This window comes from Roseovarius sp. SK2 (assembly GCF_028807495.1).
In the GTDB taxonomy this organism is placed as follows: Bacteria; Pseudomonadota; Alphaproteobacteria; order Rhodobacterales; family Rhodobacteraceae; genus Roseovarius; species Roseovarius confluentis.
The window spans coordinates 113,134-169,073 of sequence record NZ_JARAMK010000002.1; the positions used below are offsets into that span (position 1 = coordinate 113,134).

At 64.5% G+C, this 55,940-nt stretch carries 57 protein-coding genes and 1 tRNA gene (2 of these 58 only partly in view); 18 read left to right on the forward strand and 40 right to left on the reverse strand.

The genetic code is table 11. The annotated features are described in order from the left end of the window. Nucleotides 1-1,075, reverse strand: the 5' portion of a protein-coding gene (locus tag PVV74_RS04820; protein WP_274592439.1) for an ABC transporter substrate-binding protein. It extends 260 nt beyond the left edge of the window; only the first 1,075 of its 1,335 coding nucleotides appear in the window; the start codon lies at nt 1,073-1,075; its stop codon lies beyond the left edge, outside the window. A gap of 103 nt (nt 1,076-1,178) precedes the next feature. On the opposite strand from PVV74_RS04820, the gene PVV74_RS04825 reads away from it, so the two are divergent. Then, the gene (locus PVV74_RS04825; protein WP_103762378.1) at nt 1,179-2,525 is read left to right on the forward strand and encodes an NAD(P)-binding domain-containing protein; all 1,347 of its coding nucleotides are present in this window, start codon (nt 1,179-1,181) and stop codon (nt 2,523-2,525) included. Nucleotides 2,526-2,668: 143 nt separating this feature from the next. On the opposite strand, the gene PVV74_RS04830 is transcribed toward PVV74_RS04825, so the two are convergent. The 6 genes from PVV74_RS04830 to modA form a co-directional block, all read right to left on the reverse strand. After that, nucleotides 2,669-4,333, reverse strand: coding sequence for an ABC transporter permease (locus PVV74_RS04830; protein ID WP_274592440.1), 1,665 nt, complete (start codon nt 4,331-4,333; stop codon nt 2,669-2,671). A 104-nt stretch (nt 4,334-4,437) separates the two neighbouring features. Continuing rightward, entirely contained in the window at nt 4,438-4,590 is a 153-nt protein-coding gene (gene hemP, locus PVV74_RS04835; protein ID WP_371931639.1) for a hemin uptake protein HemP, read from the reverse strand. 20 nt (nt 4,591-4,610) lie between these two features. After that, entirely contained in the window at nt 4,611-4,775 is a 165-nt protein-coding gene (locus PVV74_RS04840) for a hypothetical protein (RefSeq protein WP_170067151.1), read from the reverse strand. A 100-nt stretch (nt 4,776-4,875) separates the two neighbouring features. Then, a complete protein-coding gene (gene modC, locus PVV74_RS04845; protein ID WP_274592441.1) occupies nt 4,876-5,982 on the reverse strand; it encodes a molybdenum ABC transporter ATP-binding protein in 1,107 nt (368 codons plus the stop codon). Next, nucleotides 5,979-6,683 carry a molybdate ABC transporter permease subunit gene (gene modB, locus PVV74_RS04850; RefSeq protein WP_274592442.1) on the reverse strand — a complete coding sequence of 235 codons (705 nt, stop codon included), beginning with the start codon at nt 6,681-6,683 and terminating at the stop codon, nt 5,979-5,981. The genes modC and modB overlap by 4 nt, the downstream gene beginning before the upstream one ends. After that, nucleotides 6,680-7,441: a molybdate ABC transporter substrate-binding protein gene (gene modA / locus PVV74_RS04855; protein ID WP_274592443.1), complete on the reverse strand. Its 762-nt coding sequence runs from the start codon at nt 7,439-7,441 to the stop codon at nt 6,680-6,682. The genes modB and modA overlap by 4 nt, the downstream gene beginning before the upstream one ends. A gap of 199 nt (nt 7,442-7,640) precedes the next feature. Here modA and PVV74_RS04860 point away from each other — a divergent pair, with 199 nt between their 5' ends. From PVV74_RS04860 to ptsP, 5 genes are all read left to right on the forward strand, one after another. Then, entirely contained in the window at nt 7,641-8,111 is a 471-nt protein-coding gene (locus PVV74_RS04860) for an NUDIX hydrolase (RefSeq protein ID WP_274592444.1), read from the forward strand. A 78-nt stretch (nt 8,112-8,189) separates the two neighbouring features. After that, nucleotides 8,190-8,651 carry a DUF1178 family protein gene (locus tag PVV74_RS04865; RefSeq protein WP_274592445.1) on the forward strand — a complete coding sequence of 154 codons (462 nt, stop codon included), beginning with the start codon at nt 8,190-8,192 and terminating at the stop codon, nt 8,649-8,651. Between the two features lie 66 nt (nt 8,652-8,717). After that, the gene (locus tag PVV74_RS04870; RefSeq protein ID WP_274592446.1) at nt 8,718-9,362 is read left to right on the forward strand and encodes an SDR family NAD(P)-dependent oxidoreductase; all 645 of its coding nucleotides are present in this window, start codon (nt 8,718-8,720) and stop codon (nt 9,360-9,362) included. Nucleotides 9,363-9,504: 142 nt separating this feature from the next. Next, entirely contained in the window at nt 9,505-10,743 is a 1,239-nt protein-coding gene (locus tag PVV74_RS04875; protein ID WP_103762372.1) for an aspartate kinase, read from the forward strand. A 461-nt stretch (nt 10,744-11,204) separates the two neighbouring features. Then, a complete protein-coding gene (gene ptsP / locus PVV74_RS04880) occupies nt 11,205-13,478 on the forward strand; it encodes a phosphoenolpyruvate--protein phosphotransferase (RefSeq protein ID WP_274592447.1) in 2,274 nt (757 codons plus the stop codon). Between the two features lie 45 nt (nt 13,479-13,523). Here the strand turns inward: ptsP and PVV74_RS04885 are convergent, their stop codons facing one another. Together PVV74_RS04885 and PVV74_RS04890 are read right to left on the reverse strand one after the other, a co-directional pair. Then, entirely contained in the window at nt 13,524-14,312 is a 789-nt protein-coding gene (locus tag PVV74_RS04885) for an EcsC family protein (RefSeq protein WP_274592708.1), read from the reverse strand. A 31-nt stretch (nt 14,313-14,343) separates the two neighbouring features. Further along, entirely contained in the window at nt 14,344-14,829 is a 486-nt protein-coding gene (locus tag PVV74_RS04890) for a GNAT family N-acetyltransferase (protein WP_103762371.1), read from the reverse strand. A 95-nt stretch (nt 14,830-14,924) separates the two neighbouring features. On the opposite strand from PVV74_RS04890, the gene PVV74_RS04895 reads away from it, so the two are divergent. After that, nucleotides 14,925-15,533: a flavin reductase family protein gene (locus PVV74_RS04895; protein WP_103762370.1), complete on the forward strand. Its 609-nt coding sequence runs from the start codon at nt 14,925-14,927 to the stop codon at nt 15,531-15,533. Between the two features lie 158 nt (nt 15,534-15,691). Here the strand turns inward: PVV74_RS04895 and PVV74_RS04900 are convergent, their stop codons facing one another. The 8 genes from PVV74_RS04900 to PVV74_RS04935 all read right to left on the reverse strand — a co-directional run bounded on the left by PVV74_RS04900 (nt 15,692) and on the right by PVV74_RS04935 (nt 23,812). Beyond that, a complete protein-coding gene (locus tag PVV74_RS04900; protein WP_425061822.1) occupies nt 15,692-17,323 on the reverse strand; it encodes a SulP family inorganic anion transporter in 1,632 nt (543 codons plus the stop codon). Nucleotides 17,324-17,426: 103 nt separating this feature from the next. Continuing rightward, entirely contained in the window at nt 17,427-18,440 is a 1,014-nt protein-coding gene (locus PVV74_RS04905; RefSeq protein WP_274592448.1) for an NAD-dependent epimerase/dehydratase family protein, read from the reverse strand. A gap of 79 nt (nt 18,441-18,519) precedes the next feature. Beyond that, nucleotides 18,520-19,569, reverse strand: coding sequence for a diguanylate cyclase domain-containing protein (locus tag PVV74_RS04910; protein ID WP_274592449.1), 1,050 nt, complete (start codon nt 19,567-19,569; stop codon nt 18,520-18,522). Further along, nucleotides 19,566-20,159 (reverse strand): heme NO-binding domain-containing protein, encoded by a 594-nt coding sequence (locus tag PVV74_RS04915; protein ID WP_274592450.1) that lies wholly within the window; start codon nt 20,157-20,159, stop codon nt 19,566-19,568. Before PVV74_RS04915 ends, PVV74_RS04910 begins: the two co-directional genes overlap by 4 nt. Before the next feature lie 103 nt (nt 20,160-20,262). Continuing rightward, nucleotides 20,263-21,825 (reverse strand): trimethylamine methyltransferase family protein, encoded by a 1,563-nt coding sequence (locus PVV74_RS04920; protein WP_274592451.1) that lies wholly within the window; start codon nt 21,823-21,825, stop codon nt 20,263-20,265. Nucleotides 21,826-21,914: 89 nt separating this feature from the next. Continuing rightward, nucleotides 21,915-22,805, reverse strand: a complete 891-nt coding sequence (locus PVV74_RS04925) for a DMT family transporter (RefSeq protein WP_103762364.1) — start codon at nt 22,803-22,805, stop codon at nt 21,915-21,917. Further along, nucleotides 22,802-23,506, reverse strand: a complete 705-nt coding sequence (locus PVV74_RS04930; protein WP_274592452.1) for an HAD family hydrolase — start codon at nt 23,504-23,506, stop codon at nt 22,802-22,804. The genes PVV74_RS04925 and PVV74_RS04930 overlap by 4 nt, the downstream gene beginning before the upstream one ends. A 21-nt stretch (nt 23,507-23,527) precedes the next feature. After that, nucleotides 23,528-23,812 carry a DUF3572 domain-containing protein gene (locus PVV74_RS04935; RefSeq protein ID WP_274592453.1) on the reverse strand — a complete coding sequence of 95 codons (285 nt, stop codon included), beginning with the start codon at nt 23,810-23,812 and terminating at the stop codon, nt 23,528-23,530. 86 nt (nt 23,813-23,898) lie between these two features. On the opposite strand from PVV74_RS04935, the gene PVV74_RS04940 reads away from it, so the two are divergent. Continuing rightward, on the forward strand, nt 23,899-25,290 hold the full coding sequence (locus PVV74_RS04940) for a diguanylate cyclase (protein ID WP_274592454.1): 1,392 nt from the start codon (nt 23,899-23,901) through the stop codon (nt 25,288-25,290). A 23-nt stretch (nt 25,291-25,313) separates the two neighbouring features. Here PVV74_RS04940 and PVV74_RS04945 read toward each other — a convergent pair whose 3' ends face one another. The 4 genes from PVV74_RS04945 to PVV74_RS04960 all read right to left on the reverse strand — a co-directional run bounded on the left by PVV74_RS04945 (nt 25,314) and on the right by PVV74_RS04960 (nt 27,342). Then, nucleotides 25,314-25,790, reverse strand: a complete 477-nt coding sequence (locus PVV74_RS04945; RefSeq protein WP_170067150.1) for a periplasmic heavy metal sensor — start codon at nt 25,788-25,790, stop codon at nt 25,314-25,316. A 2-nt stretch (nt 25,791-25,792) separates the two neighbouring features. Beyond that, the gene (locus PVV74_RS04950; RefSeq protein WP_274592455.1) at nt 25,793-26,185 is read right to left on the reverse strand and encodes a hypothetical protein; all 393 of its coding nucleotides are present in this window, start codon (nt 26,183-26,185) and stop codon (nt 25,793-25,795) included. Beyond that, nucleotides 26,182-26,766, reverse strand: coding sequence for an RNA polymerase sigma factor (locus PVV74_RS04955; protein WP_274592710.1), 585 nt, complete (start codon nt 26,764-26,766; stop codon nt 26,182-26,184). The genes PVV74_RS04950 and PVV74_RS04955 overlap by 4 nt, the downstream gene beginning before the upstream one ends. 102 nt (nt 26,767-26,868) lie before the next feature. Next, the gene (locus PVV74_RS04960) at nt 26,869-27,342 is read right to left on the reverse strand and encodes an EF-hand domain-containing protein (protein ID WP_245890428.1); all 474 of its coding nucleotides are present in this window, start codon (nt 27,340-27,342) and stop codon (nt 26,869-26,871) included. A 248-nt stretch (nt 27,343-27,590) separates the two neighbouring features. On the opposite strand from PVV74_RS04960, the gene PVV74_RS04965 reads away from it, so the two are divergent. Both PVV74_RS04965 and PVV74_RS04970 read left to right on the forward strand, forming a co-directional pair. Then, complete coding sequence (locus PVV74_RS04965) at nt 27,591-28,028, forward strand: DUF983 domain-containing protein (protein ID WP_103762357.1); 438 nt, start codon at nt 27,591-27,593, stop codon at nt 28,026-28,028. Between the two features lie 28 nt (nt 28,029-28,056). After that, nucleotides 28,057-28,773 carry an NUDIX hydrolase gene (locus tag PVV74_RS04970; RefSeq protein WP_103762356.1) on the forward strand — a complete coding sequence of 239 codons (717 nt, stop codon included), beginning with the start codon at nt 28,057-28,059 and terminating at the stop codon, nt 28,771-28,773. Nucleotides 28,774-28,798: 25 nt separating this feature from the next. On the opposite strand, the gene PVV74_RS04975 is transcribed toward PVV74_RS04970, so the two are convergent. After that, entirely contained in the window at nt 28,799-29,704 is a 906-nt protein-coding gene (locus tag PVV74_RS04975; protein ID WP_274592456.1) for a DMT family transporter, read from the reverse strand. A gap of 21 nt (nt 29,705-29,725) precedes the next feature. After that, the gene (locus PVV74_RS04980) at nt 29,726-30,667 is read right to left on the reverse strand and encodes a fatty acid desaturase (protein ID WP_274592457.1); all 942 of its coding nucleotides are present in this window, start codon (nt 30,665-30,667) and stop codon (nt 29,726-29,728) included. Nucleotides 30,668-30,773: 106 nt separating this feature from the next. Between PVV74_RS04980 and PVV74_RS04985 the strand changes: the two genes are divergently transcribed. Next, the gene (locus PVV74_RS04985; protein ID WP_274592458.1) at nt 30,774-31,637 is read left to right on the forward strand and encodes a helix-turn-helix domain-containing protein; all 864 of its coding nucleotides are present in this window, start codon (nt 30,774-30,776) and stop codon (nt 31,635-31,637) included. Between the two features lie 150 nt (nt 31,638-31,787). Here PVV74_RS04985 and PVV74_RS04990 read toward each other — a convergent pair whose 3' ends face one another. Beyond that, nucleotides 31,788-32,831 (reverse strand): aldo/keto reductase, encoded by a 1,044-nt coding sequence (locus tag PVV74_RS04990; protein ID WP_274592459.1) that lies wholly within the window; start codon nt 32,829-32,831, stop codon nt 31,788-31,790. A gap of 112 nt (nt 32,832-32,943) precedes the next feature. Here PVV74_RS04990 and PVV74_RS04995 point away from each other — a divergent pair, with 112 nt between their 5' ends. Then, nucleotides 32,944-33,564, forward strand: a complete 621-nt coding sequence (locus PVV74_RS04995) for an ImuA family protein (RefSeq protein WP_103762351.1) — start codon at nt 32,944-32,946, stop codon at nt 33,562-33,564. Next, nucleotides 33,565-33,954 carry a hypothetical protein gene (locus tag PVV74_RS05000; RefSeq protein WP_103762350.1) on the forward strand — a complete coding sequence of 130 codons (390 nt, stop codon included), beginning with the start codon at nt 33,565-33,567 and terminating at the stop codon, nt 33,952-33,954. It abuts the gene before it with no gap. A 15-nt stretch (nt 33,955-33,969) separates the two neighbouring features. Here PVV74_RS05000 and PVV74_RS05005 read toward each other — a convergent pair whose 3' ends face one another. From PVV74_RS05005 to PVV74_RS05020, 4 genes are all read right to left on the reverse strand, one after another. After that, entirely contained in the window at nt 33,970-35,316 is a 1,347-nt protein-coding gene (locus PVV74_RS05005; protein ID WP_245890427.1) for an HlyD family type I secretion periplasmic adaptor subunit, read from the reverse strand. 26 nt (nt 35,317-35,342) lie between these two features. Then, nucleotides 35,343-37,391, reverse strand: coding sequence for a type I secretion system permease/ATPase (locus PVV74_RS05010; protein ID WP_103762348.1), 2,049 nt, complete (start codon nt 37,389-37,391; stop codon nt 35,343-35,345). A 32-nt stretch (nt 37,392-37,423) separates the two neighbouring features. Further along, a complete protein-coding gene (locus PVV74_RS05015) occupies nt 37,424-39,358 on the reverse strand; it encodes a hypothetical protein (RefSeq protein WP_274592460.1) in 1,935 nt (644 codons plus the stop codon). Nucleotides 39,359-39,467: 109 nt separating this feature from the next. Further along, entirely contained in the window at nt 39,468-41,033 is a 1,566-nt protein-coding gene (locus PVV74_RS05020) for a hypothetical protein (RefSeq protein WP_274592461.1), read from the reverse strand. Between the two features lie 720 nt (nt 41,034-41,753). Here PVV74_RS05020 and PVV74_RS05025 point away from each other — a divergent pair. Then, a complete protein-coding gene (locus PVV74_RS05025; RefSeq protein ID WP_170067148.1) occupies nt 41,754-42,458 on the forward strand; it encodes a helix-turn-helix transcriptional regulator in 705 nt (234 codons plus the stop codon). Beyond that, nucleotides 42,439-42,960, forward strand: coding sequence for a hypothetical protein (locus PVV74_RS05030; protein ID WP_170067147.1), 522 nt, complete (start codon nt 42,439-42,441; stop codon nt 42,958-42,960). The genes PVV74_RS05025 and PVV74_RS05030 overlap by 20 nt, the downstream gene beginning before the upstream one ends. Here PVV74_RS05030 and PVV74_RS05035 read toward each other — a convergent pair. Continuing rightward, nucleotides 42,948-44,213: an aminotransferase class V-fold PLP-dependent enzyme gene (locus PVV74_RS05035; protein WP_274592462.1), complete on the reverse strand. Its 1,266-nt coding sequence runs from the start codon at nt 44,211-44,213 to the stop codon at nt 42,948-42,950. The genes PVV74_RS05030 and PVV74_RS05035 overlap by 13 nt on opposite strands. A gap of 218 nt (nt 44,214-44,431) precedes the next feature. Here PVV74_RS05035 and PVV74_RS05040 point away from each other — a divergent pair, with 218 nt between their 5' ends. Both PVV74_RS05040 and metG read left to right on the forward strand, forming a co-directional pair. Next, complete coding sequence (locus PVV74_RS05040) at nt 44,432-45,670, forward strand: MFS transporter (protein ID WP_274592463.1); 1,239 nt, start codon at nt 44,432-44,434, stop codon at nt 45,668-45,670. A 71-nt stretch (nt 45,671-45,741) separates the two neighbouring features. Continuing rightward, a complete protein-coding gene (gene metG, locus PVV74_RS05045) occupies nt 45,742-47,454 on the forward strand; it encodes a methionine--tRNA ligase (RefSeq protein WP_274592464.1) in 1,713 nt (570 codons plus the stop codon). Nucleotides 47,455-47,529: 75 nt separating this feature from the next. Here metG and PVV74_RS05050 read toward each other — a convergent pair whose 3' ends face one another. The 11 genes from PVV74_RS05050 to PVV74_RS05100 form a co-directional block, all read right to left on the reverse strand. Continuing rightward, on the reverse strand, nt 47,530-47,664 hold the full coding sequence (locus PVV74_RS05050; protein ID WP_274592465.1) for a hypothetical protein: 135 nt from the start codon (nt 47,662-47,664) through the stop codon (nt 47,530-47,532). A 174-nt stretch (nt 47,665-47,838) separates the two neighbouring features. Beyond that, entirely contained in the window at nt 47,839-48,204 is a 366-nt protein-coding gene (csgH, locus tag PVV74_RS05055; RefSeq protein WP_146049983.1) for a curli-like amyloid fiber formation chaperone CsgH, read from the reverse strand. Nucleotides 48,205-48,260: 56 nt separating this feature from the next. Further along, nucleotides 48,261-48,899: a hypothetical protein gene (locus PVV74_RS05060; RefSeq protein WP_274592466.1), complete on the reverse strand. Its 639-nt coding sequence runs from the start codon at nt 48,897-48,899 to the stop codon at nt 48,261-48,263. 4 nt (nt 48,900-48,903) lie between these two features. After that, nucleotides 48,904-49,509, reverse strand: coding sequence for a hypothetical protein (locus PVV74_RS05065; protein WP_274592467.1), 606 nt, complete (start codon nt 49,507-49,509; stop codon nt 48,904-48,906). Between the two features lie 73 nt (nt 49,510-49,582). Then, complete coding sequence (locus PVV74_RS05070) at nt 49,583-50,761, reverse strand: hypothetical protein (RefSeq protein WP_274592468.1); 1,179 nt, start codon at nt 50,759-50,761, stop codon at nt 49,583-49,585. Between the two features lie 98 nt (nt 50,762-50,859). Beyond that, nucleotides 50,860-52,131, reverse strand: a complete 1,272-nt coding sequence (locus PVV74_RS05075; RefSeq protein ID WP_274592469.1) for a hypothetical protein — start codon at nt 52,129-52,131, stop codon at nt 50,860-50,862. Between the two features lie 157 nt (nt 52,132-52,288). Next, the gene (locus tag PVV74_RS05080; RefSeq protein WP_443217214.1) at nt 52,289-52,690 is read right to left on the reverse strand and encodes a CsgG/HfaB family protein; all 402 of its coding nucleotides are present in this window, start codon (nt 52,688-52,690) and stop codon (nt 52,289-52,291) included. Beyond that, nucleotides 52,581-53,204 carry a CsgG/HfaB family protein gene (locus PVV74_RS05085; protein WP_274592470.1) on the reverse strand — a complete coding sequence of 208 codons (624 nt, stop codon included), beginning with the start codon at nt 53,202-53,204 and terminating at the stop codon, nt 52,581-52,583. The genes PVV74_RS05080 and PVV74_RS05085 overlap by 110 nt, the downstream gene beginning before the upstream one ends. A 314-nt stretch (nt 53,205-53,518) precedes the next feature. After that, nucleotides 53,519-53,604: transfer RNA gene (locus tag PVV74_RS05090), tRNA-Leu, on the reverse strand. Between the two features lie 33 nt (nt 53,605-53,637). Further along, on the reverse strand, nt 53,638-54,183 hold the full coding sequence (locus PVV74_RS05095; RefSeq protein ID WP_274592471.1) for a tetratricopeptide repeat protein: 546 nt from the start codon (nt 54,181-54,183) through the stop codon (nt 53,638-53,640). 53 nt (nt 54,184-54,236) lie between these two features. Next, nucleotides 54,237-54,707 (reverse strand): Lrp/AsnC family transcriptional regulator, encoded by a 471-nt coding sequence (locus PVV74_RS05100; protein WP_274592472.1) that lies wholly within the window; start codon nt 54,705-54,707, stop codon nt 54,237-54,239. A gap of 123 nt (nt 54,708-54,830) precedes the next feature. On the opposite strand from PVV74_RS05100, the gene putA reads away from it, so the two are divergent. Next, nucleotides 54,831-55,940: the 5' portion of a bifunctional proline dehydrogenase/L-glutamate gamma-semialdehyde dehydrogenase PutA gene (gene putA / locus PVV74_RS05105; RefSeq protein WP_274592473.1), read on the forward strand. It continues 2,337 nt past the right edge of the window; 1,110 of the gene's 3,447 nt are visible here — the first part of the coding sequence; the start codon lies at nt 54,831-54,833; its stop codon lies off the right edge, out of view.

Consider the following 55,940-nt stretch of genomic DNA (forward strand, 5'->3'; position numbering starts at 1 on the left):
CGAAGGCGTGGGTCACCTCGCCCAGTTGTTTCATCGCCGCCAGCACGCTTGCCGGCGCGACGCTGTCGGCCTTTTCCACGGCGGCATGCCAGATATCCAGGATCGCCGCATATTCCCAGCTCACCGCGGTCCAGCTGTCGGGGTAAAGCGCATTGTATTCCTCGTAAAACGCATTCGGCTGGTTGAAGAAAAACGCCTTCTCGCTCAACGCCGGATCGTCGAAATCCGGAAACTGGAACACCAGCCCCTCCATGAAATCCGCACCCAACCGCTCGACCAGCCGGTCGTAGTGATCGCAGGTGCAGGACAGGATTTGTCCTTTGAATCCATTGGCATGCGCGTATTCCGTCATGGCGTGCACCATCGGCGTATAGCTCGTGCACCAGCACAGGATGTCCGGTTTCGCGGCCAGCATCGGCCCCACCACGTTCTCCGCCGGCGCGCCTTCCGCGGGGTACTGCACCTCGTGCACGATCTCGATTCCCGCCGCCTTGAACGCCGCGCGGTAGGTCGCCAGCGACGGCAGGCCCATCCCGTCCTGCTGTGCGCACAGCGCAACGGTCTTCAGCTCCGGGCGTTGCCTTCTCAGCCACTCCACGCCGGTCACCACGTAGACCGGATGAACCTCCGACGGCGCGATCAGGTAGGGCGCGTCCGGCGACAGGTCCGACGGCAACAGGGTCGAAGTCAGGATCCGCTTGTCCATCAGGCTCTGGCCCACGGCGCGATAGGCGTCCCCGCCCAGCATCATCATAAGCTTGATGTCATGCTCGCGCAGTAGCGCCTGCGCCCCCTCGCGCGCCGCGTCAACGCTTTCTCCACAATCGAATGCATGAATCCGGATCGGGTAACGCCGCCCCCCGATCAGTACGCCGCCCGCGTTGTTCAACCACCGCTCCCAGATGCGGCAGCCCTGCAATCCGGGCAGGCCCCAGCTTTCGGCCTGGCCCGACAATGGCGCCAGAAAACCGATATCTACCGTCCGCGCCATGCCCACCGACAGGCGTGGCATCACCCCCGAAAGGGCCAATCTTTGAGCAAAACTAGATGTTTCCGCGGCCACCGCACGCTCCATTAAGGAATCCTTGACAGACTGGTCCAGTCTTTGGCTTAGTAAAAGGAACCAAAAGAACCAAAGTCAATAATTGGTCCACACCAATCTAGGGAGATAAAATAGAATGGCCAAGAAAAGAGTTGCCGTCATCGGCGCGGGACCGTCCGGACTGGCGCAATTGCGCGCGTTCCAATCCGCTGCAGACAAGGGCGCCGAGATCCCCGACATCGTCTGCTATGAGAAACAAAGCGACTGGGGCGGCCTGTGGAACTACACCTGGCGCACCGGCGTCGCCGAGGATGGCGAGCCCTGCCATGGTTCGATGTACCGCTACCTGTGGTCCAACGGCCCCAAGGAAGGTCTGGAATTCGCCGACTACACGTTCGACGAACATTTCGGCAAGGAGATCGCCAGCTACCCGCCCCGCGCCGTGCTCTTCGACTATATCGAGGGCCGCGTGAAAAAGGCCGGCGTGCGCGACTGGATCCGCTTCAATAACGTGGTCCGCGACGTGCGCTACGACGACAAGACCGAGAAGTTCACGATCACCGCCCGCGATTCCAAGGCCGACAAGGAAACGACGGAAGAGTTCGACAACGTCATCGTCGCCACCGGCCACTTCTCCACGCCCAACGTGCCCCACTACCCGGGCTTCGACACGTTCAACGGCCGCATCCTGCACGCCCACGACTTCCGCGATGCCCGCGAGTTCGAGGGCAAGGACATCCTGCTGATGGGCTCCTCCTACTCGGCCGAGGATATCGGCTCGCAATGCTGGAAATACGGCGCCAACTCGATCACCACCTGCTATCGCTCCGGCCCCATGGGCTATGACTGGCCCGACAACTGGGACGAGGTTCCGGCGCTGGAAAAGGTCGACGGCAAGACCGCCTATTTCTCCGACGGTCACACCCGCGAGGTGGACGCCATCATCCTGTGCACCGGCTACAAGCACCACTTCCCGTTCCTGCCCGACGACCTGCGCCTGAAGACCGCCAACCGGCTGGCGTCCGACGATCTCTACAAGGGCGTCGTCTGGATCGAGAACCCCAAGATGTTCTACCTCGGCATGCAGGACCAGTGGTTCACCTTCAACATGTTCGACGCCCAGGCCTGGTGGGTGCGCGACTGCATCATGGGCAAGATCGCCCTGCCCGACAAAGCCACGATGGAGGCCGACTGGAAGAAACGCCAGGCCGACGAGGATGCGCTCGAGGACGATTACGCCTGCATCCGCTACCAGGGCGACTATATCGAGGAGCTGATCGCCGAAACCGACTATCCCAGCTTTGACCTCGAGATGGCCTGCCAGCAGTTCTATGCCTGGAAAAAGCACAAGAAGAAGGACATCATGGCCTTCCGCGACCACGGCTATGTCTCGCCCATGACCAACAAGCAGGCGCCCGCGCACCACACCCCGTGGAAGGACGCGCTGGACGACAGTCTGGAAAGCTACCTGCAAACCAGCTGAACCGATTATGCGCCGGCTCGCCATGCCGCGGGCCGGCGCATTCGCTGGCACGGCTCTTCCTCTGGCCAGAAATATCCCGGAGAGCGCGAGAGGCAGCGCCTCTCGCCCCGGTCGGTGCGGGCGCAGCCCGCGGCGAAACCGCTTTACCCAGCTTTGACCGCAGCCCCCAGTCGCGCCGCCCGGCGCCCGGGCTCCTCACGTCCGATTGACCGGCACAGCACGATCACCGGCAACAGCCCGAACGCCACCAGCACCAGTGACGGCACCGCCGCCTCGTGCAGCCGTTCATCCGCGGCCAGCCGGTGCGCCTGTACCGCAAGCGTCTGAAAGTTGAACGGATGCAGGATCAGCGTGGCGGGCAATTCCTTCATCACGTCCACGAACACGATCAAGAGCGCCGTCAGCACCGAGGACCGCGCCACCGGCAGATGCACCCGCATCAACAGCTTCGGCCCCGACTGCCCCAGTGACCGCCCGATGGCATCGAAATGCCCCGGCACCGTCGCCATGCCGCTGTCATAGGCGTTCAGGGCCGCGGCCATGAACCGCGTCATGTAGGCCAGCACCATCAACCAGATCGACCCGGTGATCAGCAGCCCCGTGTCGATCCCGAAGTTACCTTCCATGAACCTGTCGATCAGGTTGTCGAGCGCGGCCATCGGCACCATCAGCCCCACGGCGATGACGCCCCCCGGCACCGCGTATCCCAGCCCGGCGCCAACCACCAGCGCCTTGCTGCCCTTTGTGGGGCGGGTCCGGGCGCGGAAGCCGATCAGGATCGCGCCCAGCACCGTCAGAACCGACGCCACCGTGGCAAGCACCACCGAGTTCTGCATGAACCCGATATAACGCGCCGCGAACAGGTTCTGGCCCGAGCCGACGGCCATCGTCCCCAGCATGATTACCGGCACGATAAAGCCCAAGAGTACGGGAACGACACAGATCAGCGTCGCGATCCATCCCGCACCGCCCGTCAGGCGCGGCTTCTCCAGCGCTTCGAACCGGGCGCCCCGGCCTGCCGTCTGCGCCCGGCCCCGCTGTGCCCGCTCCAACCCCGCCACCAGCAGGGCGAACATCAGCAGGCACAGCGACAGTTGCGCCGCCGCGGGCCGGTCCCCCAGCGAAAACCACGCTTGGTAGATTCCCGTGGCAAAGGTCTGCACGTTGAAGAAGGCAACCGTGCCATAATCCGCAATCGTCTCCATCACCGCCAGCAGCGCGCCCCCCGCGATGGCGGGCCGTGCCATGGGCAACGCCACGCGCCAGAACGCCTTCATCGGGGACTGCCCCAATGTCCGCGCCACAAGAAAGGCGTTCGACGATTGCTGCCGGAAGGACGCCCGCGCCAGCAGGTAGACATAAGGATAAAGTACGATGATCAGCATCAGCGCCGCACCGCCCAGGCTTCGGATTTCGGGAAACCAATAGTCGCGCGGACCCCATCCCGTGACGTCGCGCAGCAGCGTCTGAACCGGGCCAGGATGGTCCAGCAGATAGGTATAGGCATAGGCCAGAACGTAGGCCGGAAAGGCCAGCGGCAGCGCCAGCGCGATCTCCAGCCAGCGATGCCCGGGAAAGCGATAGACAGTCACCAACCACGCGGTGACCGACCCGATCACGGCCGTGGACACGCCCACCACCACCACAAGGATCAGCGTCGTCGCGGTGTATCGCGGCAGGACGCTGGACAGCACGTTGCGCCACGTATCCAGATCACCGGTGAACGCCGCCAGCGCCGACGCGAGGATAGGCGCCACGCAGAGCGCGACGATGATCCAGGCCAGGCGATGCAGCAAGCTTTCGGACATCCGGCGGGTCCCCTTGAAAACGACCGCCTTTCGCTGCCACATCCGGGCCGAACTTGCCAGCAGAAACCTGACGATAATGGTTTACCCGGCCCGGCGCCGGGACGTCACTTCGTCAGGATAAGCTTGCCCGCGCGCGTGATCCGCAAAGTGTAGACCTTGCCATCCAGCGTGATCTGCGCGGTCGTTTGCCCGCGCGTCAGCTCGCGGGCATCATGCGCGGTGTCGCCCGCCTCGCTTGCCGCAACAAGCTGCGGCATCTCCTTTGTCTGCGCGCGGATCATGCCCCCGGCTCCCCGGCGGTCTGCAACAGCCGCTCCAGCATAAGGTCAAGGCACAGCCCGCTTGTCATTGCGGCTTCGAGAAGGGTGAAGGAACGGGGTTCCGGCAACAGTTTTTGCCGCGGCTCTCGGCCAGCACTTTCGGGGTGAGGCATCACACGCATGATCGCGCTCCATTGCTTGCGATTTCGGGGGATGGCTGACCTTGCAGGCTGGCTTTAGATATTTCTGATTGATTTAGTCAGAAAAGTCAACGGTCGGATTTTAACCCGGCGACACACCCGCCGCGCCGCCGATGCTGCCACGCGGAATCGCGGTTGCGTTCAGGATCGCAAAGCATGTCATGCCAGGCTCAAGCCCCATCTCGGTCGCCGCCCGTTGCGTGATCCGTGCCAGGAACACATCGTCGCCCGCGCAGAGCTGCACCGCAACGCCCGGCCCCATCCCGCGATGCAGCGCCATAACCGCGACAGGCAGTACATTGTGCGACGACAGGCCCTCGGGCGCCGCCTTCGACAGCAGAACATCCTGCGCCAGCACCCGCAGCCGGATCGTGCTGCCCTCCGGCGCCACCACTCCGGGCAACAACAACTCGCCCCCCGACAACGCCAAACGGCTCAAACCGTCCGGCCCGTGCTCGGCCACGCGCGCAGGCAGGATCGCACCCGCCTCCCTGATTCCCACCAGCGGCAGCGCCTTGGGGTCGCTCAGCACCGCCTCGGCCCTGCCCGACAGCACCACCTGCCCGCGCTGCATCACCACCAGCTCGTCGGCCAGCCGCGCCACCTCGGCAAGATTGTGCGACACGTAGACGATCGGCACCTGCGCCACGTCGCGCATCCGTTCCAGGTAGGGGAAGATCTCGTCCTTGCGCGGCTCGTCCAGCGCCGCCAAGGGCTCGTCCATCAACAGCAAACGCGGCCGCGACAACCACGCTCGCGCCAGCGCGACCCGCTGTTTTTCGCCGCCCGACAACGTGCCGGGCCGGCGCTCCAGCAGCGCCTCCAGCCCCAACAGCGCCACGACCCGTTCCATCTCTGTGCGGTCCAGCCCCCCCGGTACGAACCGCGCCCCGTATTCAATATTGGTCCCGACGCTCATATGTGGAAACAGCCGCCCGTCCTGAAAAACGTAACCAATGCGCCGTCGCGCCGCCGGCAGATGCACCCCTTGGGCGCCGTCGAACAATACCGTGTCGGCCAGCGCGACCCGCCCGGCATCAGGCCGCAACAGCCCGGCGATCGCATTGACGACGCTGGATTTCCCGGCGCCCGATGGCCCGAAAAGCGCGGTCACCCCGGCGCCGGCCTGGAACGCCACATCCAGGTCCAGTCCCGGAAACCGATGCCCGATCTCGACGCTCAGGCTCATCGCGGTGCCTCCTGCCCGATGCGCCGCGCCACGCGCCGGGCCAGCCATTCCGACGCCAGGACCGCGCCAAGCGCCACGATGATCGCCAGCACGACAAGTCGGATCGCCGCCGCCTCGCCGCCCGGCACCTGCAGGAAGGCGTAAACTGCCGATGGCAACGTCTGGGTCTCACCGGGGATGTTGGCAACAAATGTTATGGTCGCGCCGAACTCTCCCATCGCCTTGGCAAACCCCAGCACAACCCCCGCCAGGATCCCCGGCGCGATCAGCGGCAGCGTTACCGTGCGAAACCGTGCCGCCCGCCCCGCGCCCAACGTCTCGGCCGCCTCCTCCAGCTTGGGGTCCACCGCCTCGATCGCCAGCCGAATCGCCCGCACCATCAGTGGAAATCCCATGATCCCCGCTGCCAGCGCCGCCCCGGTCCAGCGAAAGGCCAGCACGATGCCCCAGTCCGCCAGCACCCGGCCAACGACGCCGTTCGCCCCGAATGTCAGCAGCAGCAAGTACCCGGTCACCACCGGTGGCAGAACCAGCGGCAGATGCACCAGCGCACTCAGCAGCGCCTTGCCCGGAAACCTCTTCCGGGCAAGCACCCAAGCCACCGCGATGGCCGGCGGCAGGCTGATCGCCACGGCCCATGCCGACACTTTCAGAGACAGCGTCAGCGCGGCCCACTCAGCCTCGCCAAGGCCAAGGGTCATGGCGAGTCCCCGAGACGGGTAAAGCCATGCGCGACAAAGGCGTCACCGGCGCTTTTGGAGGCCAGATGTTCAAGCACGGCCCGCGCGCCACCGCTGCCCCGCCCCGTGACCAGCGCCAAGGGATAGACAATCGGCGCGTGCAATTCCGGGTCGATCCGGGCCAGGACCTGCACCCCCGGATCGGCTTGCGCATCGCTGGCATAAACCACGCCCAACGGCACCTCGCCGCGCGACACAAGGGCAAGCGCGGCGCGGACATTTTCCGTCTCGGCCAGCTGGGGGCGCAGTGCCTCCCAAAAGCCAGCCGCCTGCATCCATTCCCGCGCGTATATGCCGGCCGGCACCGCCTCCGTATGCCCCACGGCCAGCCGCCCCGAACCCAGACGCTCCAGCAGGGTGTCGACGTTCAGCTCGCCCAGATCTTCCGCGCACCGCGGCCCCACCAGAACCAGCCGGTTGCCCAACAGGTCCTTGCGCGTCGAAACCGCAATATGGCCATTCTCTTCCAGCCAATCCATCCAGGCCACGTTGGCCAGAATCACCACGTCCGCCGGGGCGCCCTGCGCCACCTGCCGCGCCATGGTCCCCGACCCGCCATAGGACACGCGGGCGTCGACCCCGGACCCGTCCAGCGCCGCCTCCAGCGCGCCGCGCAACGACGCCGCCGCAAAGATCGTCACCGGCCCGTCGGACCGGGCCGCCCCGACACTGGCAAGGACCGTGCAAATGATTGTGAAAACGCCGAAAATCCGTATCATGTCCCAAGTATCCTGCACTTGAGGATGCGACACAAGACCCGCCTGACGCCCCGCCTGTTGTACAGGACATGACCCCGCCGACACGGTCCGAAGTGTTTTTTTCAGACCATCATCGAAATTTCATGTGAACCAGCGATAATCATGTTAATACTACGTATATACGTTTCGGTCTGAGCAGGTGGGCACCAGAGATACCCCAATGACCTTACAGGGCAAAGATCAGCTTCCACTCTCGCTGCGGATCGCGGACAAGCGCGATGTGCGCAGCCAGTTCGGCGCGCTGTGCTACCGCATGAAGGGGGGCAAGCCGCAGGTCCTTCTGATCACGTCGCGGCGCACGGGCCGCTGGATCATTCCCAAGGGCTGGCCGATGGAAGGCAAAACACCGGGGGAAAGCGCCCTGCGCGAAGCCTGGGAAGAGGCCGGCGTGCGCGGCAAGGTGACCGGCACCTGTCTTGCGCTGTTTTCCTATTCCAAGGGCGTCGGCGCGGCCGACAAGCTGCCTTGCGTCGTGTTGGTCTATCCCGTCAAGGTCGATGCCTTGCTTGACGACTTCCCAGAGGCCGGTCAACGCAAGCGCCGCTGGATGAGCCTCAAGAAAGCCGCCAAGCGCGTCGGCGAGCCGGAACTGGCGCATCTCTTGAAGTCATTCGACCCCCATCGCCTCTGACGTGTAAATCACTCGCCCGACTTGATTTTTACTGCATTCCGCCTATTTTCACGAGTGGTTTCGCAGCGGAGCAACCAGGTGATCAAGTTCACCCTCAAATGTAATCAGGATCACCAGTTCGAAAGCTGGTTCCAGTCTGCCGAAGCGTTCGACAAGCTCGACGCCGCCGGCATGGTCTCTTGCGCCGTCTGCGGCTCGGACTCGGTGACAAAGGCGTTGATGGCCCCCAGCGTCCGCGCCAGCCGCAATGCCGCCCCCGTACCTGCACCGACATCGGCCGCCCCCGACACTGAACCATCGCGCCTTTCGGTCCCGACCGATCCCCGTGGCAAGGCCATTGCCGAACTCAGAACCCAGATCGAGAAAAACTCGGAATATGTCGGCCTCGAATTCGCGGCACAGGCCCGCGACATGCATGATGGCCTGACGCCCAACCGCGCCATCTATGGCGAGGCGAAGCCCGAGGAGGCTCGCAAGCTGATCGACGATGGTGTGCCCGTCTTGCCCCTGCCTTTCGTGCCGCGCCGCAAAGCGAATTGATCTTTTGCCTTGTCTCCGCTCTCCCGTGAGGCAAGCGTTTTCACCTTCACCACAAAAGGACGTCCCATGCATGTCGTGATCACAGGCGCCAACCGCGGGATCGGCGCCGCCCTCGCGGACCGGTTCAGTCAGCGTGGCGAAACCGTCACCGGCACCTCGCGCGACCCCAAGTCCGACCACACGCTGGACGTGACCGACCCCGCCAGTCACCGCGCCTTCGCCGCACGGCTTGACGGCACGCCGGTTGACCTGCTGGTTTGCAATGCGGGCGTTTACCTGGACAAGGGCGAGGCGCTGCCCGACGGGTATCCGACAAAGATGTGGGCCGACAGCTTCGCCGCGAACGTCACCGGCGTGTTCCTGACGGTGCAGACCCTTCTGCCCTGTCTTCAGGCCGCCCACGCAGGCAAGATCGCGGTCATCTCCAGCCAGATGGCCAGTGACGAACGCGCCCCGGGTGGCAGTTACATCTATCGCGCCTCCAAGGCCGCGGCACTGAACCTCGGGCGCAACCTCGCCACGGACCTCGCCCCGCTGGGGCTGGCCGTGGGCATCTATCATCCCGGCTGGGTGCGGACGGACATGGGCGGCGACAGCGCCGACATTTCCATGGACGAGGCCGCATCCGGGCTGGTTCAGCGGTTCGACGCGCTGGATCTCGAGACCACCGGATGTTTCCAGACCTGGGATGGTAAAGATCACCCGTACTGATCTAGGCCGCATTTTCTTTGACACAGAAAGCGCCCAAGAAAATTCGTACGAATTTTCTTGGGCGCGCGGCGCGCACGCTCGGCTCTTGCCCTTCGCCGCGCACGCGCGTAAAGCACCTGCGATCTGACCCAAGGACGCAGCCATGCCCCTGCTCGTGATGAAATTCGGCGGCACCTCGGTGGCCAATATCGACCGCATCCGCCGGGCGGCGAAACGCGTCGGCGTCGAAGTGGCCAAGGGATACGACGTGATCGTCATCGTCTCGGCCATGGCCGGGCGCACCAACGAACTGGTGGGCTGGGTGGACGAGATCTCGCCGATGTACGATGCCCGCGAATACGACGCCGTGGTCAGCTCGGGCGAGGTGGTCACCGCCGGCCTCATGGCGCTGACCTTGCAGGAAATGGATATCCCGGCCCGCAGCTGGCAGGGCTGGCAGGTGCCGCTGAAGACGAACTCGGCCCATTCCGCCGCCCGGATCGAGGAAATTCCCACCGACAACATCAACGCCAAGTTCGGCGAAGGCATGCAGGTGGCCGTGGTCGCGGGCTTTCAGGGAATCAGCCCCGAGGGCCGCATCACCACGCTGGGCCGGGGCGGCTCTGACACGACAGCGGTGGCTTTCGCCGCCGCCTTCGGCGCAGAGCGCTGCGACATCTACACGGACGTCGACGGCGTCTACACCACCGACCCGCGCATCACCGACAAGGCGCGCAAGCTCGACCGCATCGCCTTCGAGGAGATGCTGGAGCTGGCAAGCCTGGGGGCCAAGGTCCTTCAGACCCGCTCGGTCGAGCTGGCGATGCGCTACAACGTGCGCCTGCGCGTGCTATCAAGCTTCGAGGAACAATCGGACGACGCAGGAACCCTGGTCTGCGCCGAGGAGGAAATCATGGAATCAAACGTGGTCAACGGCATCGCCTATTCCCGCGACGAGGCGAAGATGACCCTGATCTCGGTGGCCGACCGCCCCGGCATCGCCGCCGCCATCTTCGGCCCGCTGTCGGATGCGGGCGTCAACGTCGACATGATCATTCAGAACATTTCCGAGGAAGGTCGCACCGACATGACCTTTTCCTGCCCCACCAACCAGGTGGCGCGTGCCGAGAAGGCCCTGCAGGGCGCCAAGGACCGCGGCGAGATCAACTTTCACGACCTCGTGGCAGACACCAACGTGGCCAAGATCTCGGCGGTGGGCATCGGCATGCGCAGCCAGTCTGGTGTCGCCGCCAAGATGTTCCAGACGCTGCGGGACGAGGGAATCAACATCAAGGTCATCTCGACCTCCGAGATCAAGATCTCGGTGCTGATCGACCGCAAGTACATGGAACTGGCCGTGCAATCGCTGCACGACGCGTTCGAGCTGGACAAGACCGCCTGACCCCGCGCGCGGCCTCGGGGCCGCCGCGCCAGTGCCAGGTGAAACAGCACACCCACCGACGCCAGCCCGGCGAACACCAGCACGGTTGTCGCCTCGCCCAGCCGGTCCAGCATCACGCCGATCAACCGCTCAAGCTCGGCACCACGCCCCGTCGGACTCACCGACGGATCATGCGACATGACCGCGCTCGCCACCGGAACGAACAGGACGAAATAAATGCCTGCGAAAACATAGTGCTGCGGCGATCCGCGTCGCGGCAATGGTATCGGCATAGGGACCTTGCCTGTCTGGCGAACGAAGGTTCGTTCCAAGCGCTTAACCAAGACGAGCTGGCAAAACAATCACGATATCCGGGCACTTGCCCGGGCTTTACCGCCCCGCGCGCCACCGGGTGACATTGCCATTTCACAATACCCGCAACCTGTGATTTAAACGTCCCGGCTCCCGGCCAGAACGGCCCCATGGAAAGGCTTCCGAACGCCATGACACCTTCCGGCGATCAGATCGAGACGGACAGCCGCCAGATGCTCTCGCGCCTGCGCGCGCTCATGGCCGAGGACGCCGCCGGACAGGCCCGGCTGGACGCGATCACCACGCTTATCGCCGAGGAAATGCGCACCGAGGTCTGCTCGATCTACCTTTTCCGCGACGAGCAGACGCTCGAGCTGTGCGCCACCGAGGGTCTCAACCGCGACGCCGTGCACCAGACCCGGATGAAGCTCGGGGAAGGTCTCGTGGGCCGCGTGGCCCGCACCGGCAATGTCGTCAACACCGACGACGCGCCCGGCGCACGCGGCTTTCGCTACATGCCCGAGACCGGGGAAGAGGCCTATTGCTCGTTCATGGGCGTGCCGATCCAGCGGCTGGGCGAAACCTTGGGCGTACTGGTCGTGCAGTCCAAGCAGTCCCGCGAATACTCCGACGAAGAGCTTTATGCCGTCGAGGTCGTCGCAATGGTCATCGCCGAGATGGCCGAACTGGGCGCCTTCGTCGGCGAGGGCGCGGCCATGTCGGCCCGTCACCAACAGCCGGTGCTGTTCCGCGGCGGCATCGTCCAGGAAGGCGCGGCCCAAGGCCATGTCTGGCTGCACGAACCCCGCGTCGTGGTCACTAACCCGATCGCCGAGGACCCCACCCGCGAGTTGGAGCGCCTCGAAGAAGCCGTGGACGCCCTGCGCGTCGGTGTCGACCGCATGCTCAGCACAGCGGCCACCGGCGACAAGGAACAGCTTCAGGTGCTCGAAGCCTACCGCATGTTCGCCAATTCCAAGGGCTGGATGAATCGGATGGAGGAGGACATCGCACGTGGCCTCTCGGCCGAGGCCGCGGTGGAAAAGGAACAATCCACCACCCGCGCCCGGATGACCCAGGTCACCGATCCGTATTTGCGCGACCGGCTCCACGACCTGGACGACCTCAGCAACCGTCTCTTGCGAATCCTCACCGGCCAGGGCGCGGAAACCGGCGCGGAAATGCCAGACGACCCGATCCTGATTGCCCGCAATATCGGCCCCGGCGAATTGCTGGACTATGGCCGCCGTCTGCGCGGTATCGTGCTCGAGGAAGGCTCCGTCGGATCGCACGCCGCCATCGTGGCCCGTGCGCTCGCCATCCCGCTTGTGATCCACGCCAGCCGCATCACCAACGAGGCGCTGAACGGTGACTTCGTCATGGTCGACGGCGACCAGGGCATCGTGCACCTGCGCCCAGACGACAACGTCGTCACCGCCTTCCGCGACAAGATGGCGATGCAGGCGCAGGCCCAGGAACGCTACGCCTCGATCCGCGACAAGCCGGCGGAAACACTCTGCGGCACCCGGCTGGCGCTGCACATGAACGCCGGCCTCATGGCCGACCTGCCCAGCCTCGAAGGCTCCGGCGCCGAGGGCGTGGGCCTTTTCCGTACCGAGCTTCAGTTCCTCGTGCGCGCCCACATGCCCCGCCGGTCGGAACTGAGCGAGCTCTATGCCCACGTCATAGACGCCGCCAAAGGCAAGCGCGTCTGCTTCCGCACGCTCGACATCGGCTCGGACAAGGTGCTGCCCTACATGAAGGTGGTGGACGAGCCCAACCCCGCGCTCGGCTGGCGTGCGGTGCGCGTGGCGCTCGACAAGCCCGGCGTGATGCGCATGCAGCTTCAGGCGCTCGTGCGCGCCGCCAAGGGCCGACCGCTGTCGGTCATGTTCCCTTTCGTCGCCCAGCGCGAGGAGTTTTCTGCCGCCAATGCCGAGATGAACAAGGCGTTGGAACGCGAGCGTATCCTCGGCCATCCCCTGCCCTCCGAGATCGAGGTGGGCGCGATGCTGGAAACGCCATCGCTGGCCTTTGCACCCGATTCTTTCTACCGGGAAGTCGATTTCCTCTCGATCGGCGGCAACGATCTCAAGCAGTTCTTCTTCGCCGCCGACCGCGAGAACGAATTGGTACGGCGGCGCTATGACACACTCAACGTCAGCTTCCTCAGCTTCATCGAATCCATCGTGAAACGCTGCGAGGCGCACGACACCCCGCTCAGCTTCTGCGGCGAGGATGCCGGCCGCCCGGTCGAGGCCGCCTGCCTGGCGGCCATCGGCCTGCGCAGCCTGTCGATGCGCCCGGCCTCCATCGGGCCGGTAAAATCCATCCTGCGTCGCATCGACCTGGGCGAGCTTTACGCGGTGATCGACGGCGTGCGCAACGCGGGCGACCAATCCGTGCGCCCGGCGGTGATGGATTATCTCAAGGGCAAGCTCTGAGGCTCAGAAAATTCGTACGAATTTTCACGGGCCCGGCCCCGATCCTCAGGCACGCTTGACGCTCGGAAGCTCCACCAAATCGCGAAAGTCTTCCAGCAGCTCTGCATGATCGCGGTCGGCCTCTATCGCCAATCGGCGCAGCCCGAAATGCACATGGGCCATCTGCTGGTAATAGCTGGTGAACGCATAATTTGTCACCGCCCCCGCCGCGGCACCCAGCACGGGCACCGTTTGTGCGGCCAGCTTCTGGCCCAGCACCGTGGCCAGCCTTGGCGCGACCTTTGCCACAAGCGCCTGGACCGCCTTGCCGGTCACCGCAACCCGCGTGCTGAGAAACGCCAGATCGCTGCCATCGTCATGGTCCAGCGGCCCCGCCGCGGCAAAGACCTTGATACAGTCATATTGCACGCCCGGCTCGTCCGGGTCGAAGCCGTATTCCGCGGCCACATCCTGGATCGCGCGCAACAGCACCGTGGTCGTGACGGGCAGTTCTGCCAGCGCCGTGGGCAGCCCGCCCGCGCCGCCCGCCGCGCCCATCGCCGTTGTCATCGCGCGGCTCAGCCAGCCGGGACTGTCCGGAAAATAGCCACGCGAACGGTGCGCGGTCTCCATCGCCATCCGCAGCGCCCGTTCGGTGCTGTCGTCCAGCCGCGATCGCACCGGCACCGGCAGGCGAGACAACAGCCCCTCGGCCTGTCCGCCGACCATGTTCAGAACCTGGATGCCGACGTTTCCGGCCCGCCGGTGCCGCTCGGCCAGCGCCTTCAGGCGCGCCTCCACCGCGGTCGCATCTATCGCCGCCGGCAGGATCTCGGAATAGGTTTTCTTGACCATGGTGAAAAGATCGGTCACCGCGCCCGCTTTTTCAAGCGGCACGCGTGACTTTGCCGACAATCCCCTCCCATGCACCGGGGATCAATTCCATGCCAAGCACCCGCTCGGGATTGGTCGGCGGCGGCATCTTCACCTTGTCCAGCCGACTGAAACCGAACCGCTCGTAATAGGGCGCATCACCCACCAGCATCGCCCGGTCCCAGCCGGCCTCGTGCCCGATCCGCAACGCCTCGCGAATGAGGTACCCGCCCAGCCCCTCGCCCTGCCGTGTCGGGTGCACCGCGATGGGCCCCACCAGCAAGGCCCGCGCCGTGCCGATCCGCACCGGCCAGACCCGGATCGCCCCGGCCAGGATGCCATCCGCATCCCGCGCCACCAGGCACAGCGCCGCCACCGGCGCCACGCCCTCGCGCAGACGGTAGGACGACAGCGCCTCGCGCCCCGGCGCGAAGCACAGGTCGTAAAGCGCCTCGACCTCCCACCAATCCTCGCGTGTCTCTTGGCGCAGGTTGTACACAGGCGCTTTATCCTTCGAAAAACAGGTGGATCGTCGCCTAGCACGCGGTTAGGCCTATGTCCAAACGCAATCGCAAACAGCCCCGAAGGACGCCCATGTTCTACCGCCCCGAAGACGGCCACGGCCTGCCGCACAACCCGTTCAATGCCATCGTCGCGCCCCGCCCCATCGGCTGGATCTCCACCCGCGGCAGCGACGGCTCGGAAAACCTCGCGCCCTATTCCTTCTTCAACGCCGTGGCCTACGTGCCGCCGCAGGTGATGTTCTCCTCGACTTCCGCCAAGCCCGACCGGGGCGACACCAAGGACAGCGTCGCCAATATCCGCGACACCGGCGTCTTTTGCGTGAACATCGTGGAATATGCCCTGCGCGACGCGATGAACCAGACCTCGGGCCCCTGGCCGATGGAGACCGACGAGTTCACCGACGCCGCCATCGAGCGGGCGGCCTGCGAAACCATAGCATGCTCGCGCGTGGCCGCCGCCCCCGCCGCGCTTGAATGCAAACTGACGCAGATCGTCGACCTGCCCGGCAAGGCCAACAAGGTGGTGTTCGGCGAGGTCACAGGCGTCTACATGCGTGACGATTGCCTGAAGGACGGCATCTTCGACGTGCTCAGCTTCAACCCGCTGGCCCGGATGGGCTACAAGGATTACACGGTGGTGCGCGAGAAATTCGCCATCGCGCGTCCGGGCGAAAGCTAAAGGGACCGGCCGCGCGTCGCATCCGCGCTCAAATCAAGGACACGACCCCGTCCCGGGCCTGACCCGGGACCTCGATGACAAAGGGATCCCGGATCAAGTCCGGGATTCGACATTGCGTAGGGTGGGTGAAAACCCACGCGCCCCGGACCGGCAGATCCTCAATGCCCCCCGCCAAGAACCCCGGTCTTCACATCGTAATCCACGGCCAGCCCGTAATCGGGGTCGTCATCACTATCGACCATCAGGTGCCCGGCCTTTTTCAGCATGCGGTGGCAATCCCGTGTCAGGTGCCGCAGCTGCAACCGCTTGCCCGCAGCCAGGTACTTGCCCGCCACCGCCTCGATGGCCTGTAGCGCCGACTGGTCCACGACCCGGCTCTCGGCAAAGTCCACGATCACCTTGTCTGGGTCGTTCTCAAGGTCGAACAGTTCCACGAAACCACTGGCCGAACCGAAAAACAGCGGGCCCTGCACACGATATACCTTGGTGCCGTCCATCTCCTTGCCGGTGATGGCGTGAATGCGCTTGGCGTTGTTCCACGCATAGGTCAGCGCCGACACGATCACGCCCACGACGACGGCGATGGCCAGGTCGTATTGCACCGTCACCACCGTCACCAGCACGATCACAAGCGCGTCCGAAAGAGGCACCTTGCGCAGGATCCGCAGCGAGTTCCACGCAAAGGTCCCGATCACCACCATGAACATCACGCCCACCAGCGCGGCCAGCGGAATCTGTTCGATCAGCGGCGCGGCGAACAGGATGAAGATCAGCAGGAACACCGCCGCGCAAATCCCCGCGATGCGTGTCCGCCCACCCGATTTCACGTTGATGATCGACTGCCCGATCATGGCACAGCCGCCCATCCCGCCGAAAAAGCCGGTCACGGTGTTGGCCACGCCCTGCGCGATGCATTCCTGGCTGGCGCCACCGCGCCGGTTGGTCATCTCGCCCACCAGGTTCAGCGTCAGCAGGCTTTCGATCAGGCCGATCGCGGCCAGGATCACCGCGTAGGGCAGGATGATCTCGAACGTCTCAAGCGTCAGCGGCACGGTCGGGATATGAAAGGCCGGCAACCCGCCCTCGATCGAGGCAAGGTCCCCCACCCGCGGCACGTCCAGCCCGAAGATCAGTACGATCGCGGCCACCAGCCCGATCCCGGCCAGCGGCGCCGGGATCGCCTTGGTCACCCGCGGCATCAGCCAGACCACCGCCATGGTCAACGCCACCAGCGCCAGCATGGTATATAGCGGCGCGCCCGACAGCCATTCGCCCCCACTCATGCCGTGGCCCGTGTTTTCCATCGTGCCGGGCACCTTGAACTGGCCCAACTGTGCCAGGAAAATCACGATGGCGAGGCCGTTGACAAAGCCCAGCATCACCGGGTGCGGCACAAGGCGGATGAACTTGCCCCAGCGCAGCACCCCCGCCGTGATCTGCAAGATCCCCATCAGGACCACCGTGGCAAACAGGTATTCCACCCCGTGCTGCGCCACCAGCGACACCATGACAACGGCCAGCGCGCCCGTCGCCCCGCTGATCATGCCGGGTCGCCCGCCGATCAAAGCCGTGATCAGGCCGACGATGAAGGCCGCGTAAAGCCCCACCAGCGGATGCACACCCGCGACAAAGGCAAAGGCCACCGCCTCGGGTACCAGCGCCAGCGCAACGGTCAGTCCGGCCAACAGCTCGATCCGCAACCGTGACACGCTCAGCCTCTCTCCGGGCGTCAGGCTCAACTCGGACAAATCGAAGCGTTTGGCCCAGTCGGCCAGCAAGGTGCGTTTCACGGGGGCTATCCTGATTGGGTGTCTCTGCGCGAGCGTCCCCCTAACGCGAACCCGCGCGATTGACCATTGCCAATTTCAGAACCCGGCCATGAACGTAGCGAAATTACTTGTCGTAATATTCACGGAACCAGGCCACGAACTGGCGGACCCCGTCGCGCACGTCGGTATCCGGGCTGTACCCCGTCAGGCTTTGCAACAGGCTGGCATCGGCCCAGGTGGCCGGCACGTCGCCTTTTTGTATCTCCATCAGGTTGCGCTCGGCGGTCATGCCCAGCGCCGCCTCGATGGCATCGACGAAATCCGTCAGGCGCACCGTCTTGGAATTTCCGATATTGACCACGCGATAGGGCGCCACGGGCGACAGGCTGTCGCCCTCGGCAATCGCCTCTGGGCCTTCGGGTCGCACCGGGGGCGCGTCCATCAACAGGCGGATTCCGCGCACCAGGTCAGTGACATAGGTAAAGTCGCGGTACATCTCGCCGTGGTTGTAGACGTCGATCGGCCGCCCCTCCAGGATCGCATCCACGAACTTGTAAAGCGCCATGTCCGGCCGACCCCAAGGCCCGTAGACCGTGAAAAACCGAAACATCGTGGTCGGCAGGTTCCACAAATGGGCATAGGAATGCCCCATCGCCTCGGTCGCCTTCTTGGTGGCGGCGTAGATCGTCATCGGCGTGTCGGCCTTCTGCGTCTCGGTATATGGCATGTCGGTCTCGGCCCCGTAGACCGAACTGGTCGAGGCCATCAGCAGGTGCCGGATCTCGTGACGTTTTGCCGCCTCCATCACGTTGAAGGTGCCCACCACGTTCGCCTCGATATAGGCGCGCGGGTTTTCCAGGCTGTAGCGCACACCCGCCTGCGCCGCCAGATGCACGATGATATCCGGTGCGCAGGCATCCACGGCGCTGTCCAGCGCCGCGACATCTTCCAGCATCGCCTCGGTCGCGGTGAAATTGGGTGACTGCAACAGCATCTGGTGCCGCCGCGCCTTCAGCGACACGTCGTAATAATCGGTCATGCCGTCAAAGCCATGCACGACCATCCCCTCGTCCAGCAGCAGCTGCGCCAGGTGGTATCCGATGAAACCGGCCGTTCCCGTGATGAAAACCCGTGTCATGCGCGTGTCGTCCCCGCTGCCCCGTTCCGCCGGTCATTCGTTAGCTGGCACCGCCGGGCCGCACAAGACCCGGGGCGTCTCAGACAAGGGTCACCGCGTCCCCGGGCCGTGATTCCACTGCCTTGCGCAGCGCGGGCGCGAAAGCCTTGTGGCACCCCCGGCCTGCCTGCTTTGCGGCATAAAGCGCAAGATCCGCATCGTCCATCATGACCGCCAGCCGCGGCGTGGCATAGGTGCCGCTGCGCGTTGTGCCGATGCTGCCGGATATCCGCGCAACCTCACCGTTGAAGGCGACCGGCTCTTCCAGCCGCTCTATCAGCCGCCCGGAAATGCGCGACAGCTCCTCTTCCGAGGTGCACCCGACCAGGATCAGGACGAATTCATCGCCGCCCACGCGGATCACCGTGTCACCCTTGCGGATTTCTTCGCGCAGGATCTGCGCGACCCGCCGCAACACGTGATCGCCGGCCGCGTGGCCCAGGGTGTCATTCACCGATTTGAAAAAATCGAGATCGAGATGCATCAGCGTAAACGCTTCTTCGCTTTCGGTCAGCCGACGTATCGCGGGCTCCAGTGCGCGGCGGTTGCCCAGGCCTGTCAGCGTATCGGTATGAGCCTCCTGCTCGGCCACCACCTTCGCGCCCTGAAGCCGCTGGTTCAGTTTCTGCCAGGCATCGGTCACCACCGCCTTGGCCTCGACCAGGTACAGCATTTCCACCGCCAGGTCCGTCACCGCAAAATCCGCGCTTCGCAGGTCGTGGCGGCCCACGGCGTCCATCACGCCGATCCCAAAGGACAAATCGACGATAACGCCACCCGGCGGGCCCAGCGCCCGGTCCTCGGGCAACGGCACCGCGACAGCCTTCAGCTCGGTCTCGACAGGACCGCGCAATACGCAATGCAGCCGCCGCCCCGCCGCCGCGCGCAACCCCGGCACACCCGGCTCCAGCCGCGGGCGCCTGACCTCGAACAGATCGAGGAAATCGCACCCGATCAGACCCTTGGCATTCAAAACCTTCCTCGCCGTCGGACCCGCGTGCGTGATGCGCCCCATGGCATCCACGATCAGATGCATCGGGCACAGCACGTCCAGCAGCGCCCCGAGGCTCGCGATCGCACCGGGCCTCATCCGGCGTCGCCCAGCACGAAACTGCGCCCGGTCGCAAACGCCGCCTCCAACAGTTGAACATCAATGGTTTCGACACCATCGCGGCATCCCTTGTGCTCCAGCAGAACCAGTGCGCCATAATCATCCGCCATGGCCCGCAACAGCCCCAGCAAAACGTGACCGAAGGCAAAACCCGCCGTCCCCCGTTTCCCGACCGTGACCGAGAACACCTGTTGCCCACGATCCACCAGCGCAACAGGCGGCAAGTCCAGCTGCGGCGCCGCCAGCCGCGCCCGCGCCGGCAGGTCGTCCAGCGAATGCAGAAAATCGGTGAAATCCGCGCCCGAGAACCGCAACAGCCGTCGCAGCGCGGCGGCGGTGGGGTGCGAAACCAGGTAGGTGCCGATATCCTCCAGGATCTCGGCCTCCGCCTTGTCCAGAAGCTGCGCGGCCTGCACCAGTACATCGCCGGTCAGCGCGTCCGGGTAATCCAGCATCGCCTCGAATTCCGGCGGCGCAAGGTCCGCCCGGCGCGCGATCTCTTCCCAAGCCTCATGCCCGTAGGTATCCCGCAAAAACAATTCTATGGCCCGGTTGATCAGCCCATGCATCCTGTGCTCCCGAATTCGGTCAAGCGTTTGCACAACCGAATTAAGAAGCCTTGAACGTTTCAATTTGTCTTTAAAAAATTGACCGGCCGGGTCTGCACGGCGCTCAGAAATCGGTCGGAGCGCCGCCTTCCTCCTTCCGCCGCGCGACAAAGGCCGCCAGTTCCTCGCGGATGCCCTCGTCCATCGGCGGCGCCTCAAAGCTCGCGATGATGTCCCGGAACACCTGGTGCGCGCGCTGTGGCGTCCACACGCCGCCCGCCGCCTCCCACGCCTCGAAATTGCGCCAATCGCTCAGGAATGGCTGATAGAACGCGGTCGTGTATCGGTCCTGCGTGTGCTGAATACCAAAGAAATGCCCCTGGTTGCCCACCTCGCGCACCGCCTCCACGGCAATCTCGTCCGGCCCTGTCGCCGTCACCTGCGGGTCCATGTAGCGCTGGATATGCTGCAATATCTCGCAGTCCATGATGAATTTCTCGGGGCTGGCTATCAGCCCGCCTTCCAGCCAGCCGGCGGCGTGATAGACCATGTGCGCCCCCGACTGCACCGCCGACCACAGGCTGTTCGAGGTTTCCCACACCGCCTGTCCGTCGGGGATGTTTGCCGCACACACGCCGGAGGCCCGCATTGGCAGGCCATAGAACCGCGCCAGTTGCCCCGTCATCTGCGTCGCGCGCATGTATTCCGGCGTCCCGAACGCCGGCGCGCCCGATTTCATGTCGACATTGCTGGTGAACGTGCCGATCGCGCAGCCCACGCCGGGCCGGATCGCCTGCGCCAGCACGATCGCGCACAGCCCCTCGGCCAGCGATTGCGCCACGGCGCCCGCCATCGTCACCGGCGCCATTGCGCCCGCCAGCGTAAAGGGCGTCACCACCAGCCCCTGGTTCCGCTTCGCCAGCCGGACCCAGCCGTCCAGCATCGGGAAATCATGCTTCAGCGGCGATGTGGAGTTGATGTTGGAATACATGTGCGGGCTGGCCTCGAACTCTTCGTCCGTCAGGCCGCCGGCGATGCGCACCATCTCCATCACGTCCTCGACCCGTTCGCGGCCCAGGCAATAGGCATGCGCGACCTTGTCGGTCAGTGTCAGCTTGTCATAGAGCACATCCAGGTGCCGCACGCTGGCATGCACGTCCTGCGGCTCCACCGGATAACCGCCGACAAAGTGGATGCAGTTGAAATACTGGCTGAGTTTCAGCAGGTTGGCGCACATTTCGCGCGTGCCCGTCACCTTGCGGCCTATGCCCATATCCCAATAGCTGGGCGGCGACGAGACATTGCCGAAATTAAGGTGCCGGCCCCCGATCGTGATCGCGTGATCCGGGTTGCGCGGGGTGATGGTGAACTCGCTCGGCGCCTTGCCGATCATCTCCATCACGAAATCGCGGCTCATCCGCACATTCTCGCCGTTGATGTCGCAACCGCCCGTGCCGCTCAGGATTTCGATCGCCTCGGGGTTCAGAAACTCGATCCCGATCTCTTCGAGGATGCGCATCGCGCCATCGTGGATTGCCTGGATGCCCTCGTCCGTCAACGGCTCGACCGGCCGGTCGATGTTGATCGGCGGGTTCCATGGCATTTGCTCGATGACGGCCGTACCCCGTCGCGTCGCGTTTCCGGCCCGTCCGCCGCTGCGTTTCCTGCGTGTGGCTGTCTCTGCCATGGTGAGTCTCCTCGAAAGGCTGCCTTCCATGCAATCACCGCGCGGGCCCGCTCGTTTGCCGCTTTGCGACAGAACCTGTCGCAGATGAACTATCTCGGCACGATCAGCGCCGACCGCCGCCGCAGGATCGACAGGTAAATGGCGAGGCTGCCCACCACGATGACACCGCCGACCAGCATCGCCACTGTCGGCCGCTCGCCCACGCCGATCCAGACCCACAGCGGACCCAGCACCGTTTCCAGCAACATCAGCAGACTGACATTGGCCGCGAGCGTGTATCGTGCCGCCAGCGACAGCATGAAGAACGACACGGGCAGCACCACGCCCCCGGTGATCGCCATGGCCCAGACCCGGCCCTCGAACATCGCCTCCACGCCGGTCAGCGACCAGCCGATCACACCCGCGATCCACGCGCCGACCCCGATGGCCAGCAGGATCGGCAACTCGGGGCTTGCGCGCACCGTCACGAAGTTGAGCGCCAGCACGAACGCCACGCCAAGGCCAAAGATCGCCCCCGTCGCAGCAGCCCGGTTCAGCGCCACGTCGCCATGCCCGCCGCCCAGAACCGCAATGCCGATCCCCGTCATCACCGCCGCGATGGCCGCCCAGGTCAGGGCCGATGTCGACTCGCCGGTCACCACCCGGCTCAGCAGCGCGGAAAAGACCGGCACCGCGGCCACGCCCATCAGCACCATCGCCGCCGGGGCCGAGGCGATGCCAAGGCAGAACAGCATCGAGTTCAGCACCTGCGCCGCCACGATCAACAGCCCCGGCCCGCTCATCAGCCGGGCGATATCGCCCGCCCTGTCCCGGCTGATACCGGCCCAGGCCAGCACCATCATCGTGCCCATGAAAAGCCCGCGCCATCCGGTCATCTGGAAGCCTTCCATGCCCGACAGCCGCATCAGCATCGCATCGGGCGTCAGCACCAGCGTGCCGAAAAGCGCCAGAAGAATGCCCCGGGACAAACCTGCGCTCACGTTGTCATCCAGGTCGGGATTTGCCCGATATCAGTCAGGACCACATCGGCATGGGGGCGCAATTCGTCCGAGCATGCCGGTCCGGTCAGCACCGCGATCGTCTGCATCCCCGCCGCACGCCCCGCAATCAGGTCATGGGTGCTGTCACCCACCATCGCCACGCGCGCGGGGTCCAGACCGGCTGCACGGGCGAACGCCAGGCACGGCCCAGGGTCCGGCTTGGCCCCGTGGCCGGAATCGAACCCGGCGATGAAATCGAAGAATCCGGTGACTTCGGCTTCGCCCAGATGGGCGCGGGCCCCATACTCGGTATCGTTGGTGGCGACGCCCAGCGCGATGCCCTCTGCCTTCAGCGAAGACAGGAATGGCGCAAGCGGCACCGCTTCGGCCTGCGGCGCGGTGGCCGAGGTCTGCATCAGGTAAAGTTCCAGCTCGGCCACCTCTCGCCCCGGCAGCGCCCGCGCCACGCATTCCGCCGCCTCGCGGTTGGTGCCCGCGATGATCGGGCTTGTCGGCGCGAAACGCATGGCGCCAAGGTCGTAATGCATTTCCGCCGCCAGCCTGGCCCTGACAGCCGCATCGCCGTCGGCAAGATCTTCGATCAGTCCCCCGGCCCAGGTGCTCCAGGTGGTGTGAAAATCGAACAGCGTACCATCCTTGTCAAAGAGCAGCCCATCAATCTTTCTTGCGGGTTTGTTCACCTTATGGTCCTTAAAATTAATTCATGTCCAATGGGTCTGAATCCCGCCCGGAAGGGCCGCGCGGGCCTCGACAACCGCCTCGGGCGGCACATTCGCGGCCTCGCTGAACTCCATGATCCACGCGTCGTCCATCAGGATAAAATCCAGCAAAGAGGCAAGAAAATCCGGATCTTGCGCACCATCGCGCAGATCATCCCGCCCTGCCCCCGTGGCCCCCATGAACACGTCCAGCAGGTTCTCGTGACCTGCGATCCAGCCCAAGGCCTTGAGCGCGACAGTCTCGGCGGCTTCTCGCTGATCGGCCATATTGATTAACTCCCGGCAAGGTTTTCTTAACTAATCACAGGGATAGTCTAGCCATCGGAAAGGACAAGTCGGAAAGGCCTCGGCACATGTCAGGCACCATTCTCATCGTCGATGATCTCGCGACCAATCGCATCGTGCTGAAGGTCAAGCTGTCGGCGGCCTATTTCAGCGTTGCGCAGGTCGGCACCGCGAAAGAGGCGGTCGCGTCGATCCTGCGCGACAAGCCGCAGGCGGTCCTGATGTCCGACGATCTGCCCGACCGTGACGCGTGCGACCTGATCCGCGACATCAATGCCCTGCCCGGCTGTGCCCAGCTGCCGGTGCTGGTCCTGACCGCCACCCACACACCGCAACTTCGGGTCGACCTGCTGCAGGCCGGGGCGGCTGACGTGATGCCCAAACCCTTTTGCGAGAAGACGCTGCTGGCGCGACTGCGCTCGATGTCGCGCCACGCCCCGGTCGAGGCCGATCTTGATCTGACCAACGACACCGCCGAGGCACTTGGTTTCGCCGAGGCGCAGGCGGGCTTCGCCGCGCGAGGCCTGATCGCGACGCTGCATACCGGCGCCGCGCGAGACCAGGCCCTGTGTCGCCGCCTCGCCCAAACCACCCCGCACCGGTTCGAAATGCTCCGCACCGGCCAGTCCGGTCTGCTCACAAGAATGCATGCATCGCCCGACGTTCTGCTGGTTTTCCTGCCCGCACGCGCGACCGAGCCCGATCTGGTCCATCTGGCCGAGCTTTGCAGCGCACCGCAGACCCGCCAGTCAAGGGTGCTTGCCCTGGTCGACCCCGCCGATGACGCGCTGGCCGCCAAGGTGCTGGACCTCGGGGTGCACGATGTTGCCGCCCACAACGCCGACCCACGCGAGATCACCCTGCGCCTGGACAAGCTGCTCAGGGCGAAACAGGCCGACGACATGCAGAAGGCCCGATTGCGCACCGGGCTGCATGCGGCGGTCACCGACCCGCTGACCGGGCTTTACAACCGCCGCTACGGCCTGTCGCAGATGACCCGGATGATCGACACGGCCCGCAGCAGCGGGCAAACCTTCGCGGTGATGGTTGCGGACCTCGATCACTTCAAGGCGGTCAACGACACCTACGGTCACGCCGTGGGCGACCGGGTCCTGACCCGCATCGCCCACGCTCTGCGCGACGCGTTGCGCCCCGGCGACAGCCTGTCGCGCATCGGCGGCGAGGAATTCCTGGTGCTGATGCCCCAGTCGGGGATCGCGGCCGCCCGCGCCATGGCCATGCACCTGTGCCATACCGTGCGACAGACAAGGATTGCCCTGCCCGGTGTCGAGACGCCCGTCTCGCTGACCGTCAGCATCGGCGCCACGGTGGCCAACCCCGCGCACCAAGGGGACAGGCTCGACCCCGAGGCGATGGTGGCCGAGGCCGACCACGCGCTTTATGCCGCAAAGTCCGGCGGGCGCGATACCGTCACGTTTTCCCAGTTATCCGCCGCCTGACCGGGGACACACCGGCACCGGCCTCAGCGACGCCGCCGCTGCAATTCCTGCTCCAGCCGATCGGCATAGGCAACGCGGTCCTCCGGGCTCATCTCGCCCCAATAGGCGATCAGCAGCGTCTGCGCCGCGGCGACACGGTCATCGAACAGTGCCCGCACCCGCGTCATCCTGTCAGCCGCGGCAGCGGGGTCGAATTCTTCGGCGCGCAACAGCGCGACCAGTCCGGCCATTTCCTGCCGAAACGCCTCGCGTTCGTCTGTCCTGTCACGAAAGTTCCGGATCATCTGCTTCTTGAGGTCACTGCGCTCCTCCTGGCTCAGCGCCCGGTGCATCGCGCCCATGCCCCCCGGGGGCCCGCCGCGCATCTTCGGCCCGCCCTTGATCGCGAACCCGGCCGCGGCCCCCACGACAAGCAAATTCAGCGCGAGCGACACCACCAGAAGCACGCGCATCCAGCGCGGCGCCCCGGTGCGCGGCCCGGTTTCGGTCTCGTCGCTCATGCTCATCCCTCCTCGTCCGGGAAAAGTTCAGTTCCGATGTCGGGCTGCAGCGCCAGGGTGATATCTTCGCCCCAGACCAGCTGCGCCGTGGCGCTTACCCCATCCGGCGGCGCCGCGCCCAACCACAGCCCGGTGATGGCAGCGGCGCTCAGCCCGGTGACCGCGGGCCAGCCGCCCAATGCCCGGAACACACCGCGCCACCCAATAGAGGCGCGCGCCCCGCGCCGCCGTGGCGCGCTGCGTGCTGCCACCTCCGCCTCTTTCAGAGCGTCCTGCACCGCCTCCGCATCGCCCAGCACCCGCGCCAGGAAATCGGCATCCGGTTCGGGCGCGGTGCGGCGCGCGGCGGCAAAGGCCGCGCTCAGCTCATCGTCAGGTTTGCCCGTCTTGCTCATTCCGAATACCCCAGTTCATCCTTTCGCCCCCGCAGCACGTCGCCAAGGGCCCGCTTTCCCCGCGCCGTCAGGCTTTCCACCGCCTCGACGCTGATCCCCATGATCTCGGCAATCTCCGGATTGCCAAGCTCTTCGATATGGCGCAGCACCACCGCCTGTCTCTGCCGCTCCGGCAGTTCGCTCAGCGCGACCTGCAGCGCGTCGGCCCGGGCCCGCTCCTGCATGTCCTCTGCCGCGCTCGACCTGCTGTCCTGCGGATCGCCCGCCGCCTCCAGCGGTCGCGTGCGCCAGCCCCGGCGCAAACGATCGGTGCACAGGTTCGCCACCACCCGGTACAGCCAGGTCGTCACCTTCGCTTCCCCCTGCCTCCAGTCCGGCGCCACCCGCCACAGCCTCAGCAGCGCCTCCTGCGCGACATCCTCGGCCTCGGTCCGGTTGCCGAGCAGGCGGTAGGCATGGGCCAGAACCCGCGGGCTCAACCGCAAGGTCAACGTCCGCGCCGCCGCCCGATCGCCATTGGCGAACAGCACCAGCAGCGCCTCGTCGGCCACGTCGTTCAGGTCGTCCAGCGGCATCGTCATGTCCCTGTCGTACATCCTGCCCCGTTACTCGCGTCCGGTTCTAGGCCGAAACACCCCGCCCCGGCCAGTCTTGCGAACGTGACCGGGGCGGGATCGCGCGGATTACTCCGCGTTCTGCTCTTTCTTCTTGCCGTGATGCTTGGCGCGCATTTCGCGCATCTTCTCGCGCGCGGTGTCGAACTCGGCCTTGCTGATCGCGCCGTCGCCATCCGCATCCGCCCGGTCGAACATCTTGCCGCCCCGCCGCGCCTGCGCTTCCTCGAAGCTCACGCCGCCGTCGCCGTCGGTGTCCAGCCGTTCGATCATCTTGCCGGCCCGCTTGGCCGCCCGTTCCTGCGCCCGGGCCTGCATCTCCTCAAGGCTCATCACGCCATCGCCATCGGTGTCGGCGGCATCGAACCGCGCTTTCATATGCGCCTGCATCTCTTCGCGCGTCAGCTGACCGTCGCCATTGGCATCCAGGTCCTCGAACGAATGCCGCGGGCCCTTGCCCTCGCCCGACCCGGCCATGCCCGGCACGGCTCCACCCAGTGCGATCGACATGCCAAGGGCGCTCATGATCATCAGGTTCTTCATCTTCATGCTCCATCTCGGACAGGTTCGTTGCGGCGCGATCTTCGGCCGCGCCTTTGCTTTGCGACCGCGCCTGCCATCGCGATCATACAGTCTAAACGCGGGCCCCCGCGCCTTCCGTCGCGCGGCTTCGACATTTTTCCGGGCAGACCAAAGCCATTCTTTGCGACATCCCGACGCACAGACAGCCTGTCACCTTCCAATTTTGCTTCCGAAAGCGCAGGTCTACAGCCATCCACGCGCGAGGGCACATGACCAGCACCGATCACGACACCCACACGTCCGCTTCCGTGGCGCACACCACGCCCGAAGGACAGGACTCCAATGAACGCGACCTGTGGCCCGCGGTATTTCGCGGGTTTCGTCGCACCTGCCCCAATTGCGGCTCGGGCCCGATCCTGAAAAGCTATCTCAAGCTGCGCAAAAGCTGCCCGGTCTGCCGCGAGGATCTCAGCCACGCCCGAGCCGATGACGGCCCCGCCTACCTGACAATTCTTCTGGTCGGGCACCTCATGGCCCCGCTTCTGCACGTCACCTTCACGACGTGGCGGCCCGAACCGCTGGTGCTGTTCACCATTTTCGCTATTGGCTGCGTCACGCTCTCGCTTTACCTTCTGCCCCGGCTGAAAGGGGCAATCGTCGGCTTCCAGTGGGCGCGCCAGATGCACGGCTTCGGGGACGACACCTGATCCCTTCGGCCCCGAAGGACAGGACCCGATGACCGCAACATACCCGAAACATTCCGACAAGAGCGCCATCCGCGACGCGGCGACCGTGATCGTGCTGCGCGACCGCATGACGCAACCGCGCGTGCTGATGGGCCAGCGCGGCGCCAAGGCGGTCTTCATGCCCAACAAGTTCGTCTTTCCCGGCGGCGCAGTGGATGCGGGCGACGCCGCGATCCCGCTGGCCCGCCCGATGCCCGACGGCTGCGCCGCCCGCCTGCGTGACGACAGCGAGACCGACCGCTCCCACGCGCTGGCTGCCGCCGCGATCCGTGAGCTCTGGGAAGAAACCGGGCAGGTTCTCGGCCAACCCGGCGACTGGTCCGGCCCACCCCCCGCCGACTGGGAAAGTTTCGCCGCGACCGGCCACGTTCCCGATGCCTCCGCTTTGCAGTTCGTCTTCCGCGCCATCACCCCGCCGGGCCGCCCCAGGCGATTCGACGCTCGCTTCTTCCTGGTCGACGCCGGGGCGCTCACCTCCGACCCGGACGATTTCTCGCCCGCCTGCGACGAACTCAGCCACCTTCAATGGGTGCCTCTCGCCACGGCCCGACACGACTATGACCTGCCCTTCATCACCGAGGTCGTGCTGGCCGAGATCGAGGCCCGCGCCCACGATCCGGCGCCCCCCGCCTCGGTGCCGTTCTTTCGCAACGACGACGAAAGCAACCTGTTCAAACGCCTCTACGGCGCGCCGCTGCCTGATTGAACGGCCCGACTTACGCGCGCCGCCGCTACCCCAGCAGCACCAGCAACAGGATGCTGGCGCTCACCAGAACGATCCCGACCAGTTCCCGTCGCGTCACTGTCTCGCGAAAGAACAGGACCGAGGCAGCCAGTGAAAAGATCACCTCCACCTGCCCCACCGCGAACACGTAGGCCGCGTTCTGCAAGGTGAAGGCCGTGAACCAGCCGACGCTGCCCAGAAGGCTCGTCACACCCATCCACACCGCGCGGCCCCGCGCCGCCCAGACACGGGCCAACTGCCCCGGCTCGCCCCAGCGCAGATAGGCCGCCATGCCAAGGCTTTGCGCCGCCGTGACCGCCGCCACCGCGACCATCGCCCGCAGGAACGCGTCGTCACTGGCCACCTCCAGCGTCGCGCCGCGATACGTCACCGCCGACACCGCGAAGAACGCCCCCGAGGCCAGCCCCAGCGCCGGCGCCTTGCTGGTCACCCGCCGCCACCAGCCACCCGCGCCGCCCGGCACGTCCGACAACACCAGCACGCCGATCAGCCCAAGGAATATCGCCACCAGCCCCGGCAGGCTGATGCGGTCGCCCAGCACGATCAACCCCACCATCGCGGTCTGCACCACCTCGGTCTTCTTGAAGGTGATCCCGACCGCAAAGTTCCGCTCTGCAAACAGCAGCACGACGCACCACGTCGCCAGGATCTGCGCCAGCCCGCCGCTCAGCACGTAGATCCAGAAACGCCCGCCCACCGCCGGCAGCCCCTGCCCCGACCACATTGCATAGCCCCCTGCCAGTAGCGCGGCCATCGGCGCGGCATAGGCGAACCGCGCGAAGGTCGCGCCCAGGGCGCTCAACGTCCCCATGCTCAGCGATTTCTGCAACATGAAGCGCAGCGTCTGGAAAAACGCCGCCATGATGGAAAGAAGGATCCACGGTTCGACCATGGATCCCCTCTTGCCCGCGTTTTACTTCCTCCGCCAGAGCGGATGCGCCACCGGGTCCTTCGCCCGCAACAGGTGCCGCGCGAAAATTTCGGCGTAAGAGCGGTAATAGTACCCGCCATTGCGCCGCAGGTACGTCTCCCGGTTCTGCCGCCACATCGCCGGCAGGCGGTACCATGCCACCTTCGGATGCATGTGATGCACCACGTGCAGGTTGTTGTTCAGAAACAGAAACGCCAGCGGCCCGCCATCCTCGACCACCACCGTGCGCCCGCTGGCGCGCTCATGCGCCCGGTGCTCCAGGAAGGTGCGGATTTTCAAAATCGCATAGGCCAGGTAGGCGCTGACGAGGTAGGCCCAGACCGGCATCGGCGAGACCGCGACGACCGCCAACACCCCGGCCACGCCCAGCCCATGCAACACCCAGGCCCGCGCGATGCCCCGGTCCCCGGCCCGGATCGCGGCCCAGTCCGCGCGCATGAACACCACCTGTCCCAGCACCGGCCCCACGATCATCCGCCCCAACAGCGTGTTGTTGAACCGCAGCACCACCCGGAACCAGCGCGGCAACCGCGCCCAGACCTCCGGGTCCAGGTAATTCGATTCCGGGTCGTCATAGGGATCGGTCAGCAGGCTGTCGCGGTGATGTGCAAGGTGCAGTTCCATGAACCGCCGATAGGGCACGCACAGCCCGAGGCTGAAAAACCCCAGCGCCTCGTTGACCCGGTCGTTTCGGGTCGGATGCCCGTGGATCATCTCGTGCACCAGCGACGAATGCAGCGTGATCCCGATCGCCGCCACTACAACCCCTGCCGGCAGCCAAAGCCCCGCCAGCCAGAAAAGCGCCACGCCCCAGGCCGCGTAACAGGCCGCCAACAGTCCCAGTGTCGGCCATTCCACGTCCGCGAGCGCCCGCGCGCCCGGCCCCGGCACGGGCCCGGCGCCGCCTTCGAATTCCACTTTCATCTTGTCCCCAATATTCGTCCTTCACAAAACCGTTACGACAGATCCTGTCAGGGGGGCAGTCAGAGAATGATTAACAAACCTCTCGTTTGTTGATAAAATCCAACAGATGATCCAGAAATCCGACAAACGCGACCGCGCCACCCTGTTCCGCACCCGCCTCAACGAGGCGCTGCGCCTGCGCGGCACCTCGCAAAGCGCCCTCGCCCGCAGCGTCGGCGTCGACCGCTCGACGATCTCGCAACTGCTCAAGGGCACCGGCGCCCGCCTGCCCAATGCGCAAGTGGTGGGCGAATGCGCCCGTGCCCTCGGTGTCTCCGCCGACTGGCTCCTGGGCCTCACCGACCGGCCCGAAACCGCCGCCGACATCCTCGCCAACACGCTCTCGCTGACCGAAGCACCCCGCGCGCTTGTCGACGAACAGATCTTCGCCTGGCACCGCGAGGCGGCGGGCTACAAGATCCGCCATGTCCCCGCCGGCCTGCCCGACATGCTCAAGACCCGCGATCTTCTGGAATGGGAATACGCGCCTCATCTCGGACGCTCCACCGAACAGGCCATCGGCGCCTCCGAGGATCGTCTGGCCTGGATGCGCGGCACCCAGTCGGACTATGAAATCGCCCTGCCACTCTTCGAGATGCACAGCTTCATCGCCGGCGAAGGCTACTACGCAGGCCTGCCCCGCGACATCCGCCAGGGCCAGGTCGACTACCTGCTCGAGATCACCGAACAGCTCTACCCCCGCCTGCGCCTCTACCTGTTTGACGCCCGCCGGCTCTACTCGGCGCCGATCACCGTCTTCGGCCCCTTGCTCGCCGTGCTCTATATCGGCCGCAACTACCTCGCCTTCCGCGACACCGAACGGGTCGAGGCGCTGACCCTGCATTTCGACGCCCTCATCCGCGAAGCCTCCGTCGGCGCCCGCGATTTGCCCGCCCACATCCGCCACTGCTGGGCACAGGCCCCGGACTAGGGCCACCCCGCCTCTTCTTCTGGCCAGGAATATCCTGGGGGAGCGGCGAAACACCGTTTCGCCGCAGGGGCAAAGCCCCCGGCAACGCCCGCCACAAAGACCCCGTCATTCGAAAACCGCGTAGGGTGGGTGAAAACCCACCGCCACCCTTCAATAGGGCATCGGATGCGCCTTGTGCGTCGCGTCCAGCGCCTCCAACACCTCGTCCGACAGCGTCACCTCCGCGGCCCCCAGCGCCACGTCCAATTGTTCCAATGATGTCGCCCCGAAAATGGCCGAGGTCATGAACGGCCGCGTCAGGCACCAGGCCAGCGCCATCTGCACCGGATCGAGGCCAAACCGCCGCGCCACCTCCAGATAGGCGTCCACGGCGGCAAAGGCTCTCTGCCCTTTGCGCCCGCCCAGCGTCTCGTTCAGCGTCAGACGCGACCCCTCGGGCACCGCACCTCCCTGGTATTTGCCGGTCAACAGCCCGGCGGCCAGCGGCGAAAAGGCCAGCAACCCCACATCCTCGTTCACGCTCAGCTCCGCCAGGTCGGTATCAAAGAGACGGCACATCAGCGAATACTCGTTCTGGATCGTCGCCACCCGCGGCCCGCCCATCTCGTCGGCGACGCGCAGCCAATGGCCCGTGCCCCAGGCACTCTCATTGGACAGGCCGAAGGCCCGGATCGTGCCCCGCTCGACCTCGCGTTCCAGCGCGCCCAGCGCATCTTCCATATGCGCCCGCGTCGCGGCCGGGTCCTGCCCCGAGGGGTCGAATGTCCAATTCTGGCGGAACATGTAACTGCCCCGGTTGGGCCAGTGAAACTGGTACAGGTCGATCACGTCCGTCTGCAATCGCTTCAGCGAGCCTTCGATCGCCCCGGGGATGGTCTCTGACGAGATCGGCGCGCCATCCCTTGCGTGCTGCATCCCCTCGCCCGAATGCTTGGTGGCCAGCACCACGTCACCGCGCCGCCCCGTCCGGGCAAGCCAGGTGCCGATGATCTCCTCGGTGCGCCCGATGGTCTCCTTCGCGACCGGGTTCACCGGGTACATCTCGGCGGTGTCGATGAAATCCACGCCCCGGTCGAGCGCCCGGTCGATCTGGGCGTGCCCCTCGGCCTCGGTGTTCTGGCTGCCCCATGTCATCGAGCCGAGGCAAAGCGCGCTCACTTCGATTCCCGTCCGTCCCAATTGCCTGCGCTGCATGTCCCGCTCCGTCTTGCCTGTCGTCAAAGCCCCATATGTAGCGGCTCTGACGCGGGCGTCACCCCGTATTTCGAGATTGAGAACAAAGAGCGAACAAACTACATTGAATGCCATGGACACCACCCTGCTCACCCGCCGCAGCAGCCACCGTACTCGCACCGCCGTCACCGTGCTGGGCGAGATGGCCCTGACCCCCGCGCGCCTGCACGAGTTTTGCGGCCCGGCGCGGCACATGGCGGCGATGCTGGCGGCCGCCGCCACGCAAGGCCCGGTGTTCTGGATCGCCCCCGACTGGGTCGCCGACCGGCTCAACCCCGATGGCATGGTGGCGCTGGTGGGGCCCGAACGCTTCACCTTCCTGTCGCCACGCCAGCCCATTGACCTGCTGTGGTGCCTCGAGGAGGTGCTGCGCTCCGGCGCGGTGCCGCTGGCCGTTGCCGAACTCCCGGACCTGCCCAATCTCACCCAGGTCCGCCGCCTGCATCTCGCCGCGGAAACCGGCGCGGCCGAAGGCTCCGGCGCGCCCCTCGGCCTCATTCTTACCCCCGGCGAGGGCGGCGCCCCCGGCGTCGAAAGCCGCTGGCACATGGCCCCCGCCCATACACCCGGGCGGCTGGGCTGGACCCTCTCGCGCCGTCGCGCCCGCACCCTGCCCCCGGCAACATGGGCCGTGACCCGCGCCAGGGGCGGCTTTGCGCTTGATCCCTGCAAGGAAACTGGCAATCCTGCCTAAGTGACAGACGAGAAACGCAAAACGCCCGGCCTCACCGCCGCGCTCTGGCGCGACCTGCTGGGCCGTAGGGCCTGGTGGGGGGCCGTCCTGCTCTTTCTGGGCGTGGTTGCAATGCTGGTCGTCTTCTTCGTGCGCATCCCGGCCAGCGTCGATTTCATGACCGGCCGGATCGACAGCATCACCCAGGTCGAGACCGATTTCGGCACCCGCCCCGCCTATACCGCCACCACCGACGCGGGACGGCATTTCCCGCTCGTCACCCCGAACCGCCTGACCCCGCTGCTCGCGCCCGGCGACCGGATCTGCCTGCGGGTGCAGACCGACCACTTCACCGGGCGCGTCACCGCACGCCACGCGGTCGAAGCGCCCGACTGCCGCGCGGGCCCGTAACGCCGCCCCGCCGGGTTATTGCTCGCGGAACGCCCGCGACATGGAATCCGTGATCGGCTTGCTGAGATATTCAAAGAACGTCCGCTCGGCGGTCTCGATCATCACCTCCGCCGGCATCCCCGGCGTGGGGGCAAAGTTGCGCACCCGCGCAATCTCCTCGGGCGGGATCCGCACCCGCGCCAGGTATACCTCCTGTGGCATCAGCTCGGACTCGTCGGGCAGCGCGTCGGCCGACACGTAATAGACCGTCCCGTTCAGCACCGGAGTCGTGCGCTGGTTCAGCGCCACCAGCCGCACGGTCGCAGGCTGGCCTATCTTGACGCTGTCGATATCGGTGCGCGGCAACTTGGTCTCGATGATCAGCGGCGCGTCGGCAGGCAGGATCTCTGCGATGGTCTTGCCGCTCTCGATCACCCCGCCCGGCGTGTTGTAGGTCATCCGCACGACGGTCCCCGCCACCGGCGACACGATCGAGGACCGCGCATGCACCTCCAGCGCGCGATTGTAGTTCTCGCGCACGGTGTCCAGTTCGTTTTCCGCCGACTGCAGCTCGTCCAGCGCGGCCTTGCGATGCTCGACCACGACCTGCTCGATCTGCTGCTCGTGCTTGGCCAGCAGGGCGTCGACCTCGTGCAGTTCCGCCTGCAACTGCCCGATCTGGCCCAGCCCGTCGGCCTGCGCCCGGTATAGCGAGTTCAATTGCGATCTTTGGGTCAGCCCCTTGTCCAACAGGGCGGATTGCGCGGCGATATCCTCCTTCAGGAAAGCGATCTGCTGCTCCAGCGCATCCTGCTGCGCAAGGAACCCCTCCTTGCGGCTGTTCAGCGCAAGCATGTTGCTTTCCAAAAGGCCGATATCCTTGGCGATCTTGGCCTTGGACGAGTCGAAGTTCAGACGCTGATTGCTCAGGATCTGCTGTACCGCCGGATCGTTTGCGCCCCCCGCCAGGAAGGGCGGCACCTCGAAACTGTCGGCGCCGCTGTATTCCGCCAAGAGCCGCGCGGCCACCGTTTCCAGCCGCGCCCGCCGCAGGTACAGCTCGCGCAGCTTGGCCTGCGCCGCGGTCTTGTCCAGTTGAATGATCGCCTGGCCCTGCGCGACCTGTTCGCCCTCGGACACCAGGATATCCTGAATGATGCCGCCTTCCAGGTGCTGCACGAACTGGTTGTTGCCGATCGCCACGAACGACCCTTGGGTGATCACCGCCGCCGCCAGTGGCGCCTTGAAGGCCCACGCCCCGAAACCGCCGAAGGATGTCAGCATTACGGTCAGGCCGACAAAGGTGAATCGCCGGATCGAGCGCGGCACCTCTGCGAACCAGCGTGTCTCGACGGGTAAGGTCTGCATTTTTATGCGGCTCACAATGAAATCCTCCGTTCAAACTGGGGTCAGGCCGGTGCAGCCGCGGCTGGCGCCGCCGCCGGGGCGGTCCCGGGGTCCGGCGCGGGCTGCGGATTGCCCGACAGTGACTGCAGCACGTGTTCGCGCGGGCCGATCATCGAAACCGCGCCACCCGCCAGCACCATGATCTTGTCCACATGCGCCAGCAGCGACGGTTTCTGCGTGACCACGACCACCGTGATCCCCTGCGCCTTGGCATGCTGCAGCGCCCGCGCCAGCGCCTGGTCGCCCGCCACGTCGAGGTTCGAGTTGGGCTCGTCCAGCACCAGCAGCCGCGGATTGCCGAAGAACGCCCGCGCCAGCGCGATCCGCTGTTTCTGCCCGCCTGACAACGGCGCGCCATCGGCGGCCACCACCGTCTCGTACCCATGCGGCAGGTTGGCGATCATCTGGTGCACGTCCGCCAGTTGTGCCGCGTGATAGATCTGATCGTCCGTGGCATCGTCCCGCATCCGCGCGATATTGTCCTTGATGGTGCCGGGAAACAGCTGCACGTCCTGCGGCAGATAGCCGATGCTCTCGCCGAACTGTCGCTGGTCCCAGTTGCGCAGGTCCATCAGATCCAGCCGCACACAGCCCGAGGTCGGCAGCACCGCCCCCACGAGCATCTTGCCCAGCGTGGTCTTGCCCGCGCCCGAATTGCCGATCACAGCCAGCGACGATCCCGGCGCCAGGCTGAAGCTGATACCGTTCAGCACGACGTTCTTGGTGCCCTGCGGGACGTAAAGCAGGCGCTCCACGTCCAGCCGCCCTTCGGGCCGCGGCAGCACCAGCCGGTCGTGGTTGAGCGGCGACGCTTTCAGCAGCTCGGAAATCCGGCCAAACGCCGCGCGCGACAGGATGAACTGGTTCCACCCCTCGATCGCGCCCTCGATCGGGGCTAGCGCCCGGCCCGCGATGATCGACGCGGCGATCACCATGCCGCCGGTCAGCTGACCGTCGATGGCCAGGTACGCGCCCCAGCCCAGCATCGCCACCTGCGTCAACAGCCGCACCCCGCGCGAGAACGCCGCCGAGGTGATGTTGCGGTCCTGCGCGCGCACCTGCGCGGTCAGTGACGCCGCCGTGTCGCGCCCCCAGATCGACACCGCCTCGGGGATCATCGCCAATGCGTTGATGATCTGGCTGTTCCGCGACATCGAATCGAGATGCATGTTGGCCGCGCTCTGGTGCCGGTTGGCCACCGTGAACGGCCCTGACGTGGCCCGCTGGTTGATCAACGCGATGACCAGCAAAAGCAGCGCCGTGCCCACCACGATTAGCCCGAGGTGAAAGTGTATGAGAAAGATCGCCAGCACGAACAGCGGTGCGAACGGCGCGTCCAGAAACGCCATTAGCGTGCCCGACACCAGAAAGCCGCGCAGCTGCTGCAGGTCGCCCAGCGTCTGGTACTCGCGCCCGTTGCTGGCCAGCGCCGCCCGGGCCGCCGCACTCAGGATCGACGCGCCCAGCCGCGCGGCCAGTTCGACCGCCGTGCGCATCAGCACGAAGCGCCGCATCGCGTCGAAGAACGCCTGCAGAACGACCGCGCCGACGATGACGCCCGTCAGCATGATCAGCGTGTCCACCGACCGGCTGGTCAACACGCGGTCCGAAATCTGGAACAGGTAGACCGGAATCGCCAGGATCAGGATGTTGGTCGCAAAACTGAACAACATCACCACGGACAGATTCCGGCGCACCGCCACCATGCCGGATTTCAGGTCCTGGTTGAAATCTACCGGCCCGGACCGCTTGTGAAAGCCTGCCCCGCCCCCGCCACCGTTGGCACCGCCGCCCTCACCGCCTTTGGGGACAAGCGGTTTCGGGACATCGCGCGCGGGCGAAACCTCGTTCGCCCGCTTGGCATCGATCACGGGAGCCGGCGATGCGTCAACGGTTTCGGGGGCGGGATCGGGCCCGCCGGCGGCGGGCGTCCCTGTTCCGGGCACGCGCAGGTCGGGCGAAAGCGTTAAAAGGTCCCTCCCCCCGGTGCGATCCTTTTCGTGAGCGGTGGCAGAGGCGCCATGCGCGGCCCGTGATGTGTCACTATCCATGTTTCAATATCTCTTGTTCAAAATGCTTTCGCTCAAACCAGCAGTCCCCCCATCGGATCGCCCCCCATATCGTCGCCGGCGGCGTAACCGCAGTATCCACCGTCCGCGTCCTCGGCCTGCTGATCCACGTCATCCATCAAAAAGGCGACCGCCTCGGTCACCAGCCCGCCCTCCTGGGTCAAAAGCGGGCTGTCCTCTTCCACGATCAGGCCCGCCTGGTGCATCAGCGCGTCGGAATAGACCTCGCCGCCCACCTGGACCTCCGAGTCGATGCCGAATTCCGAGATCGCCGCGATGTTGATCAACGCGTTCGCCCCGGCGATCGCCGCCGCATCGCCCTGCGCGCTGACGTGCACCTGATCGACATCCGACAGAATGTTGACCTGATCGACGACCTGAAGGCTGATCAGGTCGCCTTCGATGTAGAGAACACTCAGAACCTCGTCCTGCCCTTCGAACGCCTCATGCCTCAGGATGCTGCCGGACACCGCGTCCGACCCCGCGGCAAGGCTGTCACCAAGCGCCGCGAACTCGTCGGACATGGCCTGATAAATGTCGATGCCGATCGAATTTACGCTGGCCTGGTTCCACAGCACGTTGCCGCTGCTGGTCACGTCCCAGCCCTCGTCCTCTGGATAGGTGATGAAATCGTCGTCCAGCAGCACGTTCATCTGGTTGATGATGCTGACGTTGATGATATCGCCGCCCACAACGATCAAATCATAGATATAACTCAGTTCCAAAAGGCTGGTGGCGTTCACAGTCAGATTGCCGCCGCTCTGTATAAAAGTCTTCGAAGCGGTCAGTTCCATGCCCACGACATCGTCGTCGTCCACCATGTTCTGCTGGTACAGGTAGTTGAAGTTGACAACGTCTCCCTCGATCCGCACCACTGACGCAATCGACGGAAAGACCGGCGCGTCGTCCTTCACCGTACCGTCCTCCTCCGCGCCGTCCCCGTCGTCACTCTCAGGCTCCGAACTGGTGCTCAGGAATGACGCGACGCTACTGACGACGTTGTCGGCGCCGCCCGCGCCCTGCAACATCCCGTTCACCGTATCCAGGTCACTGATCACGTTTGTCTGGCTGATACTGACCAGCGACAGGCTGTCGCCCATCACGGCGATCACCGGCGCCTCTGCCAGCGAAAACGAAATGTAGCCCTCGTTGACCACCGTGTTGCCGCCGGTGATCACGTCATGCGCCGGTCCGGTGTCGTCATCCGCTTCGGGCAGAACCGGCAACACCTCGGTCAGATCGGGCAGCGTCTCGCTTTCTTCTCCGTCCACGTGGATCCCGGCGGCGTCCTCTCCGGTCAGCGCCACCACCTGGGCCTCTTCCGGCCCATCGGGGACAAAGGCCGTAGCGCTGGCGTACACCTCGTGGCCCGTCACAGCGATATCGGCACCGCTTTCCGGGACCTCGGGAATATCCGGACCGGCAAGCGCCGTGCCTTCCTCCACCAGCCAGTCCAGCGCCAGGGCCGCCGCCTCTTGAGGCAGTTCCGCCACGGTATCTCCACCCAACAGCCTGTCGGAATCCGCCAGGAGATTTTGCTGATAGACCACCGTCGCATAAGAAGGCGGCGGCGGTGGCGGCGATACCACGAAAGGCTGCGCCGCATATCCGAAGGGCACCCCCGGCATCGATTGCGGTACCACCGGCAGGCCACCGATCAAAAACGGCAAACCTGGATCGGCCCCGGTCTGCATGAAAACCGAAACCGGCGTGAATGGTTCTGGCAGCGGCAGCAACTGAATGCTGTAGGAAATACCAGTATCGACGGCGACGGGTTGCATCGGCGCCGACAGGTTGATCGTGATCGTGTTAAGGCCGTTTCCAAGACCATAGTCAGGTCCGACGTTGTCGAACGGATCGTGATCCGTGCGCAACCGCGCCTCTTCGATGATCTGGTTGAACGCCCCAATAAAATGGGCAATTGCTTCGGTTGTAAAATCAAAGGCCATTTGTTCTTCCTACTCGTCAGAGATCGAAGACCAGACCTACTATTCTGGTTTGAAATGTGACCTGCGCGATGCGCACCGCGCAGGCCGTTTTCAGTATCGTGCCAGAGCCTTAGACGGTGTCGTCTTCGCCCACCAGCGTCGAGGTCAGCGAGCCGCCGACCACGGTCATGTCGACCGTGTTGCCAAGGATGTTGGCACCCTGAACGATGCTCTGGTTGAACGCCGAGGTGTCGACAACCGCGGAGGCCTGCGCCTCGCTCAGGCCGTTGACGAAGCCGTCGTCACCGTTGTTCGAACCCCAGAGGCCGCCATGTCCGGCCGCGCCGCCATCGCCGTTCATCGCTTTGCCGGCCGCGCCGCCAAAGCCGCCGATGGCACCAGCGTCACCACCAAAGGCCTTACCGCCCATGCCGGCACCGCCGCCGCCTGCCAGCGCCGCCGAAGCACCGCCGTCACCGCCGGCACCAAGGCCAACGCCCAGGCCGGTGCTCATGCCAGCGCCCAGCCCGTTCGCGCCGCCGCTGTTGCCGCCATCCGCGTCGGAGGCACCGATGGCGCCGGACCCGGCATTGCCGCCGTCTCCGCCGTCTCCGCCGGCCCCAAGGCCGATCCCGGCACCCAGGCCGACCGGCACCAGCCCAAGGCCACCCAGGCCCAGTCCGCCGCCAAGGCCCGCCGCGCCACCGCCATCGGCGTCGTTCACGCCGATCGCGCCAGAGGCCGCGTTGCCGCCGTCGCCGCCGTTGCCGCCGTTGCCGGTCTCACCGCCGACACCGACGCCCACGCCGATGGATCCAAGTCCACCGCCAAGACCGGCGGCACCGTCGCCACCGCCGGAGGCCGCGAAGCCGCCGTGACCGCCTTGACCGCCGTCAGCCGCCGCGATTCCGCCAAGTGCTGCGGCGTCACCGCCCCATCCGCCGGCTGAAAGCGCACCAGACCCGCCGCCTCCGCCGGTTGGCTGGGTCTCGATGCCTTCATCGGACGTCGCCGTGCCGCCTGTCGCGTTGCCGTTCTGCTGGAAGTTGCCGCTGTTCTGTACCTGCGCGTTGTCGACCTTGTCGTTGTCGGTCAGCGTTGCGGACTGAGCGATGATCGTTCCGGCATCGTTGCCAGCGCCGTTCAGCGCGTCTTCCAGCACGTCTTTCAGAACGATGTCGTTGCCGGCCCCATAGACGGCATGAACGTGACCGCCGTTGGTCGCCATCATGATATCACCGGTCGAGCTGCCGCCTGACAGGTCGAAATCGGCAAAATCATCGTCTGACGGCAGGCCTTCCAGACCGACATCCACGTTCACCTTGACGTCTGTCGTGCTGACGTTGGTCGCCGTATTCGTGGCGGTGTTGGTGGCATTGTTGGTCGCGTCGTTGTGGTTGTAATTGGCGTTGGCGTTAACATTGCCATTGGCGTTGCCGTTCACGTTGCCATTGGCGTTGCCGTTCACGTTGCCATTGGCGTTGCCATTGCCGTTCAGGTTGCCATTGGCATTGCCATTGCCGTTCAGGTTGCCGTTGCCGTTACCACTGAGGTTTACGTTCTCATTGTGGCTTGACTGGTGCTGGTCCTGACCCTGGCCTTGGCCTTGGGCTTGCCCCTGAGCTTGGCCTTGACCTTGGCCCTGAAGCTGGCCCTGGCCCTGAAGGCCGAAGAGGTATTGATTTTTCTTTGACATTGGATTTTCTCCGAATGGAGCATCCGAGGGTCACCGCTCTCTAACAAGTGACATGCGTCCGGATGCGATTGGATCTGTTTGTTGAAAAAATCCGGGGGGCCGCGACGAAATCTCGGTCTAGGACGCCCCGCGTTATACGACGTGAAATGGTCCGGTCCTCACCCTGTCCTTTCTTCGGAGGCAGTCTCGCGTGCCGGTCAATGGCGCATGGGGCAGATGCGGTCCCACATTTGCGGGCGCCCCGTGCGGCCGTGTCCGTCAGCTAAAGATGGATCCCCCGATCTTGTCTGCACGGTGTCGTGCACGACCGAAGATGAGGGAGAATCGGACGTCGAAAACACCCGTCAATCTTGGTTAATCCAGTTGGATTCCAATTTTTTTCTTTTGTTTTCATAAGTCTGGCATGGCATTGATTCGCCCGTTCCGGCTATTCAGTCCAGTGCCTGCGCAACAATCGGAGTAGTCCTGCGGCGTCCGATCTCATTCAAACGATCTAGACCGACGGCCGAAAACAAACCGATTGATATATGCCGAAGCGCTCTTTCGACTAATATTTGTGCCAGCCTGACAATAGTGCTAGGTTTAGCCGTATTACTTTCTTCATTTGATCAGTTGATAAAAATTTATCGACCAGTGCCTTAAGATGACGACTTCGGGGGGAGCACTGTCATGCAACATTTTTCCGAACCGCGCGAAGGTCGCGCCAAAGAGTTATTGAAATTGGAACGCAAAACGCATTCGGTCATTGCATTGGTTTCGGCCAATCAGAGCTTTTCCGAAAGGCTCTGCCGGGTCACCGAGGCCGAGATCGACAGAACCGCCGTGAAACGCTTCGACTCCGTGGACCAGCTTGTAGAGATGCTGCCGTCCTGGCGGGATCGTCTGTGCCTCGTCGTGCTCGATCAATCTGCGGCGAAAAAGCTGGATGAAAATCTGGCAACCTGGGTCTGCAATCAATCCAGCGCGAAGATCGCCTGCGCCTACGGCGATGCGGACAAAAGCCGGTCGCTGATCACCAGCCCGCTCTATCCCACTGTCGTGTCCAGCTTCTTTCCGGTGCACCTGAATTTCGACTCGTGGATCTCGATGCTCAAGCTTTGTCTTTCAGGGCATTCCTACGTGACGCCCGAACTGCTGACGTCGGCGACGCTGACGGCGACCGATCCGCCCGCCCGTGCCGGCGGCGAAGACATGACGCCGGCAAAGCCCGACAAAGGCACGGCCGTCTCGGCGCTCGATCGGCTGACAGGACGCGAGATCGAGGTGCTCGAACATGTCGCCCGCGGCCGACAGAACAAGGTAATCGCGGCCCAGCTGGGCTTGTCGGAAAACACCGTCAAGCTGCACATTCATCACATCATTTCCAAGCTGGGCGTCCATAACCGCACCGAGGCGGCGATGCTCTATGCCACGTCGAGGCTCTGAACCGGCGCAGCCCGCGCACGAAGAGGCACTGCGCGACATGTTCCTGCGCGTGGGCCAGCTCAACTTCAACTGGACCAACACCGAAAGCCTGTTGATCCACCTCATTGCCGGGCTGGCCGACACCGACAAGGACGTGGCGATGGTCATCTTCCTGACCCTCAACACCACCAGCGCCCGGCTCGATCTTGTCGACAGGCTGGCCAAGCTGGGCCACACCCCGGCCGACCAGCGCGACGCGGTGCTCTCACTGACCGCGCGGTTCCGCAAGGAGGCCACCCTGCGCAACAAGTTCAACCACTGCATCTATTCCTTCAACCCCGATGGCGGGCCGCTCAATACGATCATGATGCGCATCGCCGACCGCAAGGACCGCATCCTCGTCGGCAAGCAGGAAGTCGCGGACGCACAAGAGGTCGCGCGGATCGACGCCTCGATCGACCGCCTGCGGCGGCTCAACCTCGACATCTGGCAAACCGTCGCGACCTTCGGTTACCCGCTCTGACTGTCCCCGACCTCGCGCAGCGCGGTCAGCAACCGCGCCACCTCGGCCTCGGTGTTGTAATGGCACATCGAAATCCGGATACAGTCGCTCAGGCCCAGCGGTTTCAGCACGTTGCCGCTGTAATGATCGTCCTTGCGGATATGCGTGCGGATGCCCTGCGCGTTCAGCCGCTCGACCACCTCGGCCGACGGCACGCCCGCGACCACCACCGACACCAGCCCCTCGCGCGCCGGGTTGTCCGCCCCGCCCAAGATGCTGACGTGATCCATGTCGCGCAGCCCGGGCAGGTTGCCCGTTCCGTTGATCATCGCGTTCGTCAGGTGCGTCTCGTAGGCGCGAATGGCCCGCCCCGCCGCCTCAATCCGGCGGCGAGGGTCGATCTCCTCCGAAACCTCGCCGCCCAGCCAGTCGAAATAGTCCACCACGTCCGAGATGGTGGCATAAGATCCCGCATCCCGTGTTCCGAACTCCCAAGCGTCTTCCGGCGAGCCGATCAGCCGCTCATGCGGCATCACCGCCAGCCGGTCCGAGACCCACCCGATCCCGTAGCCGTGGCGCGAAAACACCTTGTAGGGCGAAATCGCATAGCCATCGACGCGATAGCTGTCGATATCCAGCTGCCCATGCGCCGCGTGCTGGATGCCGTCCACGATGATCACCGCCTCCGGCGCCACCGCCCGGATCGCGGTTGAAATCGCCGCCACGTCCATGCCCATCCCCGTCACCGGCGACGCATGCACGATGGTCGCCACCGCGACATCCGGCGTCATGCATTCGGCATAGGCCTCCGCCGTGACCATGCCTGTCGCGTCGTCATGCGGCACCTCGACATACGTGAGCCCCGCCACCTCGGCCCAGCGCCGCGCCGCGCTGCGCGATGCCGGATGCTCGATCGACGACCCGATCACCTTGGAGCCCTCGGGCGCGTTCACACAGGCCGTCCGGATCATCCGAAACAGCAGCTCCGTGCCACTTTCGCCCGCAAAGAACTGCCCCGAGGATGCGTTCATGAACACCGCCAGGTCCGCCTTCGCCTTGTCGATGACAGTCTGCGTTCCCTGCCCTGCCGGATTCGCCCGTCCCGGATTGTCCGGGATCGCGGCATAGAAGCCTGACGTCTCCACCACCTTTTTCAGCGTCAGAGCCCCGCCCGCGTTCTCGAAGAATATCCGCTCGCCCTGAAACGGGCAGCGGTCCACATGGGCGAACCGGTCGCGGATTGCGTGGATAAGATCGGGGTTTTGCTCGATCATGACGTCTCCTGTCTTCCTGGCGGGCTTTTGCGCCATATGCCGGGATTCTCTCATCGCGCACAAGTCGCCTGCATCCCGGCCGACGAACGCGGCAAAATCAGGCACTTGCCCCATCCGCAGCATGTCACGAAGGCCATCCGCCCGCATGCGCCGAAAACGACCCCGGTCTGTCGAAAACGCGGCAGGACATCCGCGCCGCGCCATGCCAATCTGCACCCATGCGCATGATCATCTCCTTCGCGGCCCTTTTCCTATCGGTCATCCTGTTGCAGCTGTCCACCGGCGGCGTGGCGCCGCTCGATGCCCTGTCGGGCATCACGCTCGACTTCTCCACCCAGGAAATCGGCTTTCTCGGCTCGGCGCATTTCTTCGGTTTCTTCATCGGCTGCTGGTTCGCGCCGCGTCTGATGGGCTCGGTCGGCCATTCCCGTGCCTTCGCCGCCTTCACCGCCGCAGGCGCCATCGGCCTTCTGATGCACATGATCATCATCGACCCCATCGCCTGGGCGCTGATGCGCGTCGCCTCGGGCCTTTGCATCGCCGGGTGCTACACGGTGGTCGAGGCATGGCTGCAAGCCAAGGTCACCAACGAGACGCGCGGACGCACCATGGGCATCTACCGGGTGGCCGACATGGGCGCCTCGCTCGTCGCGCAAATGCTGATCTCGGTGCTCGAGCCTGCGTCCTACGTCTCCTACAACCTGCTCGCCATCATCTGCTGCGCCTCGCTGCTGCCGCTGACGCTGACCACCGTGCGCCAGCCCGAAACGCCCAAGGCCCCCCGCCTGCGCCCCATGCTGGCGGTCGAATGCTCACCACTCGCCGCCGCCGCCGTGATCGTCGCGGCGCTCTCCAGTGCGACCTTCCGCATGGTCGGGCCTCTCTACGGTCAGCAGGTCGGCCTCGCACTCGATCAGATCGCGTGGTTCCTTGCCGCCTTCGTCCTCGGCGGGGCACTGGCGCAGTACCCTGCGGGCTGGCTTGCCGACAAGTTCGACCGCCGCCACGTCATGATCGGGCTCTCGGTCGCCGCCATCCTGTGCTGCATCGTCACCGCGCTGGCCGGGACCGTCTCGCCCAACGGCGCCATGATCGCCGCCTTCTTCTTCAGCTTCACCGCCTTCCCGATCTATTCCGTCGCCGCCGCCCACGCCAACGACTTCGCCACCTCCGAACAGCGCGTGGAACTCTCGGCGGCGCTGATGTTCTTCTTTGCCCTCGGCGCCATCGCCGCGCCCTTCGTGGCCTCCGCCCTGATCGACCGCTTCGGCCCGCAGGCGATGTTTGTCATGATCGCTGTCGCCCATGCCGTCCTCATCGTCTTCAGCCTCGTGCGGATGGTGGCCCGCCCCAGCGCGGGCACCCGCACCCGCTATGTCTGGTCGCCCCGCACATCCTTCCTGATCGGACGACTCACGCGCACCGCACGCGAGGATGACACGCGCACCGATCCCTGACGCCAACCGCCTCTGGCACAGGCCGCGCCATTGCGTTACACGAACGCCCAAACCTCCAAGGACGTCTCGCAATGGCCCGCCACCTGATCACATCAGCGATCCCCTACATCAACGGGATCAAGCATCTCGGCAATCTCGTCGGCTCCCAGCTGCCCGCCGACCTCTACGCCCGCTACCTGCGCGGCCGGGGACACGAGGTGCTGTTCCTCTGCGCCACCGACGAACACGGCACACCCGCTGAACTGGCCGCCGCCAAGGCGGGCAAACCAGTCGCCGAGTATTGCGCCGAGATGTGGGAGGTACAGGACAAGCTGAGCCAGGGCTTCCGCCTCAGTTTCGACCATTTCGGCCGCTCCTCGTCCGAGCAGAACCGCAAGCTCACCCAGCATTTCGCCGGCAAGCTCTTTGAAGCCGGCCTGATCGAGGAAGTGACCGAGAAACAGGTCTATTCCAACGCCGACGGCCGCTTCCTGCCAGACCGCTATATCGAAGGCACCTGCCCCAATTGCGGTTTCGAGAGTGCCCGCGGCGACCAGTGCGACAACTGCACCAAGCAACTCGACCCCGTCGACCTGATCAACCCGCATTCGACCATTTCCGGCTCGACCGACCTCGAGATGCGCGAGACCAAGCACCTCTACCTGCGCCAGAGCCAGATGAAGGACCGGCTGGAAGAGTGGATCGACACGCGGCAGGGCTGGCCGGTGCTGACCACCTCCATCGCCAAGAAATGGCTCAATGACGGCGACGGCCTGCAGGACCGCGGCATCACCCGCGATCTCGACTGGGGCGTACCGGTTCAGCGCGGCGACGCGCCTTGGCCGGGCATGGAAGGCAAGGTCTTCTACGTCTGGTTCGACGCGCCCATCGAATACATCGCCTGCGGCGCCGAATGGGTCGAGGCGGGCAAGGGCGACGACTGGGAACGCTGGTGGCGCACCGACAAGGGCGCCGAGGATGTCCGCTACACCCAGTTCATGGGCAAGGACAACGTGCCGTTCCACACGCTCAGCTTCCCGGTCACGATCCTCGGGTCGGGCGAGCCATGGAAGCTGGTCGACTACATCAAGTCGTTCAACTACCTCAACTACGACGGCGGCCAGTTCAGCACGTCGCGCGGGCGCGGCGTATTCATGGACCAGGCGCTGGACATCCTGCCGGCGGATTACTGGCGCTGGTGGCTCCTGTCCCACGCCCCCGAAAGCTCGGACGCCGAATTCACCTGGGAGAACTTCCAGGCGAACGTCAACAAGGACCTCGCCGACGTGCTGGGCAATTTCGTTTCCCGCGTGACCAAGTTCTGCCGCTCCAAGTTCGGCGAAGAGGTCCCCGAGGCGGGCAGCTACGGCCCGGATGAGACCGCGTTGATCGACACGCTCACCACCCGCATCCGCGCCTACGAGGCGCACATGGAAGCCATCGAGGTGCGCAAATCGGCCACCGAGTTGCGCGCCATCTGGGTCGCGGGCAACGAGTACCTGCAAACCGCCGCGCCGTGGTCGACCTTCAAGGAAGACCCCGACCGCGCCGCCATGCAGATCCGCCTCGCACTCAACCTCATCCGCCTTTACGCGGTGCTCTCGGCCCCCTTCATCCCCGACGCCTCCGCCGCGATGCTGCAAGCCATGCAAACCGACGATTGCCACTGGCCCGACGACGTGCACACGGCGCTGGAAAGCCTGGAACCCGGCCACGCCTTCACCGTACCGGACGTGCTCTTCGCCAAGATCACCGACGACCAGCGCGAGGAATGGGCCGCGCGCTTCGCCGGCACCCGCACCTGACGCCCAGGGCCAAATCTTTTCTGAAAAGATTTGCCAAAAGCTTTCTCAAAGCTTTTGGCATCACGCCCCGCCCGCTCAGAACAGGCCGACGAAACGTTCCGGCAGCACGAAGGACTGTTTCGCCTCCAGCCGCGGTACGACCTTTATTTTAGGCCGCTTGCGCTTCCAGTTGCCAAAACCTTGGGACAGATGCGCGTACGCGGCCTGCAACTCGGCCTCGCCATCGCCGACCGGCGGCTCCCGGACGCGGTCGGCGACCTTTCGGACCGCCTCGTCCGATTGGGTCAGGCGGGATGTTCCGTTGATGTCGTCGGCTTATGTCAAACCTTTTTTGAAGCGCGGAAAGGACCTCCTCAGCGGCCTTTATGCTCAGGTCGCAGGCAACTAATCCCCAGCCACAGATTTTGTGTCCTGATAAGTTAATCCCGATGCGTCTGTCACATTGAGTGTGACCTGCAGAGTCGCAGTCGGCTCCACGGAAACGCGCGAAATCGACAGCGGTCCGACCGCCGTCCCATCCGAACTCGGCACGTTGCCGCCCTGTTTGTTGACCGACCTACCGCTCGGACCTTCCTTCACGACCTCGAGGGTGTACTTGCCGCTCATGCCCTCCTCTAGATGAGAGAACACTTCGATCTGGACCAAACCCTCGACTTCAGACAGTTCGATCCATGCCTGCCTTTGCTCTTCAGCACCGCAAACCATTGGCCACGCAAGCAGGATCGGTAAGGTAAAAAAATGTCTTTTCATTGACTTTCTCCTTGGATAGGCGATGCCCGATATCAGGCTTGGCCTAAGTTCGTCATCTATTGGCTTCCTGGCTTCACCTGCAGGTAGACGCCATCGTCCTTGGTCACGATTATTCCGTCACTGTTTTCTGAGCCAGGGCGCGGAGAACGGTAAGTCGTGAGAGGACATTTGGCGTTGGTCGACAAGGTTGCGCCTGACTGTTCTTCGCATTCGCTATCGTCTGTCGCAGGTGCCGTCGCGGGCGCCCGCGACGACGCGCGCGCCTGCTCCGCTTGCTCAGCCTCCCACGCGCTTATAGCGGCGTCCAATGCGTCTTCGAATGCTGCCTCCTCCTCCGCGTTTGTATCCGAACCGACAGTGTCTGACCGAGCGTTGTTGGCTGTCGCCTCGGATGGGTCGGCTTCCGGCGCACCAGGTGTCATTACTAGAATGTCGGTCTCCTCCGCGGAATCGGATGCGCTGGCTGGATCGATTTCCGCTTGGCCGTACGGCTGCGCCGCCTCGATTTCCTGCGCAATGTACTGCCCAGGAACATCGTTTTCACCTGCCGGATCCGAGGAGAGTTCAGGGTTGGGTACGACCTCGGGGACTTGATCTATCGACGAAAGATCTTGGGACAGTTCCGGAAGATCCTGAGCGATCCCCCCACCCGCGGTCAGCCAAAACATCATGTGCGCTGTCAGAAGACCGCGCACGGTTTCAATTCCCCGTCTGTGTAATATTCGCGACCATGCCGCCGGTCTGGGTCACGATAATCGGAGGCGCGCCGTTGCCGTATTGCTGAAGGTTTGCAACATTGTTGCTGTCAAACTGATTGAGTTCCATAATGTTGTTCTGCCCTTCCTGCAGCATGTCCGCGCTGTTGTCCGCGCCATTCTGCCGAAGGGTCATCGCGTTGTTCTCGCCGATCTGGGTCTGGAACGCCACGTTATTCAATCCGACCTGTGACAGCGTCGCCTCGTTGCGATCCGAGACCGGGTTGTTCGTCGAGGACTGGCTGATGCTAAACGAGTTGACGGTGCCGTTGATCAGCACTTCGGCAATGTTGCCAAAACCGCTTTGTGCGATGTTACCCTGGTTGTTCGAACCGCTCAGGCGGATAAGAGCACTTTGATCCTCACCGCGCTGATCGATGGCCAGAACGCTCGAGCCACTATCCGTGGTCACCTCCGCCAAGTTGTCCGTGCCGATCTGGTCAATCGTCACCTCTCCCGACAGGTTGATCTGGTCGAGGTTATCCTGGGCGAAGGCCAGATTTGGCCACAGGAAAAGACAGGCGGCGCACAGGTATGTCGTTCGGGTCATGGTGTCCTACCTTGCTGCAAGGTACCGCCAGGCCCGAAGGCCTGACAGCGTGAGTTTAGCACATCTGCGCAGGTTACTGCATCACATTCGAGCTGTTGCCGATGCCCTGTTGCGTGATGCCCGAGAAGTTGCCGGCCGTAGCGGTCTGGTTGACCGTCGCGGTATTGCCCAGCGGACCGACGATGCTCGGACCGGTCTGCGCGATTTCGCTGGTGTTATCCGACATGCCCTGAGTCACCGAGGCGACATTGATCAAGCCGTCCTGGCTGATCAGGCTCGAATGCCCGTCGCCCGTCTGCATCACGGTCGCCAGGTGACCGCCAAGCGGCGCCTGGTTGATCGTGCTCATGTTGTCGTCGCCCAGCTGGGTGACGTTCGCGGTTGCGCCAGAGGGCACGGCAGGCAGATCGCCATTTGCCGATGACTGCGTGACCGTGCTGGTATTGCGCTCGCCATCTTGCGTGACGTTCGCAGTATTGCCCAGCCCAGGCAGGCCGCCCGATTGGGTGATCGTCGATGCGTTGTCGGCGCCCGACTGAACGCTCGCCGCAAAACCCGACTCGCCGCCCTGACCTATATTGGCCACGTTCCGCTCGCCGGACTGCGAAATGTCAGCCAGGTTGTCGTTCGAGGCAGGATTGGGAATGCTCGCAGAGAAAATACCAGAAGCATTCAAGGCGCCGGTGCCTTGTGCAACCGTCGCCTCGTTGTCCGTGCCGTCCTGTGCGACCGCAGCCAGGTTGTTGTCGCCACCGTTCGAACCAACGATCTGGTTGGTCGTTGCGGTGTTGCCGACACCATCCTGATCGATTGACGCCATGCTGTTGGTGATATCAAGCGGCGTGGTATCCGAGCAGCCACCAAATACAGTGCAGTTTTCCGCCCCGCCCGGACCCTGCTGAGCCCTGGCCGTGTTGGCCGAGCCGCTTTGGCCGATGCTAGCGGCGTTGCCGCCTTGGGTCGAGTCCTGAAGGATCGACGCAGTGTTCGCAGCGCCATTCGCCGCATTGTCTTGCGTGATCGACGCGGTCTGGGTGCCCGAGCCTTCAAGCTGGTCGATGTCTGCGATGTTGGTGCCGGATCCGCCGCCGTCGGACTGGGTCACGTCGGCGACGTCATTGTCACCGTTCTGGAAAATGGTGGAAGAGCCACCGGTGCCACCTGTCTGGGTGACGGTAGAGGTATTGGTCGCACCGATCTGTTCGATGGTGCTGTCATTGGCAAAGGCCGGCGCCGTGAAGGCGATGGTCATGGCCGAGGTCAGAAGAAGGTTTTTCATTTTTCTGTTCCATTGAAAAAGGATTGATGAGCACCCCGCGCGATTGCCCGTGCGGGATGCGTTTGATCAACTTATTGGCTGACCGTAGCCGTGTTGCCGGTACCCGTCTGCGTGATGTTCGACATGTTGCCGCTGGTCACCATCTGGCTGACGGTGGCCGTGTTCCCGTCACCCGATTGCGCGATCGAGCTCCAGTTGTCATCGCTGGCTTGCGTGACGCTTGCCATCTGGTTCGCGTCGGACTGGGTAATCATGCTTTCGTTCATGTTGCCCGACTGATCGACCATCGCGGTTTGGAAATCACCCTGCTGCATGATCGTGCTCAGGTTACCCGTACCGGACTGCGTGAGCGTCGCCTCAGCACCCTCGCCATCAGACTGGTTGATGGTGCTCATGCCGCTGGTGCCGCTTTGTGTGACCGACGCCATGGAGCTGGTGTTGGTCTGTTCGACATCGCTGGTGTTGCCCGTTCCGCTCTGCGTGACGGTCGCGGTGGAAAAACGGCTCTGCCCGAGTTGATCGATGGTCGAGCTATCCCCCGTGCCGGTTTGCTCGACCGTAGCGGTGACGGCGAGCGCGCGTTGGGTGATCTCGCTGCTGTTGTTGTCACCGTTCTGGGTGACCGAGGCGGTCATTTCACGGTTCGGTCCTTGCGAGACGTCCGAGAAGTTGCCTTCACCCATCTGGAACACGTCAACCAGTGCGGCCGAGCCACGCTGCTGCACGTTGGACGCGTTGCCGACACCGTCTTGATACACGTTGGCATCGGTGAACGGGTTGGCATCTTGGTCAAACACGTTCTGCAACACGGTCGAGGTGTTGTCCTGACCGATCTGGTCGTTGCGCGCGGTCACGCCCGAGCCGGCACCGTCGCCCGGCGACTGGTTCGGATTGCCCGACTGCACGATGCTCGAGTCGTTGCCAGAGCCGTCCTGGATGATGCGGCCGTTCAGGCTGAAGCCCGAGGGGATGCCATCCGGCGGAACTTGCTGCGTACCGTTCGAGTTCTGGTCGATCGACGCCGTGTTGGTCGGCGAGTTCGGCTGGTCCGGGTTCGACTGTTCGATCCGGGCGCGGGCGTTGCCACCCAGCTGGTTGATCGTCGCCATGTTGGTCGGAATCTGAAAGCCGGGAATGCCGTTCGGATCTTCGGACTGGGTCACCTCGGCAAGGTTGCCGCTGCCGTCCTGCGAGATGGCCGAGACGCCTTCGTTGCCGCCGGTCTGGTCGACATTTGCGGTGTTCGAGAGGCCGATCTGGTCGATCGTGCTGTCATTTGCGAATGCCTGGCCAGCAAAAGTCAGCGCAAGCAGGGATACACTTGTGATAAAGTGCTTTTTCATGAGGTAAACCTCCTCTAAAAGCACCAAAGGTACCTTTGGTGCCGGGTTGGTGGTCGCGAAATGCGACCTCTAATCAAGGCGTGGTGTCTCAGGTGTCCAGCCAAGCGGACGCCACGCCTCCTCGTTTCGCCCCTGTCGGGACGACATTCATCTCTGCTCAGGTTATTTTTTTATTGTCAGGCGTCGATGTAGCGCCCGATTTTTCTAGCGGCGTTCGTAGGCCGCTGTATTCTTGATCTGTGACGGCAGAGGGTCTGATCCGTCCGTCGTTCTCCAAATATTGTCTTATCAAACGCTGACCCGCGCGGGGGTTCTTGAATGTCCAGTAATCCCTGTGAGCCATTTCCAGGATCAGCGAGAAAACAGCCAACTCGATCGCACGCCTGAATGCGACAAAGCCCGGTTCGTTCGAAGTTACCCCGGCCTCGAGTTCCAGGATCTCGTCCGCATCAATATAGCGGAAAACGCTTGCGCCAACGCTTGTGGAAAGGATCGATTTCTGCACCACAACCGAGGCCAGCACTTCGCCGGTCTTCACGCTGACGGTGCGCAGGTTCACGCTGATCGTGTCCTTGCGGTATTCTCCACTTGCCCCGATGCCAAGCAACGCGGCGCCGGCCCCCCCCGGTCAGAACGTTGGTGTCATAGCCCACGACCCCGCCTTCCAGGATCACGCCCGCAAACAGCATGGGCGGCAAAGCCTTGGGGTTGATTTCCTTCTCTTTCAGATAGATCTGACGCATCTCCTGGATGATGCGACGCTCCTGCAAAAGGTTGTCGAGGTTGCTGCGCTCGACGACGCGGAACCAGTTCCCGTTGCCAGTATCGCGCAGAGCTTTCATCAGGACGGCGCCCCCGCCTTGCGACACGGCCTTCGACAGTGTCTGCACGGTATCGGACGGCTTGAACTGACCTGTCTGATCCTCGAAATCGTAGACGGCGATGTCAACGCGGTTGGCCGGCGGCGGCATATCGAGCAGTGTGCTGCGCGTGGCAGTGATCTGCGGCAGCGTCGGCTCTTCACGACCCAACTCCTGGAAGGAGGTGCAACCCGATGCCAAGAGCGCCATCATGATGAGACATCCGTTAGCGAGAACAACTTTCGCCTTACCCAGCATACTTTCAAATTCGCCCTTTAACTTCATCAATTCAGCGCGGTCTGTACAACGGGCAGCACGATCTCTGTGCTGGAACCGTCGAGGCTCTTGTGCGGGCGGTGATGCTTGGAGTCGTTGCGCCATGCCGCAATCATGCTGCGCCAAAGCTCGGTTCCGCATACGTTGATCGGCTGGCCCACATTCCGCCAGGTGAAAGCTATAGAGACACTCCCCACAACCCCTCTAGCCAAGGCATTTTTAGCAAAGAGTTTTTTCAAATAACATCAAGGTGGTACCCGCGGCCGGACTCGAACCGGCACGGCCTTTCGGCCTGGAGATTTTAAGTCTCCTGTGTCTACCATTCCACCACGCGGGCTCAGGTTCCCGTCGTAGCGTGCAGGCGTCGCGATCACAACTCTTCTTCGCTTTGTTCCAGCACCGGCAGCAAATGTCGTTCGCCCAGCCACGGATTCATCTGCAGCGCCTCTCGCAACGCCAACGCCGCCTCACCCGGCCGGCCCAGGGCGTGCAGGGTCAGCGCCTGTCCGGTCCGCGCCGCTACATGGCGCGGCTGCAATTCCAGTGTCCGCTCCAGATCGGGCAGCGCCGCCTCGAAATCTTGCCGCAGGAAATGGATAAAGGCCCGCTGGTTGTACCCTTCGGCATAGTCCGGACAATAGGCCACCAGCGCCTCCGCCGCCGCCATCGCCGCGTCATAGTCATACGCCTCGCGCCGCGCCATTGCCTCGTCCAGAAGCCCTTGCGCCTTATCGTCCGGCGCCTCGGCCCAAAGCGCCCACATCTCGTCCGACAGCGCCCGCCCCGCCGCCTCGTCCGGTGCATCCTGCGCCGCCTCGATCAGCCGCGACAGCTCCGCCCCATGGTCGGGCGCGTCCGGACAGGTCTCGGCCCAGGTCGGACCGGCCAGCACGCAGGCAATCAGCAAATGTCTCATGGGATCAATGATGCGCCCCGCGCCCGCGAAATCAACGCGCAAATCCGCCCGGTTCAGAACACCTCGGACAACGCGTTTTCCTTCACCGCCTCCATCGCCACGTAGGTCGAGGTTTTCGACACATGCGGCAAGGTGCTGATCTGTTCGGCCAGCACCCGGCGATAGTCCTGCATGTCCTGTGTCCGGATCTTCATCAGGTAATCGAAATTCCCCGCGATCAGATGCACCTGTTCGATCTCGGGGATCCGCTTCACCGCCGCGTTGAACTCCGCCAGCGCGCTTTCCCGCGTATCGGTCAGACTGACCTCCACGAAACTCACGTGGTCCAGCCCCAGCCGGATCGGGTCCACCAGCGCCCGGTACCCCGAGATCACGCCGTCCCGCTCCAGCTTGCGCAGCCGCGCCTGTGTCGGCGACTTCGACAAGCCGATCCGCCCGGCCAGTTCGGTGATGCTGATCCGCCCCTCCGCAACCAGCACGCGAAGAATCGCCTTGTCGAACTGATCCAGCTCGCTTGCATCCATTTGACTTGTCCTCCCGGTGAATTACCGTCCGTTTATCCCGCGCAACCACACCAATCGGGAAATCAGATCAGAAATACAGTGATACACTAGTCCAAACCGCCACTCCCCAGCAAGAGGACCGCAATGCCCTACGATTCCGACCTGCGCCGTGTGATCGACCAGACCACCTATGCCGAAGAGGCCGAAACCGTCGCCCGCCTGACCGAGGTGGCGGGCCTGTCGGAAGAGGACCGCGTGCGCATCTCGAAATCCGGCGCCGACCTCGTGCGCCGCATCCGCAACCAGTCGGACCCGGGGCTGATGGAGGTGTTCCTCGCCGAATACGGTCTTTCCACCGACGAGGGCATCGCGCTGATGTGCCTGGCCGAAGCGCTCCTGCGCGTGCCCGACGCCGACACGATCGACGCCCTGATCGAGGACAAGATCGCGCCGTCGGACTGGGGCAAGCACATGGGCCATTCCACCTCGCCGCTAGTCAACGCCTCGACCTGGGCACTGATGCTGACCGGCAAGGTGCTGAAGGACGACAATCCGGGCCCCGTCGGCCACCTGCGCGGCGCCATCCGCCGCCTGGGCGAGCCCGTCATCCGCACCGCCGTCGGCCGCGCCATGCGCGAAATGGGCCGCCAGTTCGTGCTGGGCGAGACCATCGAGTCCGCCATGGACCGCGCCGCGAAGATGGAGAAGAAGGGCTACACCTACTCCTACGACATGCTGGGTGAGGCCGCGCGCACCGACGCCGACGCCATCCGCTATCACCTTGCCTACTCCCGCGCGATCAGCGCCATTTCCAATGCCTGCACGCACAAGGAAATTCGCAAGAACCCCGGCATCTCGGTCAAGCTCTCGGCCCTGCACCCCCGCTACGAGGTCGCGCAGCAGCATCAGGTCATGGACGTGCTGATGCCCCGCCTGCGCTCGCTCGCCATCCTCGCGAAATCCGCCCGCATGGGCCTCAACATCGACGCCGAGGAAGCCGACCGCCTGTCGCTCTCGCTCGAGGTGATCGAGGCCACGCTCTCCGAGCCATCGCTCGCCGGATGGGACGGTTTCGGAGTCGTGGTCCAGGCGTACGGGCAACGCGCCTCCCATGTGCTCGACTACCTGCATGACCTGTCGCAAAAGCTGAACCGCCGCATCATGGTCCGCCTGGTGAAAGGCGCCTACTGGGACACCGAAATCAAGCAGGCCCAGGTCGAAGGCATCGACGGCTTTCCGGTCTTCACTTCCAAA

Excerpts from the sequence above, each read along its gene's own strand:
- PVV74_RS04915 (WP_274592450.1), bottom strand. The coding sequence starts at position 20,159 with ATGCATGGGCTGATCAACCGGGCCATAGAATTGTTTTTGCGGGATACC.
- PVV74_RS05075 (WP_274592469.1), bottom strand. The coding sequence starts at position 52,131 with ATGAAAAAGCACTTTATCACAAGTGTATCCCTGCTTGCGCTGACTTTT.
- modA (WP_274592443.1), bottom strand. The coding sequence starts at position 7,441 with ATGATACGGATTTTCGGCGTTTTCACAATCATTTGCACGGTCCTTGCC.
- PVV74_RS04840 (WP_170067151.1), bottom strand. The coding sequence starts at position 4,775 with ATGCGTGTGATGCCTCACCCCGAAAGTGCTGGCCGAGAGCCGCGGCAA.
- PVV74_RS04920 (WP_274592451.1), bottom strand. The coding sequence starts at position 21,825 with ATGGCAGAGACAGCCACACGCAGGAAACGCAGCGGCGGACGGGCCGGA.
- metG (WP_274592464.1), top strand. The coding sequence starts at position 45,742 with ATGGCCCGCCACCTGATCACATCAGCGATCCCCTACATCAACGGGATC.
- PVV74_RS04970 (WP_103762356.1), top strand. The coding sequence starts at position 28,057 with ATGACCGCAACATACCCGAAACATTCCGACAAGAGCGCCATCCGCGAC.
- ptsP (WP_274592447.1), top strand. The coding sequence starts at position 11,205 with ATGGAAAGGCTTCCGAACGCCATGACACCTTCCGGCGATCAGATCGAG.
- PVV74_RS04825 (WP_103762378.1), top strand. The coding sequence starts at position 1,179 with ATGGCCAAGAAAAGAGTTGCCGTCATCGGCGCGGGACCGTCCGGACTG.
- PVV74_RS04940 (WP_274592454.1), top strand. The coding sequence starts at position 23,899 with ATGTCAGGCACCATTCTCATCGTCGATGATCTCGCGACCAATCGCATC.
- PVV74_RS04905 (WP_274592448.1), bottom strand. The coding sequence starts at position 18,440 with ATGACACGGGTTTTCATCACGGGAACGGCCGGTTTCATCGGATACCAC.
- PVV74_RS05040 (WP_274592463.1), top strand. The coding sequence starts at position 44,432 with ATGCGCATGATCATCTCCTTCGCGGCCCTTTTCCTATCGGTCATCCTG.
- modC (WP_274592441.1), bottom strand. The coding sequence starts at position 5,982 with ATGAGCCTGAGCGTCGAGATCGGGCATCGGTTTCCGGGACTGGACCTG.
- PVV74_RS04955 (WP_274592710.1), bottom strand. The coding sequence starts at position 26,766 with ATGACGATGCCGCTGGACGACCTGAACGACGTGGCCGACGAGGCGCTG.
- PVV74_RS04875 (WP_103762372.1), top strand. The coding sequence starts at position 9,505 with ATGCCCCTGCTCGTGATGAAATTCGGCGGCACCTCGGTGGCCAATATC.
- csgH (WP_146049983.1), bottom strand. The coding sequence starts at position 48,204 with ATGAAAAGACATTTTTTTACCTTACCGATCCTGCTTGCGTGGCCAATG.
- hemP (WP_371931639.1), bottom strand. The coding sequence starts at position 4,590 with ATGCCGCAGCTTGTTGCGGCAAGCGAGGCGGGCGACACCGCGCATGAT.
- PVV74_RS05015 (WP_274592460.1), bottom strand. The coding sequence starts at position 39,358 with ATGGCCTTTGATTTTACAACCGAAGCAATTGCCCATTTTATTGGGGCG.
- PVV74_RS04830 (WP_274592440.1), bottom strand. The coding sequence starts at position 4,333 with ATGTCCGAAAGCTTGCTGCATCGCCTGGCCTGGATCATCGTCGCGCTC.
- PVV74_RS05020 (WP_274592461.1), bottom strand. The coding sequence starts at position 41,033 with ATGTCAAAGAAAAATCAATACCTCTTCGGCCTTCAGGGCCAGGGCCAG.
- modB (WP_274592442.1), bottom strand. The coding sequence starts at position 6,683 with ATGACCCTTGGCCTTGGCGAGGCTGAGTGGGCCGCGCTGACGCTGTCT.
- PVV74_RS04860 (WP_274592444.1), top strand. The coding sequence starts at position 7,641 with ATGACCTTACAGGGCAAAGATCAGCTTCCACTCTCGCTGCGGATCGCG.
- PVV74_RS04975 (WP_274592456.1), bottom strand. The coding sequence starts at position 29,704 with ATGGTCGAACCGTGGATCCTTCTTTCCATCATGGCGGCGTTTTTCCAG.
- PVV74_RS04885 (WP_274592708.1), bottom strand. The coding sequence starts at position 14,312 with ATGGTCAAGAAAACCTATTCCGAGATCCTGCCGGCGGCGATAGATGCG.
- PVV74_RS04985 (WP_274592458.1), top strand. The coding sequence starts at position 30,774 with ATGATCCAGAAATCCGACAAACGCGACCGCGCCACCCTGTTCCGCACC.
- PVV74_RS04945 (WP_170067150.1), bottom strand. The coding sequence starts at position 25,790 with ATGAGCGACGAGACCGAAACCGGGCCGCGCACCGGGGCGCCGCGCTGG.
- PVV74_RS05035 (WP_274592462.1), bottom strand. The coding sequence starts at position 44,213 with ATGATCGAGCAAAACCCCGATCTTATCCACGCAATCCGCGACCGGTTC.
- PVV74_RS04950 (WP_274592455.1), bottom strand. The coding sequence starts at position 26,185 with ATGAGCAAGACGGGCAAACCTGACGATGAGCTGAGCGCGGCCTTTGCC.
- PVV74_RS04960 (WP_245890428.1), bottom strand. The coding sequence starts at position 27,342 with ATGAAGAACCTGATGATCATGAGCGCCCTTGGCATGTCGATCGCACTG.
- PVV74_RS05095 (WP_274592471.1), bottom strand. The coding sequence starts at position 54,183 with ATGAGACATTTGCTGATTGCCTGCGTGCTGGCCGGTCCGACCTGGGCC.
- PVV74_RS04980 (WP_274592457.1), bottom strand. The coding sequence starts at position 30,667 with ATGAAAGTGGAATTCGAAGGCGGCGCCGGGCCCGTGCCGGGGCCGGGC.
- PVV74_RS05085 (WP_274592470.1), bottom strand. The coding sequence starts at position 53,204 with ATGATGGCGCTCTTGGCATCGGGTTGCACCTCCTTCCAGGAGTTGGGT.
- PVV74_RS04895 (WP_103762370.1), top strand. The coding sequence starts at position 14,925 with ATGTTCTACCGCCCCGAAGACGGCCACGGCCTGCCGCACAACCCGTTC.
- PVV74_RS05100 (WP_274592472.1), bottom strand. The coding sequence starts at position 54,707 with ATGGATGCAAGCGAGCTGGATCAGTTCGACAAGGCGATTCTTCGCGTG.
- PVV74_RS05065 (WP_274592467.1), bottom strand. The coding sequence starts at position 49,509 with ATGACCCGAACGACATACCTGTGCGCCGCCTGTCTTTTCCTGTGGCCA.
- PVV74_RS04990 (WP_274592459.1), bottom strand. The coding sequence starts at position 32,831 with ATGCAGCGCAGGCAATTGGGACGGACGGGAATCGAAGTGAGCGCGCTT.
- PVV74_RS04870 (WP_274592446.1), top strand. The coding sequence starts at position 8,718 with ATGCATGTCGTGATCACAGGCGCCAACCGCGGGATCGGCGCCGCCCTC.
- PVV74_RS05070 (WP_274592468.1), bottom strand. The coding sequence starts at position 50,761 with ATGACCATCGCCTTCACGGCGCCGGCCTTTGCCAATGACAGCACCATC.
- PVV74_RS05030 (WP_170067147.1), top strand. The coding sequence starts at position 42,439 with ATGCCACGTCGAGGCTCTGAACCGGCGCAGCCCGCGCACGAAGAGGCA.
- PVV74_RS04965 (WP_103762357.1), top strand. The coding sequence starts at position 27,591 with ATGACCAGCACCGATCACGACACCCACACGTCCGCTTCCGTGGCGCAC.
- PVV74_RS04995 (WP_103762351.1), top strand. The coding sequence starts at position 32,944 with ATGGACACCACCCTGCTCACCCGCCGCAGCAGCCACCGTACTCGCACC.
- PVV74_RS05010 (WP_103762348.1), bottom strand. The coding sequence starts at position 37,391 with ATGGATAGTGACACATCACGGGCCGCGCATGGCGCCTCTGCCACCGCT.
- PVV74_RS04935 (WP_274592453.1), bottom strand. The coding sequence starts at position 23,812 with ATGGCCGATCAGCGAGAAGCCGCCGAGACTGTCGCGCTCAAGGCCTTG.
- PVV74_RS04910 (WP_274592449.1), bottom strand. The coding sequence starts at position 19,569 with ATGAGGCCCGGTGCGATCGCGAGCCTCGGGGCGCTGCTGGACGTGCTG.